The 57671-nt window shown below is 33.7% G+C and carries 59 protein-coding genes and 1 tRNA gene (1 of these 60 cut by a window edge); 50 read left to right on the forward strand and 10 right to left on the reverse strand.

Features of this window, described 5'->3' with window-relative positions:
* On the reverse strand, window positions 1–902 hold the 5' portion of the coding sequence (locus tag CVU84_13350) for an AI-2E family transporter (GenBank protein ID PKM93890.1). It extends 265 nt beyond the left edge of the window; the window shows 902 of its 1167 coding nt (coding positions 1–902); it begins with the start codon at window positions 900–902; its stop codon lies beyond the left edge, outside the window.
* A 168-nt stretch (window positions 903–1070) separates the two neighbouring features.
* Here CVU84_13350 and CVU84_13355 point away from each other — a divergent pair.
* A tRNA-Lys gene (locus tag CVU84_13355) sits at window positions 1071–1147 on the forward strand.
* Between the two features lie 226 nt (window positions 1148–1373).
* On the opposite strand, the gene CVU84_13360 is transcribed toward CVU84_13355, so the two are convergent.
* Both CVU84_13360 and CVU84_13365 read right to left on the reverse strand, forming a co-directional pair.
* Window positions 1374–2114, reverse strand: a complete 741-nt coding sequence (locus CVU84_13360; GenBank protein PKM93891.1) for an AAA family ATPase — start codon at window positions 2112–2114, stop codon at window positions 1374–1376.
* On the reverse strand, window positions 2114–2602 hold the full coding sequence (locus CVU84_13365) for a hypothetical protein (GenBank protein PKM93892.1): 489 nt from the start codon (window positions 2600–2602) through the stop codon (window positions 2114–2116). The genes CVU84_13360 and CVU84_13365 overlap by 1 nt, the downstream gene beginning before the upstream one ends.
* A gap of 19 nt (window positions 2603–2621) precedes the next feature.
* Here CVU84_13365 and CVU84_13370 point away from each other — a divergent pair, with 19 nt between their 5' ends.
* From CVU84_13370 to CVU84_13445, 16 genes are all read left to right on the forward strand, one after another.
* A complete protein-coding gene (locus tag CVU84_13370; GenBank protein ID PKM93893.1) occupies window positions 2622–2942 on the forward strand; it encodes a hypothetical protein in 321 nt (106 codons plus the stop codon).
* Between the two features lie 147 nt (window positions 2943–3089).
* A complete protein-coding gene (locus CVU84_13375; protein PKM93894.1) occupies window positions 3090–3407 on the forward strand; it encodes a hypothetical protein in 318 nt (105 codons plus the stop codon).
* 117 nt (window positions 3408–3524) lie between these two features.
* Window positions 3525–3734: a hypothetical protein gene (locus CVU84_13380; GenBank protein PKM93895.1), complete on the forward strand. Its 210-nt coding sequence runs from the start codon at window positions 3525–3527 to the stop codon at window positions 3732–3734.
* On the forward strand, window positions 3719–5305 hold the full coding sequence (locus tag CVU84_13385) for a hypothetical protein (GenBank protein PKM93896.1): 1587 nt from the start codon (window positions 3719–3721) through the stop codon (window positions 5303–5305). Before CVU84_13380 ends, CVU84_13385 begins: the two co-directional genes overlap by 16 nt.
* A 122-nt stretch (window positions 5306–5427) precedes the next feature.
* Complete coding sequence (locus CVU84_13390) at window positions 5428–5673, forward strand: hypothetical protein (GenBank protein PKM93897.1); 246 nt, start codon at window positions 5428–5430, stop codon at window positions 5671–5673.
* Window positions 5673–5831: a hypothetical protein gene (locus tag CVU84_13395; protein ID PKM93898.1), complete on the forward strand. Its 159-nt coding sequence runs from the start codon at window positions 5673–5675 to the stop codon at window positions 5829–5831. Before CVU84_13390 ends, CVU84_13395 begins: the two co-directional genes overlap by 1 nt.
* An 86-nt stretch (window positions 5832–5917) precedes the next feature.
* Window positions 5918–6142 carry a hypothetical protein gene (locus CVU84_13400; protein PKM93899.1) on the forward strand — a complete coding sequence of 75 codons (225 nt, stop codon included), beginning with the start codon at window positions 5918–5920 and terminating at the stop codon, window positions 6140–6142.
* Window positions 6143–6149: 7 nt separating this feature from the next.
* A complete protein-coding gene (locus tag CVU84_13405) occupies window positions 6150–6875 on the forward strand; it encodes a hypothetical protein (GenBank protein ID PKM93900.1) in 726 nt (241 codons plus the stop codon).
* Window positions 6869–7096: a hypothetical protein gene (locus CVU84_13410; protein PKM93901.1), complete on the forward strand. Its 228-nt coding sequence runs from the start codon at window positions 6869–6871 to the stop codon at window positions 7094–7096. The genes CVU84_13405 and CVU84_13410 overlap by 7 nt, the downstream gene beginning before the upstream one ends.
* On the forward strand, window positions 7089–7283 hold the full coding sequence (locus CVU84_13415; protein ID PKM93902.1) for a hypothetical protein: 195 nt from the start codon (window positions 7089–7091) through the stop codon (window positions 7281–7283). The genes CVU84_13410 and CVU84_13415 overlap by 8 nt, the downstream gene beginning before the upstream one ends.
* Before the next feature lie 663 nt (window positions 7284–7946).
* Window positions 7947–8375: a hypothetical protein gene (locus CVU84_13420; protein ID PKM93903.1), complete on the forward strand. Its 429-nt coding sequence runs from the start codon at window positions 7947–7949 to the stop codon at window positions 8373–8375.
* Complete coding sequence (locus CVU84_13425; GenBank protein PKM93904.1) at window positions 8369–8656, forward strand: hypothetical protein; 288 nt, start codon at window positions 8369–8371, stop codon at window positions 8654–8656. The genes CVU84_13420 and CVU84_13425 overlap by 7 nt, the downstream gene beginning before the upstream one ends.
* A gap of 568 nt (window positions 8657–9224) precedes the next feature.
* Window positions 9225–10319, forward strand: a complete 1095-nt coding sequence (locus tag CVU84_13430) for a hypothetical protein (GenBank protein PKM93905.1) — start codon at window positions 9225–9227, stop codon at window positions 10317–10319.
* A 204-nt stretch (window positions 10320–10523) separates the two neighbouring features.
* Window positions 10524–11252 carry a hypothetical protein gene (locus tag CVU84_13435; GenBank protein PKM93906.1) on the forward strand — a complete coding sequence of 243 codons (729 nt, stop codon included), beginning with the start codon at window positions 10524–10526 and terminating at the stop codon, window positions 11250–11252.
* Window positions 11253–12119: 867 nt separating this feature from the next.
* On the forward strand, window positions 12120–14636 hold the full coding sequence (locus CVU84_13440) for a hypothetical protein (GenBank protein ID PKM93907.1): 2517 nt from the start codon (window positions 12120–12122) through the stop codon (window positions 14634–14636).
* Between the two features lie 264 nt (window positions 14637–14900).
* Window positions 14901–15530 (forward strand): hypothetical protein, encoded by a 630-nt coding sequence (locus CVU84_13445; protein PKM93908.1) that lies wholly within the window; start codon window positions 14901–14903, stop codon window positions 15528–15530.
* A gap of 56 nt (window positions 15531–15586) precedes the next feature.
* Here CVU84_13445 and CVU84_13450 read toward each other — a convergent pair whose 3' ends face one another.
* A complete protein-coding gene (locus CVU84_13450) occupies window positions 15587–15847 on the reverse strand; it encodes a hypothetical protein (GenBank protein ID PKM93909.1) in 261 nt (86 codons plus the stop codon).
* Window positions 15848–16041: 194 nt separating this feature from the next.
* On the opposite strand from CVU84_13450, the gene CVU84_13455 reads away from it, so the two are divergent.
* The 7 genes from CVU84_13455 to CVU84_13485 all read left to right on the forward strand — a co-directional run bounded on the left by CVU84_13455 (window position 16042) and on the right by CVU84_13485 (window position 21993).
* Window positions 16042–16341, forward strand: coding sequence for a hypothetical protein (locus tag CVU84_13455; GenBank protein ID PKM93910.1), 300 nt, complete (start codon window positions 16042–16044; stop codon window positions 16339–16341).
* Between the two features lies 1 nt (window position 16342).
* Window positions 16343–16753 (forward strand): hypothetical protein, encoded by a 411-nt coding sequence (locus tag CVU84_13460; GenBank protein PKM93911.1) that lies wholly within the window; start codon window positions 16343–16345, stop codon window positions 16751–16753.
* A 35-nt stretch (window positions 16754–16788) separates the two neighbouring features.
* Window positions 16789–17343, forward strand: coding sequence for a hypothetical protein (locus CVU84_13465; protein PKM93912.1), 555 nt, complete (start codon window positions 16789–16791; stop codon window positions 17341–17343).
* Between the two features lie 427 nt (window positions 17344–17770).
* The gene (locus CVU84_13470; protein ID PKM93913.1) at window positions 17771–18484 is read left to right on the forward strand and encodes a DNA-binding response regulator; all 714 of its coding nucleotides are present in this window, start codon (window positions 17771–17773) and stop codon (window positions 18482–18484) included.
* 336 nt (window positions 18485–18820) lie between these two features.
* Complete coding sequence (locus CVU84_13475) at window positions 18821–19528, forward strand: hypothetical protein (protein PKM93914.1); 708 nt, start codon at window positions 18821–18823, stop codon at window positions 19526–19528.
* A 291-nt stretch (window positions 19529–19819) separates the two neighbouring features.
* Complete coding sequence (locus CVU84_13480) at window positions 19820–20986, forward strand: hypothetical protein (protein ID PKM93915.1); 1167 nt, start codon at window positions 19820–19822, stop codon at window positions 20984–20986.
* A 14-nt stretch (window positions 20987–21000) separates the two neighbouring features.
* On the forward strand, window positions 21001–21993 hold the full coding sequence (locus CVU84_13485) for a hypothetical protein (protein ID PKM93916.1): 993 nt from the start codon (window positions 21001–21003) through the stop codon (window positions 21991–21993).
* Between the two features lie 289 nt (window positions 21994–22282).
* Here CVU84_13485 and CVU84_13490 read toward each other — a convergent pair whose 3' ends face one another.
* From CVU84_13490 to CVU84_13500, 3 genes are all read right to left on the reverse strand, one after another.
* Complete coding sequence (locus CVU84_13490; GenBank protein ID PKM93917.1) at window positions 22283–22723, reverse strand: hypothetical protein; 441 nt, start codon at window positions 22721–22723, stop codon at window positions 22283–22285.
* A 335-nt stretch (window positions 22724–23058) separates the two neighbouring features.
* The gene (locus CVU84_13495; protein PKM93918.1) at window positions 23059–23799 is read right to left on the reverse strand and encodes an AAA family ATPase; all 741 of its coding nucleotides are present in this window, start codon (window positions 23797–23799) and stop codon (window positions 23059–23061) included.
* Window positions 23799–25175, reverse strand: a complete 1377-nt coding sequence (locus CVU84_13500) for a transposase (protein ID PKM93919.1) — start codon at window positions 25173–25175, stop codon at window positions 23799–23801. The genes CVU84_13495 and CVU84_13500 overlap by 1 nt, the downstream gene beginning before the upstream one ends.
* Window positions 25176–25557: 382 nt before the next feature.
* Here CVU84_13500 and CVU84_13505 point away from each other — a divergent pair, with 382 nt between their 5' ends.
* Both CVU84_13505 and CVU84_13510 read left to right on the forward strand, forming a co-directional pair.
* Complete coding sequence (locus tag CVU84_13505; protein ID PKM93920.1) at window positions 25558–26070, forward strand: ferritin; 513 nt, start codon at window positions 25558–25560, stop codon at window positions 26068–26070.
* A gap of 289 nt (window positions 26071–26359) precedes the next feature.
* Window positions 26360–27940, forward strand: a complete 1581-nt coding sequence (locus CVU84_13510) for a hypothetical protein (GenBank protein ID PKM93921.1) — start codon at window positions 26360–26362, stop codon at window positions 27938–27940.
* A gap of 198 nt (window positions 27941–28138) precedes the next feature.
* On the opposite strand, the gene CVU84_13515 is transcribed toward CVU84_13510, so the two are convergent.
* Entirely contained in the window at window positions 28139–28384 is a 246-nt protein-coding gene (locus CVU84_13515) for a hypothetical protein (protein PKM93922.1), read from the reverse strand.
* A gap of 176 nt (window positions 28385–28560) precedes the next feature.
* Here CVU84_13515 and CVU84_13520 point away from each other — a divergent pair, with 176 nt between their 5' ends.
* From CVU84_13520 to CVU84_13560, 9 genes are all read left to right on the forward strand, one after another.
* On the forward strand, window positions 28561–29103 hold the full coding sequence (locus CVU84_13520) for a hypothetical protein (GenBank protein ID PKM93923.1): 543 nt from the start codon (window positions 28561–28563) through the stop codon (window positions 29101–29103).
* Window positions 29104–29121: 18 nt separating this feature from the next.
* Window positions 29122–29796 (forward strand): hemolysin D, encoded by a 675-nt coding sequence (locus CVU84_13525; GenBank protein PKM93924.1) that lies wholly within the window; start codon window positions 29122–29124, stop codon window positions 29794–29796.
* 161 nt (window positions 29797–29957) lie between these two features.
* Complete coding sequence (locus tag CVU84_13530; protein ID PKM93925.1) at window positions 29958–30983, forward strand: LacI family transcriptional regulator; 1026 nt, start codon at window positions 29958–29960, stop codon at window positions 30981–30983.
* 145 nt (window positions 30984–31128) lie between these two features.
* On the forward strand, window positions 31129–31776 hold the full coding sequence (gene deoC / locus CVU84_13535; protein ID PKM93926.1) for a deoxyribose-phosphate aldolase: 648 nt from the start codon (window positions 31129–31131) through the stop codon (window positions 31774–31776).
* A 42-nt stretch (window positions 31777–31818) separates the two neighbouring features.
* Window positions 31819–32742, forward strand: coding sequence for a ribokinase (gene rbsK, locus CVU84_13540; protein ID PKM93927.1), 924 nt, complete (start codon window positions 31819–31821; stop codon window positions 32740–32742).
* A gap of 29 nt (window positions 32743–32771) precedes the next feature.
* On the forward strand, window positions 32772–33170 hold the full coding sequence (locus tag CVU84_13545) for a D-ribose pyranase (protein ID PKM93928.1): 399 nt from the start codon (window positions 32772–32774) through the stop codon (window positions 33168–33170).
* A gap of 21 nt (window positions 33171–33191) precedes the next feature.
* Entirely contained in the window at window positions 33192–34697 is a 1506-nt protein-coding gene (locus CVU84_13550) for a D-xylose ABC transporter ATP-binding protein (GenBank protein ID PKM93929.1), read from the forward strand.
* Complete coding sequence (locus tag CVU84_13555; protein PKM93930.1) at window positions 34690–35655, forward strand: ribose ABC transporter permease; 966 nt, start codon at window positions 34690–34692, stop codon at window positions 35653–35655. The genes CVU84_13550 and CVU84_13555 overlap by 8 nt, the downstream gene beginning before the upstream one ends.
* A gap of 38 nt (window positions 35656–35693) precedes the next feature.
* Entirely contained in the window at window positions 35694–36686 is a 993-nt protein-coding gene (locus tag CVU84_13560) for a D-ribose ABC transporter substrate-binding protein (protein PKM93931.1), read from the forward strand.
* A gap of 123 nt (window positions 36687–36809) precedes the next feature.
* Here CVU84_13560 and CVU84_13565 read toward each other — a convergent pair whose 3' ends face one another.
* Both CVU84_13565 and CVU84_13570 read right to left on the reverse strand, forming a co-directional pair.
* The gene (locus tag CVU84_13565) at window positions 36810–38135 is read right to left on the reverse strand and encodes a PTS galactitol transporter subunit IIC (protein ID PKM93932.1); all 1326 of its coding nucleotides are present in this window, start codon (window positions 38133–38135) and stop codon (window positions 36810–36812) included.
* A gap of 111 nt (window positions 38136–38246) precedes the next feature.
* Entirely contained in the window at window positions 38247–39275 is a 1029-nt protein-coding gene (locus CVU84_13570; protein PKM93933.1) for a LacI family transcriptional regulator, read from the reverse strand.
* 237 nt (window positions 39276–39512) lie between these two features.
* Between CVU84_13570 and CVU84_13575 the strand changes: the two genes are divergently transcribed.
* The 15 genes from CVU84_13575 (at window position 39513) to CVU84_13645 (ending at window position 57645) form a co-directional block, all read left to right on the forward strand.
* On the forward strand, window positions 39513–40895 hold the full coding sequence (locus tag CVU84_13575) for a hypothetical protein (GenBank protein ID PKM93934.1): 1383 nt from the start codon (window positions 39513–39515) through the stop codon (window positions 40893–40895).
* 117 nt (window positions 40896–41012) lie between these two features.
* Complete coding sequence (locus tag CVU84_13580) at window positions 41013–41879, forward strand: ABC transporter permease (protein ID PKM93935.1); 867 nt, start codon at window positions 41013–41015, stop codon at window positions 41877–41879.
* Window positions 41879–42709, forward strand: a complete 831-nt coding sequence (locus tag CVU84_13585; GenBank protein ID PKM93936.1) for a hypothetical protein — start codon at window positions 41879–41881, stop codon at window positions 42707–42709. The genes CVU84_13580 and CVU84_13585 overlap by 1 nt, the downstream gene beginning before the upstream one ends.
* A gap of 23 nt (window positions 42710–42732) precedes the next feature.
* Window positions 42733–44196 (forward strand): sucrose-6-phosphate hydrolase, encoded by a 1464-nt coding sequence (locus CVU84_13590; GenBank protein PKM93937.1) that lies wholly within the window; start codon window positions 42733–42735, stop codon window positions 44194–44196.
* A 51-nt stretch (window positions 44197–44247) separates the two neighbouring features.
* Window positions 44248–45120, forward strand: a complete 873-nt coding sequence (locus CVU84_13595; GenBank protein PKM93938.1) for a fructokinase — start codon at window positions 44248–44250, stop codon at window positions 45118–45120.
* 24 nt (window positions 45121–45144) lie between these two features.
* Window positions 45145–46986: an alpha-amylase gene (locus CVU84_13600; GenBank protein ID PKM93939.1), complete on the forward strand. Its 1842-nt coding sequence runs from the start codon at window positions 45145–45147 to the stop codon at window positions 46984–46986.
* A gap of 104 nt (window positions 46987–47090) precedes the next feature.
* Complete coding sequence (locus CVU84_13605; GenBank protein ID PKM93940.1) at window positions 47091–48203, forward strand: sugar ABC transporter ATP-binding protein; 1113 nt, start codon at window positions 47091–47093, stop codon at window positions 48201–48203.
* Between the two features lie 177 nt (window positions 48204–48380).
* Entirely contained in the window at window positions 48381–48632 is a 252-nt protein-coding gene (locus CVU84_13610) for a hypothetical protein (protein ID PKM93941.1), read from the forward strand.
* A 71-nt stretch (window positions 48633–48703) separates the two neighbouring features.
* Complete coding sequence (locus tag CVU84_13615; protein PKM93942.1) at window positions 48704–49564, forward strand: hypothetical protein; 861 nt, start codon at window positions 48704–48706, stop codon at window positions 49562–49564.
* Window positions 49565–49858: 294 nt separating this feature from the next.
* Entirely contained in the window at window positions 49859–50947 is a 1089-nt protein-coding gene (locus tag CVU84_13620; protein PKM93943.1) for an oxidoreductase, read from the forward strand.
* Between the two features lie 75 nt (window positions 50948–51022).
* Window positions 51023–51988 (forward strand): xylose isomerase, encoded by a 966-nt coding sequence (locus CVU84_13625; protein ID PKM93944.1) that lies wholly within the window; start codon window positions 51023–51025, stop codon window positions 51986–51988.
* Between the two features lie 34 nt (window positions 51989–52022).
* Complete coding sequence (locus CVU84_13630) at window positions 52023–53048, forward strand: gfo/Idh/MocA family oxidoreductase (protein ID PKM93945.1); 1026 nt, start codon at window positions 52023–52025, stop codon at window positions 53046–53048.
* 138 nt (window positions 53049–53186) lie between these two features.
* A complete protein-coding gene (locus CVU84_13635) occupies window positions 53187–54299 on the forward strand; it encodes a hypothetical protein (protein PKM93946.1) in 1113 nt (370 codons plus the stop codon).
* A gap of 70 nt (window positions 54300–54369) precedes the next feature.
* Window positions 54370–55473, forward strand: coding sequence for an FAD:protein FMN transferase (locus tag CVU84_13640; GenBank protein PKM93947.1), 1104 nt, complete (start codon window positions 54370–54372; stop codon window positions 55471–55473).
* A 150-nt stretch (window positions 55474–55623) separates the two neighbouring features.
* Window positions 55624–57645: a hypothetical protein gene (locus tag CVU84_13645; GenBank protein PKM93948.1), complete on the forward strand. Its 2022-nt coding sequence runs from the start codon at window positions 55624–55626 to the stop codon at window positions 57643–57645.
* The last annotated feature ends 26 nt before the right edge of the window (window positions 57646–57671 follow it).

Consider the following 57671-nt stretch of genomic DNA (forward strand, 5'->3'; position numbering starts at 1 on the left):
ATTAATAGAAATGCAAATCCGATACCTCCTCCGATAAATGGTCCAAAATAAGGGATTAAATTAGTAAGAGTAATCAGAGAGCTAATCAATATAGCAAAGGGCATTTTTACAATTAATAGAATGATAAAGCATAAGATTCCAATGATAAGAGCGTCTAATAGAGTACCTATAAAAAAGCGAGAGAAGACTGTATGGGAATATGCAAGTACTCCTAGAATTGAGCAAGCGGTTTTTTGGGGGAATATTGATACGATGGCTTTTTTTGATTTTTCTGTGCTGGATTCCTTGCTGTTTAATAAATAGATGGAGATTATGATTGCAATGAAGACATTTAAGAGACCAAATGCAAAGTTCTTCGTTATTCTAATCAAATTTGGAACAAGCTCGGTGACCATTGTTGACAGTTGATCTACATTATTTGGTAGCTGTTCACTTAAAAAGGTATCCACATTGTTGGGATCAAAATAATAGATAGAGCCATTGATATTAAAGGTAAGACTGTCAAAATAGGCGATCAATCTAGAAATATAATCTGGAAATTCATTTATAAGCTGGAGTAAGCTACCAATGAGCTGTGGTAGGATAAAAGTAAGCATTAATACAATAAGAGCGAAAACTGTAATGTAGGAAAGAAAGATTGATAGCAAACGAGTGATCGTTTTCGATTTAAGAGGTTTGATAAGAGGCAATACGCGCTTTTCAAGTGCACTCACAATAAAGTTCATGAAGTATGCAATTAACATGCCGAGTAAAAATGGAAAGAACACGGACTTAACATTTGAGAAGAAGGTTTTTGTATCTGACCAGCTATCTGTAAGCTTATAGATGATGAGACATATAATGAAAACAATAACAGCATATATGCTGATCGTGGTGTATTTTTTATTCCAATCTATTCTCATATATATACGGGCCTCCAAAGTAATTTAGGTTTATTTGCTTATTAGAGTATAATACCCAAATTCAGGCAGGTTATTTTGATAATATATAAAGACTTTTATTGAAATAGAAAATTTCACTTGATTTATTGAGTTATACGTATTATAATTTATTTTGCTGTTACATAATATGCGCTACTAGCTCAGTTGGTTAGAGCACCTGACTCTTAATCAGGGTGTCCCCGGTTCGAACCCGGGGTGGCGTACTAGAAAAAACCCAGTAAAATAGAGGGTTGTAGGTGAAAAAAAGAGAGGGCGATTGCTCTCTCTTTTGCGTTGCGTTCACATATCGTGCACACAATATATTTAATTAAAAATTTAAGCGTTCTAGAGCTTCTCTTTTTTTGTCTAAGTCGATATGTGAATAGGTTGTATATGTCAAGCGAAAAGTCGGCCATCCGCTCATTGAATTCTAGTCCACTTTTATTAAAAAATTTAGCCCTTTCGAGCTAGTGTTTCTCTAAGCCGATATGATTCGCCTTGCATATTTACGATATGAGCCTTATGCGTAAGTCGATCTACCATAGCTCTAGTGATTACTGGATCACCAAATATCTCATCCCATCTGTCAAAAGCTAGGTTGGTTGTGATAATAATAGATTTTCTTGAAGCTCTAAGTGACAGGTTGGTAAATAATAATCCGGATCCCTGTTTATCAAAAGAGATGTATCCGAGTTCGTCTGCAATTACAAGGTCATACTTTTCGAAGCGTCTCTCAAAGTATGTTAGCGTTTTTTGACTTTTACACTCTTTGAGTTGTGTTATGAGTAATGGTATTGTTGTATAAAGAACTTTATATCCTTGGATACATGCTTTGATACCAAGCCCTATACTAATATGTGTTTTTCCCGTGCCAGGATTACCAGATAAGATAATATTCTGTCCCTTTTCTATAAAATCCAGTGTGTTAAATAAGGGCAACTTATCCTGAACACCTTCTGGTAAATAAGGAATCTCTAAGTCATCTAGATATTTCTTATACGGAAATTTTGCAATACGTATGCGACAGTCAACCGCTCGTTGATCTTTCATGTCGATTTCTTTTTCTAGTATCTTATGTAGGAAATCTTCATAATCCTTGGCATCATTCATGGTATCTTCAAAGGTATCCTGTATGCCTTTAAGCTTTAAAATGCGGCAATATTCTTTGATTTCTTCATTCAGTTTTACGTTCATTATACAGCCTCCTTATGTTTAACGATTGTACTAATTCCACCTAATTGGTTGTACTGATATAATGTCTGCTTGGATTTTAAAGACAGTTCATCAGTATAGAAGCTTACATGACCAGCTTCCTGTTCTTTGGTATGATCACAGATGGAGCTAACTTTATCCGAGCTCATATCAAGAGGTGAAATTTGTTCCAACCGTTTTAAGGCTGCATCAACTGCATCGACACCTTTTTCATAGATTATTTCTAAGACCTCTAGAAATATCTTGGCATCTTTGTTATAATAACATTCGTAGATGTTCTTAATCTTGGTGTCCGCTTGTAGCATTGCTGTGCTATTTGTTAGGACACCTGGTTTTTTATAGAGAGTTTTTAAGTAGTGCTTTAAATCTATTGTCCATGTGTGGAGTTTATAGCTTCTATCATGAGTAGCCATAATAGCTTTATCATGATATAAATGAATTTTGTTAGTATATATTTTTGCAAGAAGCATTTGTCCTACTAGATTAGAGGTGGTTGGCGTTGAAAGCGATGACTCAACGGAAGAAGATGAGTACGTTATTCAATTTGAGAAGCCGTTTATGTTTGAAGGTAATACATATGCAGAAATTGATTTATCAGGTATAGAAGAATTAACGACTTCGCAGTTAAAAACAGCTGAAAAAATCTATACTAAAAAAGGAAAGGTATCTGCTGCACCTGAAATGAGTACAGCATATGCTTGTATCGTTGCTCATATGGTTTCGAGCAGACCTATTGAATTTTTTGATAGACTACCAGCTAAAGAGGGTATGAAAATAAAAAACTTGTTAATCGGCTATTTATACAACTAGGTTTAAGGCAAGGTGATGGAGAGATACTGCAAAAAGTAGCCATCAACCTTGCCTTAAATACTTTTACTAGCATTGAATTCTATCTGAATCTTTCAATAGGAGAATTTGTAAGGGTAGCCGAAGAGATCAGTGAGGTGAGTAAAAAGCATGGCTAAGAAAACAACATACGAAACCATTCTTGCCATTGGTGGTAAAGTTCAATCATCAATGGGAAAAGCTTTTTCTCAAGCTCAAAAAAACATTGCTGGACTTGAAAAACAAACGAAAGCAGCAAACGCAACGAATAAGGGATTTGCTGTTGGATTAAAAACTATTATCGGTGGAGCAATGACCTATAAAGCGTTTAGTTCTGCAAAGAGTTATTTGGATGAATCAGTTGAAGCTGCTAAGGTACAGATAGAAGTTGAGACAAAGCTAGCAACAGTATTAAAACAAAGAACTAATGCAACAGAAACTCAGATATAATCGATAATAAACTTAGCAAGTGCACAAGAGCAATTAGGTGTTATTGAAGGAGATGTACAGATTGCTGGAGCTCAGCAATTATCGACATTTGTAAACCAGACATCGTCAGTGGAAACTTTGATTCCAGCAATGAATAATTTAATTGCACAGCAGAAAGGACTTTCTGCTACTACAGGTGATGCAGTTAATATTGGGAATTTAATGGGTAAAGTATTAAATGGACAAACGGGGTCTCTGACAAGAGTTGGAATCTCGTTTTCTGCTGCTCAAGAGAAAGTACTTAAGTATGGTAATGAACAAGAAAGGCTGCTATGTTGGCACAAGTAATTAATGAAAATGTTGGTCAGATGAATAAAGCCCTTGCAGAAACTGATCAAGGTAAAATAAAACAAGCAAATAATGTGCTTGGTGAGATGCAAGAAACTATTGGGAGAAAAATACTCCCCATACAAGCTAAATTTTATGGGTGGTTTGCTGGTAAAATACCTAAGATTCAAAACTTTATATCAGGCCTTATTGATAAGACCTCAAAAGGTATTAGCTTTATAAGTAATTCATTATCTAAGCTGAAACCATATGTAACTTCTGCAGTTACTAAATTTGGGCTTTTCAAACCAACAATTGACAATATAATCCAGAAAATAATATGGTTTAAGGGTGTTGCAGTTGATTCTTTTAATAAGATAAAAGGGGTAATCACAGAGAATATTCCAATCTTAGCTAGTATTAAAGACAGGATTGTAGAGGTAGCAACTAATATTCAGGAAAAGCTTAACGGAGCATTTTCAACAGCGCAGCCTATAATAGAATGGATGTTTAGTAATGCACTTCCTCAGGTCGTATCAGCGTTATTTTTAGTAGCTGATAAAGCAACACTCGTCTATGATGTTATTGTTAATAACTGGGCAGTCATTGAACCAATAGTTTACGGTATAATTGGCGCATTTGTGGCTTTTAAAGTGATTACTGGAATCATGACAGCCTATTCTATTATTATGGGGATAGCATCTGGCGTTACTACAGCATTTGGAGCAGCAGTTGCTTTCGTAACTTCTCCAATTGGGGTTGTTGTAATAGCAATTGGTGCATTGATTGCGATAGGTATGCTCCTTTATAAGAATTGGGACAAAGTTAAAGCATTTATGATAAGGATTGTAACAGGTATCAAAGATGGAATTGTAAATGCCTTTAATAACGTGGTTGCATTCTTTAAAGAATGGGGTCCAAAAGTTCTTATTGCTCTTACAGGACCATTTGGAATTGCAGTTTCATTAATAGTTCAAAACTGGGATACAATAAAGGTCTTTTTTAGTAATGTATGGATAGCGATTCAGGAGATATTTGCAAATGTAGGAACATGGTTTTCAGAAAAGTTTACAGCTGCAGTTGAAGGAATAAAAACTGTATTTTCAGGAATCGGAGAATTCTTTGGTGGTATTTTTGATACAGTTATAGGAACATTTAAAGGCAATATTAATATGATTATTGGTCTTATTAACTTTATGATTGATAAGATCAATGGAATTAGTATTGAGGTACCAGAATGGGTGCCAGAAATAGGTGGAAAGACAATCGGGTTAAGTATTTCTAATATACCACAGCTTGCAAATGGTGCGTATGTTAAGCATACACCAGGAGGAGTTCTTGCAAATATTGGTGAGGGTAATCATGACGAAGCAGTTATTCCACTCGGCAGCAGGCTTGAAAAAATATTTGGCAAGTTAGTAGGCAATAAAACATCAAACGAGAGCGTGTCTTTTACTTATTCACCTAAAATCATTATTCAAGGTAATGCTGATGAAAGTGTAGTTAGAAAAGCAATAGAAGATGATCAAAGGGCTTTTGAAAAAAGAATGAACACATGGTTATCAAACAACAAAAGATTGAAATTTTCATAAGTAGGTGGATACTTTGGCTACATATATTACAGTTTTAGGCGATACATGGGATAAAATATCCTATAATCAATATGGAACAAGTAAATTCATAAAAGAGTTAATGGAAGCCAACTACAGGAAAAATTCATTTTCAAACGGGAGAAGCAGAAGGAGATCTTTTACCTCATGTTTATCCAGTAGGTACATTATTATGGACAGAAATTCCATTCGGAACAATGGCAACAAAAAAACTGATTTCTATTGATCCGATTAGCAAATTTCCAGTGTTTGAAGATTTGCCAATCGTTCAAACAGAATCGGAAAGAATTGAAGAACTTGAAAACCAACTATTAATGCAAGCTGACGAAATGATTGGGGGTATTTTATAATGGTAAACATGACAATTGTAAAAATTATTGCAAACAGAATTTTAACTGATGGAATTAACCCTAAAACAGGTAATGTATATGTTATTGAAGACATAACAAACCAAGATTACCGGGTTGCGGTTGAGAATTATATCCTTGAAAATACAGCAGGGGTATAACTACATATGGAACATATTACGCACTAAATAATTAATTACCAGGGGGCTGCTAAGGCTCTCTTTTTAATGGGGAAAGGAGATGAAACATGAATGAGTTGTCAAGCGAATTTTGGATACAAATGGTTATTTACGGTGCAACATTTGGAACCGTTTTTGGCGCATTTAAAAACAGGCTTAAAGAACTTGAAAAGAAAATGGACAAGCATAACAATATTGTAGAACGACTGACAATTTGTGAGCAGTCAACCAAGTCAGCGCATCACAGAATAGATGAACACAAAGATGATGATGCAAACTTAAATAGGAGATGATGATACAATGTTAACAAATATTAAATTAGTGGAATTTGCAAAAAAGGCTTTGAGTGAAAATTGGGGATATTGTTTAGGTAGTTTTGGCAACATTTTAACTCCTGTATTTCTTAAACAGAAGATGAAACAAGGATATGGTGTTGGTGAGTATAATACTAAGCACAAGTCATATCTTGATAAATTTATAAACAAAAGAGTTTCTGACTGTTATGGATTGGTAAAGGCTTTTGTTTGGTGGAATGATGGTAATGTAAGATATGTTGCTACTCAAGATAGAAATCAAGAGGGAGCCTATAATACTGCAAAAGAAAAAGGACCTATTTCATCTATACCTGAAATACCGGGACTAGTTTTATGGATGAAAGGTCATGCAGGTATTTATATCGGGGGAGGTGAATTTATTGAATGTGCCGGAGCGCCTACTGGTATGTTCAAAGGTAAGATACAAAACGGTAAGATAGTAAGTGGTAGTAAATTTACGCATTGGTTCAAAGATACGTACATTACATATGTTAGTGACCCAAAGACAGTAACTACCCTCGCAACTCCATCAAATGATAAAATTAAAATTGAGTTAAATGGAAAGAAAAAAGAAATTATTGGTTATTCAAAAGAAAATGTTACTTATATTAAGCTCAATAATCAAGATGTACCATTAAGAGCTTTTTCTGAGGCATTAGGTTTGAAAGTTGAATGGGATAATGTGACTAAAACGGTGGTGCTTAAATGCTAAAGAAGAAAAGAGAAGGTTTGTATTCTAAATTATTATTGTTATTCGTTATAGCTTTAAATGTTTGGTTCACAGACAGAATGTTACACCTTCTTTCTTTAGGTGTAGCTGAGCCGGTAGCTTTAATTGGTTTCTGGTTCTCATTCACTGGAAGTGAACTATGGATTATGGCCAATATAAAGAAACAAAAATTGATGAAAGGAAATGGTGAAAGTAATGACTAAAATAAATTGGGTACAAAAATTATCAAGCAGAAAGTTTTGGGTAGCAGTTGTTGGATTTGTAACAGCATTGTTATATGCCTTTAATGTAGCTGATGCAAGCGTAGAACAAATAGTTGGAATAATTACAGCAGGATCAACTTTGATAGCTTATATAATTGCAGAAGGATTTGTAGATGCAAATAGATAATTTTAATAGCCGCCTACTAGCAGGGAGAAATCCTTGTTAGTAGGCCCTTTTTATTTTGTTTTCTTTGATATGCTTTTTTAATAATAACATAATACATGAGGGAAGATGTTGAAAAAAATCAAAAAGGTAATTGCAATAGTACGATCGTTTCAATTCTTCTAACCCAAATACTCATGATTAATGAATCAACTACACAATAGTTAAGGTATCCTCAACTACTGATATTTTTTGATTTGACGACCTAGTAGTCATAACTATATAGGGTCTTATTTGAGGCCACAAGTAGGTTGTGGAGGCCTTTTTTGGTACTAGATAATTAAGTATAGATTATCAAAGAGTTGTTATTTAGAATCAAAGTTTGTATGGAGGGGTGCTAATCAGTAAGTTTTTAAAGAATTAACATATAAAATAGGTTAAAAAACTTTGTTCTTGTAAAACAATTGGTTTTATTGTATAATCGTGAAATAGATAAACAGAGAAATTTTTGAGGGTGAGAATGTAAAACTAAATATAGATTAAAAAGCCGCATCATTTTGTATGATGTCTATGTTTTTATATTAAATAGCCCTCAATTAAGCAATTGAATCATTCTGTCTGTTATGAAGTGTATGATTCTATAGTTTTAATGGGGGATTTTTTTGTTTGAGAGAAGGGTGGTAAAAAATGGGGAAAATACTAATTGTTGAAGATGATGAGTGTATAAGGGAATCGTTATGTCAAATTATTAGTTCAATTGATTCGAAGCTAGAAATATTTGGAACTGGTTCAGCTGAAAAGGCACTTTCTATAGCGAAAGAAAATATAATAGATGTTTTTATTTTGGATATTCAATTAGAGGACTACTCGGGTTTAGATCTTGCCGTGAAACTAAGAAACACTATAAGGTATGTACTTACACCAATAGTTTTTATGAGTGCTGCTGTTGCTAGAGAATTTGAAGCATATAGGCAAATTCATTGTTATTCATTTATACATAAACCAGTCAAATGGGATGAGCTGATGGAAGTGCTTGTGACTTTAATAACTCATAGTATATATAAGGTTGAGGAGTCTTTGACATTGAAATTGCAAAATAATAGCATAGTATATTAATTAATCAACCTGACATAATCTATATTGAAAGAAGTAATAGGAAAATTATAGTAAGTACTATTAAGGAATCTTTATGCTTTTCTGCATATTCACTTGAAGAAGTAATGGAGCAGTTGTCAGAAAGTCATATAAGATGTCATAGGAGTTATATCATTAACAAAAATTTTATTAAAAAAATCGATAGTAAGAATAATTTAGTATATTTATATCATCTAGATAGGGCTATTTCAATTGGAAGAAGATTTAAGGAACAATTATTAATGACTTTTTATTCAAAATAAAGAGTCATTTTTTATTTATATGTCTTAACTGATTAAAATTGCGTCTAAACGACAATTAATGTTGTCTGTGTCACTCAAACAGGCATTTAAACAAAGGATGTTGTAATAACATATCAAATATGATAAAATAAGCGAATTAAATGCAAACTGAAAGCAATATATCAGAGTTTTGAAGATGTTGGAAGTAATTTTATAAAATGTTTGATTTCAGGTTGAATTTTTTTAGCAGAGATATTAGTAGTCTAACCTGGATTATATGTAAAATTAAGATTAAGGTATTAAAAGTACAATAATTAAATGCGCGCGTTGATGTTGTATTTATTAATATAAATTCGAAACTGAGTTTCTTGAATTGAACAAGTTGATTTAACAAATAAGAGTAAGCTTTAGTCGACGAAACTTAACGGAAACAAAAATTATTGCCTTATAATTTAATTAAATTTCATTAAGTAAGGGCGGTAATTGATGCGTGCTTATTAAAATAAGTAGAGCACACCTTTTCTAAAGATTGTATGTTTGTACATACATAATAAAATTACTATTAATAAAAAAATAGGAGACAAGTATTATGAAAAAATTATTAGCATTGTTAATGATATTAACAATATTTTCTTCAGCGGGAATTAATGCAATGGCATCAAGTGATAAGTCATTAGAGAAAAACGATAAAAACATTTTGGTCTCGTATGATTATCCAGTCAAAAGTGGGACGGATGAATGGAAAGCCTTAGATTCTCATGATGAAAAAGTTAAAGTGTGTCAAATACCAGAGAAGTTACTGCAGGAGATGACAACTACTGTATTGATAAAGACAGTATTGAATTATCCATTGTATGGAGATATGTTTGCTTATGATAATCCTACAATGGGTCTTGAAGCTTTAATAAATCAATTTAATGGATTAAACGAGTTATTAAACAGAGATGATGCAGGTAAGGAACTATTAGCAATATATAAAAAAATGGATACGAGTAAGATAGATAATTTAAAGACAGATCTTGAAAAAGGTGACTATGCATTTAAATTAGCAGTTTTAGAAACGATACTATCACATGATAGTATTATAAAAAGTTTAAATAAAAATCAACTAGAACAATTAAGAAATGAATCAACTAAAAAGTTTGATGAAAAGCAATTAAAAAAAGAAGTATTCGGATACACTTTAAATACTTCTAGTATGGTAACTCAAAGAACTGCAGTTACAGTAATGTGGTCAATGGGATATGTATATACACCTAACTATACTGCAGTGGCAGTGTACGTTGATCTGCCAGAATTTTCAATACCTGAAATAATAAGCATGAATAATTACACGGCAATGACTTTTCCAAATGCTGTAAGACTAGCTAATTCTTCAAATAAGTATAATTGTCATTCTTATGCGTGGTACAGTGCATCAACCGCTAACACAAGGTGGATGGATTATCCAGATGCTTATATGGCAGATGGAAGTTATACTTATATTGGAACGACTCCAGGCACGTATACTTCAGGTTTGAAAATGTATTATCCTGGACTACATTCAGGAATTATGGTAAGTAAAACATCTCAATCGTATTCGAATATAACATGCGAGTCTAAATGGGGGCCATATCCACTGATGAGACATAAGGCAAATGATTGCCCATATGATAGCTCTACAATTAAGTTCTATAGAAGATAAAAAATATCATAAATGATACTTCCTGGAGGCAAGAGTGTTTGATATCTTGCCTCTAAAAGCATATAATATTAAGAGTACATATTTTAAAAATTTTTAAAAATCAAACGAAAAAAATATAATATATTTTATTACTTATATTGCCAGAAGATGATGAGTTTAATATGGTTCTTCACGATGTGGAAGATTTAAAGGAGATAAACAAAAATGCGATATTTAGTTTCAATAATTGTGATATCAGCTTGTTTGGTTGTATTTATATCTTGTCATAAACAATCAGAGGAAGGAAATGATGTATATAACTTCCCAATAAGGCCAGGGACTAGCCAATGGATGAAATTCACATCCCTAGATGAGAAACTTAAAGCATGTCAAATTCCTGATTCAATATTAAAAGATATATCAACTAAGGGTTTAATTGAGACTGTAATTAATTATCCGCTACTAATGAACTATGTAGCTTATAATACGCCACAAAGTGGTGTAGAAGCTATAGAAACTCAGTTCAATGGGCTTAGCGAACTCCTAGATAGAGAGGATTCGAGTAAATCGTTATTCAATTTCTATAAAGAAACTAATCCTTCAAAAGAAGAATTAACCTGGTATAATGCAGGCCAAATAGCTTTTATTGAAGCATTGCTTTCTCAAGATGTCATTAATTCTAGATTTTCAGATGATGAAATATACGAACTTATTTTAGAAACAAAAAATAGATACGAGAATAAACCGCAGTCAGAAAAATGGTCAGCAAATAAATATACAGTTTGGCTGATGGGAAAAGCTTTGCAAAAATCCGAGTATGAACCTTTTGAGAGTGAAGTGAAAAATAACAGCACGCTTAAAAGCTTTCTTGATAAAGGATTTTATTTAGATAAAAATATGGCAAAGATTATATATGATTATGCTGATGATTTTGTATTAAAATATAAAAAATAGTATAGCTTTATATATAGATTTTACTGGAATTGCTTTTTTGCTAATCTACTAAAATATGAATCGTTACATATAAATAGCTTTTTAAATGAAGAATGTTGGATGCTAAGTTGTATCGTTTTCAAAATTTACAACTTTATTTTTGTCTAATTCACACGGTACGGTGTAGATAAAATTCTACCCATAGTCTAATACCTCCCATTAATGCATGAGCGGAAAGAATGTTTTTATGAATAGAGTTTATTGATTTACATAAGTGCACACATTGTGCACACCAGATTTGAAGCATTGTGATTATTTGTATTATTAGGAGATGTGATAGAGATCAAAAACCCTGAAAATTGATGATTCATTACAATTTATGAAACCCCATAAAACGTTCATTTCTTGACTCTTAATCAGGGTGTCCCCGGTTCGAACCCGGGGTGGCGTACTACTAAAAACGACTTGCTTAATTACTATAAGGTGATTAGAGCAAGTTTTTTAATATAAGAATGTTGTTAATACATTTCTGTAATATAGCTTTATACTTTCTTTGTATCTCTTACCTTAGTTGCTGTAGTAAATCCCAATTTGTAATTACATATGTTATAGAATTGATTGCCATGTCTATCTTTAATGGGTAATCCTGATTCTATCCATAACAAAATAACTCTGCAGACGATTGATTAGTAGTGACATATGTGGTAAAATATTCAAGTAATTCATTATAAAACCCTATAAATCGACACAATTGAAGATCAGACATAAAATTTGGGTGTAAATATCTAAGTGATCGTTTAAATTTCAGCAAATTTACATTGCATTTAAGAACACTAAATCGCGTTAACTTTAACCCGTAATCAAAAACATTTATGGAGGTAATCGTTTATGAAGAAAAGTTTGGTAATGCTGTTAGTTCTTGTTTTCGCATTGAGTACAATAATTAGTACCTCAACGACAATGGCTTCGTCTGAATCATTTACATCAATTGAAAAAGAAGTAGAATACGCATTTATACCTGATGATTTAGAGCAGGATGGACAGAATCCAATTACTCGGGCTGAGTTTTGTAAAATCAGTGTCACTTTATATGACTATTTGAAAAACAAATCATCCCAACAGGATATTGCATCTCTTGATACTCTTCTGGAAAATCCATTTTCTGACACAAGTGACACTTATGTAATAAAGGCATATAGTATGGGTATTATTTCATTGTCAGCAGATGGCAAATTCCGACCACAGGACCCACTTACGCTACAAGAAAAAGCCGTGATGCTTTATAACACATTGCTTAAGCTTGATCCGACACTCGATGCAGATATGGACCAACAGTTAGATTTAACTAACGCAGATCAAATTAGCCCTTGGGCGTTGAAAGCTATAAACTATTTAAACACTCATGATATTTTAGTTTCGAATAGTGATAATAATATAAATTCTATCGACACTATCAATAGAGAGGATTCACACGAAATAACAGCAAAATTAGTGGAACACAAACTAAAATTAGATGGCACATTGTCAAGCATTGAAGAAGAATTAAAGTATGACTTTATTCCGGATCAATTGGAGAAAAACACTTCTGAATACATAACTCGTGAGCAATTTTGTGAAGTAATTATTACATTATATGAATATCTAAAACAAACATCAACAGATACGCCGCTAAATCAAACAGCAATATCAACAGTAAACCCATTTTCTGATACCGATAACCCCTATGTCATTAAGGCATATGCATTAGGACTTATTTCTGGTGTGAATAATGACAAATTTAATCCAAAGGATAACATAACTGTTCAAGAGAAAGCCGTAATGCTCTATAACACGCTACTACTACTAGATCCAAAAATTGCGTCTGATATTGGGCGAGAATTAAACTGTGCTGACCAAGAAGAAATCAGTCCATGGGCAATAGATGCAATCACATATTTGAATACACATAATATTCTCGTTATTGACGAGAACAATGAGCTTAATCCTTTAGATACTATTAGAACCAGCGAGTCCCATGAAATAACAGCAAAAGCAGTAGATTATCAACTAACCAATGAGAATTTGCTTACAAATTATCTGTTATTTGGTTATCATGTCACTGCAAGTGGACCTATTAATGCTGGAGAAGTCAATAAGAGAGCCCCTATACTAGATCGAGTAAAACTAGACGCAACAAATTATGTTCAAAGCAGTCCACTATATGCTTCTAATATTTTAGATACAGTTTCAAATAAAGCGTCTGAATTCTACAAAGAATTAAATGTTGATGCAAAAGTATCTTATAGCGGAATTCTGTATAGTGGTAGTATCACCGCTGATTACGGAGTAAATAGTAAGATGAATGAAAAAGAAGTTTTAATTAAGCACGTTGAACTTCATCCTGTTTCGGAAAAAATATTAGAATGTACAAATGAGCAAATTAAAGAGCTACTTTCTGAGGGCTTCAAAGCAGATCTAACAAAACTGACTCCAAAGGAAATATTTGATAAATATGGTACCCATTTGATTACTCGATATTCATTAGGTGGCAGATTAGATTTGAATTACAAATTTACGAATGTAAATAATCGATCTGAATCGGACATATCGGTAGCAGCAAAAGCGTCCTATGCAGGTAGTAAAGGTACGGTTGATGTTCATACAAAAGAACTTGTCGATGAATTGGTTAGTAATTCTAAATTGGTATTCAGAGGGATTGGTGGGAATGGAATCACTGGAACTTCAGTAGACCAACTTAATAGTCAATATGCTGAATGGGTTAAAACTTTGGATGATAAACCAGACATATGCTATGTCAATGATTTTAAAAATTCCATGGTTCCGATCTGGGAATTGGTAGATGATGCAAATATATCTCAAGCTTTAAAAGATGAGTTCGATAGCTATGTAGCAGGTGCTAATAGCATGATCAATGGGTATGATTTCGTTTATGTTCCTGCACCTCCGACAAAGCAGTATATTGTTGATATAATTGTTGTTACAGATGGAAACAATGCTAATGCTCTTGCTAAAATCCCAACTGGCTATAAAACGGTTTGCCTCAACACCAAAATTGGTGGAGACAAGAATGTTGAACGCCTTGAAGCCAATTCAGGTGCCGGTGGAGATTTTATATATATTGCCTATTTGCTAGGTACAGATATAACAAAAGCCATAAGAGATATCAAGATTCTCGAGGGTGGTAAGTCAGGATATACAAAAATAAATATAGATTTAAACAGAAACGCTGGTGGAAAATATATCTATTTGAATTACAGTCGAACCATCGGTTCGCCACTTACTGCAATCAGTGGCTATTACGGTGAGAAGTATTCCATGCCCGCTGGATGGAGCGCACCTTCATCTAACATGGACTTAAATAAAGGTGCAGGTGGAAAATATATTTACTTAATGCTCAAGCATTAAACAGATTTTCTTTTAACAGTAAATATTAGCAAAATAAAACAGGACGGATCAAGTGATACTTTAATAACGGATCAATTTACGAATGCTTTTTATTTGTTTGGTTACTACATTTACTATGAAACCAGTAGGTTTATAAGACGTCGCAAAACTCTTAATCAGGGTGCCCCCGGTTCGAACCCGGGGTGGCGTACTACTGAAAACGACTTGCTTAATTACTTGAATGTGATTTGAGCAGGTTTTTTTTGCATTTGCAATTAATAAAACATGGAGGTGTTTAATATGAGATTCAAGCAACTTATTATTGGTGTTTTAATTGGTCTTATTACTTTTGGGAGTATAAGCTCCTTATCAAAAAGCGAGAATTTATCTATACCTATTACTTATGAGAACATCAAAATAACCATCGATGGAAAAGAATCAACATCTAATGTTGAGCCATTTATTTATAATGGTAGCACATTTGTTCCAGTTAGGTTTGTATCAGAAGCATTAGGTGCAAAAGTCGATTGGATTAAATCAACCAATACTGTCGAAATCGTAAATACCATTAGAAATGAAAATTTAAATTTGCTTAGTCAAATAGAAGTACTTAAAAATAATTTAGATACAGCTGAAATTAAATTGGATGAAGCCAAAGATGATATAGATTATTATAAAAATAAATATGATTCACTGCTTGAATCTTCTACACAAACATATACTCCCCCTAAGTCCATTGAAACGACGGATTCCCTTGAAGATGATAAGGAAGTAATTGTATATATAACAAAAACAGGTGAAAAATATCACTCTTCAGGATGTAGGTATTTAAGTAGAAGTAAGATATCAATAAGTTTAAATAATGCAAAATCGCAAGGCTATGGTGCATGCAGTGTATGCAATCCTCCAAGATAGAGTATAAATAAACAAAAGCACTTAGTTCAATAAGTTGAATTAGGTGCTTAAATGTTCTAGAAATATATTTCGGTTGTTTTAACTTCTGAATGACCCATTAATTTCGATAAATGATAAATATCTCCTTTTTGACTGATTAGAAAATTAGTTGCATAGGTATGCCGACATAAATGTGCGTGCACTCTTGGAACATACCTTTTTAACTCTTGGAACATCATCTTGATACAATTCTTTCCAAGTGGCTCATTATTCCTATCTAAAAATAAATATTTCTCTTTTGCATTTGTTGGTGTTCTTCTTTTGATATATTTAATCATATGTTGGTGTGCATTACTTCCAAAGGGAAAATGCGTCAGGTTGCCTCATGCAGGCTAACATATGCTAACCTATTGTCAAGAGGATTTTTCAAAGTGTACTCTGTAACTCCTAATAAATATAATTAATATTTTAACATACATTGACTTTAACAATATTAAGGTCTATATTTAATATTATTAAAGGAGGCGATAACATGGCTATTGAAATTGTACCGAATTGGATGACTAATTTAGAGGAGGAGGATATTTCCTTTATTAAAAGTTTTATTATGTCATCAGGTTCGTTAAAAGAAATTGCAAAACAATATGAGGTGACTTACCCTACAGTAAGATTACGCTTAGATAGGTTAATACAAAAAATACAAATTAGCGAACAAGCTGAAAAGGAACCATATATTGCTTTGGTAAAACGATTAGCAGTGAATGATAAGCTGGATTTTGATACAGCTAAAATTCTGATATCTGAATATAAAAAAATAAAAGGAGTGAATTAACATGAAAATAGTAATAACCTTGGTTTTGTTTTTGGCTTTAATAATAGGGTCGGTGGTATTACAAATATTTTTATCTAAAAGAGAAAATAGATGGGTAGGATTAATTTTGCCAATTATATGTTTAATAATAGCAACAGTAACTGCATTAGGATTCGGAACTTTTTCTACTGTCATTCGTACATCTACGATTAAATCTATGGATGAAAACGTAAATATAATTGCAAATGAAATACAAGTTGTTGACGAAGTTGCTGATATTGATGTAAATTTCCTGCCCGTTATAGTTAGCGTTATAACCTTGTTTTTGCTCTGTAATATTCCTACAATCATATTAATAGCAATTTATTTTGGGTGCAGAGAAAAGAAAAAAACGGATAATGCTTTGAATAAGATGAAAATACAAGATTTGTAACCAGCTCGGCAGTAGTGCCCCTTAGGAGGAAAATTATGAATAGAATATCATCTCTAATGCTTGCCTGCATTATTCTGCTTACTAATATTACAGGGTGCGGAAATATTGCTAAGACAAAAAAACTAGAAGGAAATAATAGTTGGTTAGAGCCAAACTTTCCTTATTCTGTTGGAAAATCATTATCGTTTGCTATAAAAAATAAAGACATTGAAGATAAATATGGTTTGCCACAAAAAACTGAGCAAAAAGGTGAATACATCTATCAGTTGTGGGACATGAAAGATGAAAGTAAGATAGTTGCAATATTTGATAAAGGATACATTTTTCAATTTATTTGGCAATATAAAGGTATTCTTTCTATACAATCTTTTGAAGATTTAATAGAAAACGAAAGTAACTATAATGATGTATTATTAATTGACCCTTATGCTTACTTTTTTTCATTTGAGGATATTTCTTTTAGCGAGCATAGAGTAGCTGGTGGTAAAATAATTCATATTGACTATGAAAAGAAAAAGAATGACTTGATTGTAAAAAGCATTAAAAATGAGGATGATTCATATGATTTTTATTCTTTAATAGAAAACTAATTTGCATATTAAGGTCTCTTTTTGGCAGACTTTCTTTTGAACCATTCAAATGGCCCAAGTTGCTTCTATATTTAAAGTGACTACGCCTAATATGAATTATCCGAACTTATTGTTTATAGACTTAATGCGCTACATAGAATAGAATAAAAGTTTGTATGGAAGGGATTAATTAACATATAAAATACGTTTTAATATTTTGTTCTTGTAAAATAAACACATTTATTGTATAATCGTGCAATAGATATATAGAGATTTTTGAGGGTGAGAAAATAAAACCATATACAGATAAAAAGAAGCATCATTTTGTATGATGCTCATATTTGGCATATAAAATAGCCCTCAATTAAGTTGTTGATTTATTTAGTTTTTAATGAAACTAATGATTCAATGGTATTTAATCTGAGGACTTTTTATTTGAGGGAAAGGAGTGAAAACGGTGAAAATATTGATTGTTGAAGATGAGGTAAATATTCGCAATGGTTTAGTTAAGATAGTAAAGAATATTAATGAGAATCTAGATGTTTATGAGACTGGAGCTGCAGGTGAAGGATTAATAATTGCTGAAACAGAAGCAATAGATGCTTTTTTTCTAGACATCCAGTTAAAAGATGATTACACCGGACTTTGGCTAGCTGAACAAATTAGAGAATTAGAAAGGTATAAATTTACACCCATTATATTTATTACAGGAGTTCATTGTAGAGAACTTGAAGCATTTAGAAGCATTCAATGTTACAAGTACATATTAAAACCATTTACTGAAATTGAAGTTGCTCGGATATTTCGAGATGTTATAACTCATGGAATAGTCGAAAGAAAAACACCTGATATTATTAAGATTAAAGAAAAAGGATTTACCTATGTTATGAATCAAGATGATTTAATCTACGTTGAGTCTAGAAAAAGAAAATTATTTATTTCAACAATTTATGAAGAAACAGATATTACATCTTATTCACTGATTAGATTATCACAAAATTTATCAGAGAAGTTTATACAATGCCATAAGTGCTTTATTGTAAATCGGTCTTATATTAGAAAAATTGATCGAATAAATGACGCTATTTATGTCCATAAAAAGGAAGAACCCATACCAATTGGCAGAAAATACAAAGAAAGAATAAGGGATTTGGCAAAATAAATATTTTTTTACAAGTAAGCATGTTTAAACGACACCTATAGTTGTAACAAACGATAAATTAGCATAAATAATGTCGTTGGTAGGGCTATAGGTGTTGTTTGCACAAAACGGGTTGTTTTTTGTGGGGTTATATATATAATAAGATTAAACTCTTATGGACAAAACTTAGATCTGTTTTGAACAAGTACATTGAGTAGATAGGTTAGTTCAATATAATAAATAATAGTTTCATGCTTGATTAATAAACGGGAAGTAACTTAATGTTGTTTCCCAAGTAATTATTACCCTTGTAGTATAAAATAAAAAAATTCAGATTGTATTGGTTGGAGGAGAAAAATGAAAAGAAAATTTATGTTTTTTTTAATTTTTTTAAGCATATTGGTATTTGCTGGTTGCAACAAAGATAAGAGTTATAATAATCAAATAAGTAGTCTTCAGATAGAGACTGCAAAATTAAAAGAAGAGATTAAAGAAAAAGAGAGAGTAATTGCTGAATACAGCCTTGAATTTGGAGAATTAAATAAACCTATTGAAACACAAGATGGAACTCAATTATATGAGCAGGCAATGATTAAAGAAGAGTTGCATAGAAGTAGGGATGAAATAAGGTTATATAATGAAGAACTCATTCGAATAGGCTCAGAATATGATATTGCCATTGATAGGAAGGTTCTTAATATGGTGCAACCTGAAACGGTTAAGGTTGGCGATAGAATAGCAGGTTTAGTTGTTGCTTTTTCATCTAGTGATGATTATGGTGTCGAGTATGACATAAAATTTGATGGTGATCTTTCAGTTGAATTAGTAATAAAATATAATCCAATGTTTGATCAGTTTTTTGGTACTACGAATGAACTTGATAGTATCCCTTATGTTAAAGATATAGACTCCGAATCTACTACATTTTTAATAAATGATCCTAATAATATCTTAAAAAATGTTAAGGATGGAGATACAATTATTGCTAAATTTAAAGAATATGAAATTAGAAGAATGAATGGAAAACCTCTTCCTGATGCGGCAACAATTATAGCAATTGAATAACAACAAATAGAGCTTTCAATAATTGGAATATCAGTATAATCTATTTAATGTTTATTATTCTTTAAAAATATTTAGTTACTAATACGATTGAGAAATAATTAATTCATACTATTTATAGAAGAACTGTTTTAATTACTTAGATATTTTCATTGATGGCGCGCGTCAATGGTAAAATAAAAAAAGCTAATTAAGGAGACGTGATAAGTAAAATCAGTAGTTTAATATATAGGGAATAATAGCTTTGATTTGGTAAGTATTAATTTAATCTTTTAAGAAAGGTGAAGGTGATTTATGAAAAAATTAAAATGTATTGTTTTCATCATGATTGGCATAGTAATTTTAAGTTCTTCTATATTTGCGACCAAAGTATCTGAATGGAAAAAACATTCGGATAAAAAGTTTTTTGATTATCATAATAATTCTGTTTTAGTTGAGATAAAAGACGGCAATAAACAATATTATACTTACGGAGATGATGGTGCCTTAATTAATGTTGACGCAGCTATCATCAAATCTAATTATAAAGATAAAGATTATAATTTTACAGTACTTAACGATGAGAAGGGATTAATTGGCATAGAAACATCAGATGATAGTAAGTATACTAAAACTAATAAAAAACTAAATAGATTCCTTTTGGTTGATAATGTTACTAATGAAATATTCGAAATTAATCCAAAGTCTTTAGAAGTTACATCTTTAATTGAGCCATCAATTAATGGAGTAGAGAAAACAGATTTTGATAATAGTATTGAAGATAAAAAGAATATTGCTTTATATTGGGCAATTAATCCATTAATCAATGAAGAAGGTAATTATATGATCTACTGGTCCAATAAATACCTCGATAAAGGAAAAGCAAAGATTAGACCTGGTATTTGGCTATACTCCTTTGAAAACAATAAAGAAGAAAGAATTGATACATCTGTTAGCGATGAAGAAGGAATTGGACCTAATTCATTTTATTGGCTAGATAATAAAACATTAGTATATGACACTGTTACAATTAATGGGGATATTGAATACTATATATATTCTATTAGTGATAATAGTTGTAAACTACTTAGGACTTTTCCTTCATCGGTAAATGTATACTATGAGAATGGATTCTTAGTGTATAATGATGGATCAAATGGTATTACATTAAATTACTATAATATAAAAAATGACACTGAATCAAGCTACCTCTTTGAAAAGCAAGTTAACTCGATTAACCCAAGCTTAATAAAAGTATCTGATGTTGGAAAACTTGCATATCCTGTAGATGGTAATAGTATATTAATAATTGATACTACGACTGGTTCAACAATAGAAATAGAGGCTCCTATTAAAGCAGAGTTAATAAAAGTTAATCAATGGATTGACAATAATAAAATTTCTATTTACTTAATGACAGATGTATATGATCAATCTTCAGGTAGCACATATGTTATTAATGTAGAAGAAACTACTAATTAAGGGAGGGGGAGACTATGAAAATACGTATATCTAAAGTAATATCATTAAGCCTTTTGTTAATATTACTTACAACTCAATTATCATTTGCTATATCAACTAACAGTAAGGTTGGTTATTCAGACATTTTAGCGATAACTTCATATGCTAAATTTTCTACTCCATTTAGATCTTCATCATCAGGTCCACAAGTAGATACATATGTTGTTAATGAAAAATTTGCTCAGATGAGGTTAAGTAGAAACGATACGCACCAAGGAATTGATTTTTCTTGCCCTCGGAATACACCTATATATTCTGTATATTCTGGAACAGTCAAAATTGTAAACACAAGTAATGCAGATGTAAAATTTGTAATTATACAACATGATTACGATACTTCATCTAATACACGATACATTTATTCTGTTTATGTACATATGAATACCATTGCTGTTAAAGCAGGAGATTACGTGTATCAAGGGCAGTTGATCGGGAACTCAGGACCGCCAACTTCCAATGTATATGGTTATCATCTTCACTTTGGACTTACATCAAATTATAGTAGTAATTACCAATCATTAGTGTGGGTTCCTACTTATAATTTATATAAAACTAGTTCGTTATATTTAAATGGACAAGACTTTGACTATATGTATGGTTATAATTATTCGTCAAGTACTCATGAAGTCAGTATTAATGGTTATTATAAACCCAATAGTACCCTAAATAGATACAAATTGGATACCACAACATTGTATTATAGGAGTTTTGGTTCTTCTAGTAACTGGACAGGTGTTAATATGCCAAGAATCTCTTCTACCGGTTACGGATTTAAATATGACTTAGACAATTTACCGCTTACAACTGGACAAAGAATAGAATACTTTTTTGTCGGGGCAATAAATGCAACAGTTACAGATCCAGGGCAGCATTGGCAATATTTCCCTGCAAAGTATATAGTACCACCAAGCAATCCAAATCCTCCTAGTTCGACATGGCTATATAGCAAATATGCATTTACAAAATAATTAATCTTAGGGCATGGTTTTATTATAATAAAGCCATGCCATCATTTTTTTATTGATTATCTATATCAAAGAAATATGCTTTTGCAAATGCATATAATAGTAGTCGAACACCTTCTGCTGTACACCATATAATTGCACAGCCAGCTTCTGCAGCAGCTCCAGCTTGAGTCATATAATAAGAATATATCTAATATTAATAATGGTAGAAATACTGTTCCGGTCTCAGCCAGTCTTGTTAGTCAACTACAGCAACGCAGACAATTAAACGATTAAGCGCAATAGTTATCCATCATTCAATGCCTATTACAGTATCAAATGCTATTTGTTGATTATTCTTATACAATCCAATTGTATCTGTTGTGTCTTTCGTAAGAATCTCATATATCTGTATATTGGAAAGTCCTTTATCCTTATAATCTTCAGTATACAATGCATCAAAATAAATATTTGCAATATTTTTGTCATCTTCTATACGAACATTCTCATAATATACTGCCTCGTCACCTTGAATCGTGTTACTTCCATTCAAAAATAAATATTGTTTCTTATCACCTGTGTTTATAAGATATGCTCCATTTTGACTAATTTTACTTTCAAAAACTTCTTTCAAATTACCCTTAAGTTTTTCTATATTCACGGGTTTTAGAATTGCATTCTCAACACTCTCTTTTTTGCATCCGACTAAAACCAATAAGATTAATACTAATATCCAAATACATTTCTTCCTCATTCAAACGCCTCCCTCAAAATGCTACATGTTTTGTAATGCATTTTATTCTATTATGAATTAATTAATTTCACATAACGTTTATATCTATGACCTCCAAGTCATAAACATTTTTAATTATTATATCATATGCGTATTTTTATATAAATTTATTTTTTCTTATTCGGTCTTCATTCATCTAAAGATTTACAACTTATATATTACTTTTTGGAACAATAGAAACCGAGATTGAAGTCAAAATGTAAACGTCAACCAAAATTTGAGCCAGTTGATCATGGAATTTTGAGCCACAGTGATTATGAAAAAGTGAGCCACTTTGCTCACGAATTTCTGAGCCACTAGTTCAACGACTTACTTAATCGATAGGAATCACCATTCATGTTCAGAATATGTGATTTATAAGTTACACGATCAATTAATGCGTTGGTTAGCAAAGTATCGGGGAAGAATTCTTCCCATTTAGAGAACTCTAAGTTTGTGGAGATTATAAGGCTACCACGCTCTGATCTTTCAGATATTACCTGAAAAAGCAACTCTGATTGATACTTATTGAATGATAGATAAGATAGTTCATCCAAGATAAGTAAATCAACATTTGAGATTTGGCGCATTAACTTTCCTAATCGCTGATTGGATTCAGCTTCTGTCAGTTGAGTTGCTAGCATGGCTGCAGTGATGAAACATACTTTATACCCAGCAAGACAAGCTTTTAGACCAAGAGCAATCGATAAATGAGTTTTACCTGTGCCAGGATTTCCAATAAGAATGATATTTTCTTTCTTGGAGACGAAATCACAACTGGCCAGCTCTAATATAAAATTTGGTTCAATATGACGGAGTCTAGAAATTTCAAACTCTTCTAATGATTTTTCAAACGGAAACTTCGCTAAATGTTTGAGTCGTATTAGCTTATTCAGTTTCCTGTTAGTAGCTTCTTTTTCGAGAAGTGAAAGCAAGAAATCTTCGTATGACTTTTGATTTTCTGTAGCTTCTCTAAGGAGCTGGTCATAAGAGCTGAACGTTGATAATTTCATATATTTCGCTAGGAGTTTGATCCGTTGACTGGAAATAGAAACCATTAAATGCTCACCTCCTTAATCAGCTGATCATACTTATGAAGTTTGGTAGGAATAACTGTAATTTCAGAGGTTTCTTTTGTTGCATTTGAGCTTTTTAAATGTGCCAACAGAAGCTGCTGACCATTTGGTTGCCTAACAAAGGATTGTAATATTTCTTTGGGCACAAACTGTCTGACGGGTGCTGTATTGAATAATGCCCTCGGTCTAGCTTCAAGTAAAGTTAAGTAGTGATCAATGTCATATTTCTTTTCGTGTTGGAGATAAGAGCGTTCATGTGTTGCAATAATAGTGCTTTTATAATAAACAGAAATGTTTGTTGCAGATGCTTTTACAAGAACTTCTTTACCGGCATATTCTGTTGGAACTGAATATTTGTTGGTTTTAAATGTAACCAATGAATAGGTATTAACTTGAGTGTAAAAAGCCAGTTCAGCATGATACGAATATCTGGGTAATGGCAATAGTGAAGATTTTTCTAAGTCATAGTTTTCGCCAACAGTACCTGTTCTACCTTTAATAGTATGGCTAACATAATCCTTGCATTTATGTATGAGAACGGTGTTAAGTTGTTCTAGTGAATCTACTTTAGGCATTGGAACAAGGGTGTTTCTTCTGACATATCCGACGAGATTTTCAACCAAGCCCTTCTCATGTCCGCTGCTTGGATTGCAATAGTTAGTTAAGAACGCATAGTGCGCTTTTAACTCCAGATAACGCTTCGCTTCTTGCTTTACATAGGCACCAAGGCCTTCTTTAACTACTACTTTTGCATTATCAAAGATTATTCGTTTTGGAGTACCGTGAAAAAATTCAAATGCTGCTATATGTCCTTCAAGAAAGCATTCCTCGTTTTCGGCATAAAAAGATTTTACAAAGAAATGACCGCTATAGCATAGGCGCATACAAAAGATTTTGATAGTTCTACGTACGCCTTTTATGTATGCATAGGCAGTACCAAAGTCAATTTGTGCCGCCTCACCTGGATCAAACTCAAGAGGAATGAAAGCATCATTATGTTGGTCTCGAAGTGCTCTAACAACTTTTCGAATGTTTGATTCGCTACCATTGAAACTTAGTTCTTCTTGCAAGCGTTGATGAATTCTCGTAGCTGTGTGTTTTTGTTTCTTTACATTATGCGAGTTATCTTCATCAAAACAACTAAAAATAAAATTTCTAACTTCATCGGTAATAACAGGAGGTCGCCTAGCCGTATAGGATTTGCGTTCCCAAGGCACATAGGTGCCATCACAGTACTTTGAAACAGTATTTCTAGAGATGTTTAACCTGTTAGCAATTGCTCTTTGGGACAACCCTTCAACAATGGAGAGGTGTCTGATTTGTTCATAAAGTTCCACGTCAATTTTCACGCCTTTCACGCTCCTATACGATGTTTTATGATAATATCATACAGGAAAATCTGGTTGAGTGGCTCAAAAATTGATGATCGTTTATGCTAAAAGTGGCTCACTATTATAATAGCGTTTACAGTCAAAATTAATAAAATGAGTATTGGCAAATTCACACAGTTAAGGTATAATAAGTATTATGCAATAATCATTATCCAAGAATGCTTAAGAATGAAATGAGTAAAGAACGAATAATCTAAGAAATAATACATCCTTTATAAATTGCATTTATAAAGGATTGAAACTATTAACTATGGAACTTTGTTTTGCAATTAGCTGAAACAACATAGAGTAATTCAATACAGAGTATCCACATATTTTGAGGGAAATCCCTACAGAAAAGAGGTATTTAATGGGCAAGATAGCAAGAGAAATTTCACATTTAGATGTTGATGCATTGATACAAATGCTGAATGAAGCTTTATCTGAAGAATGGTTAGCGTATTACCAATATTGGATTGGTGCAAGAGTAATGGAAGGCCCAATGAGAAGTGAAATCGAACCTGAACTATTATTACATGCTACAGAAGAACTTGGGCATGCGGTTATGGTCGTTGATCGAATTCTTCAATTAGGAGGAACACCTGTGTTAACCCCAGAAGATTGGACTAAATTTGCAAAATGTGCATACGAGGTGCCAACAGATCCTTATGTGGAAGCTATATTAGAGCAAAACTTAAGAGGGGAAAGATGTGCCATTGAAAGATATCAACAAATTGCAGAGTTTACTTATGGCAAGGATCATACTACATATAAAATTGCCACAACGATCTTATCCGATGAATTAGAGCATGAACATGATATCGAAGATTTTATAAATGATATCTCTCGTTTAAAGGATGATATTAAAAAGTTCAGAATGTAAAACAACGCTGAATTTAGTGGGTTTTAACAAGAAAAAGTGACATGAAGAGCGCCTCAAATTTTAGATGCGAATCTAATTTTGGAGGTGTTCTTTTTATGAAAAAGAGCACATTAACAACGGATACCACACATTTATCGTTTCGCATTTCCCCCATCGCCTGTACAAGAAAACAACGCAATTAAAAAGTAATGAATATTATAGAAAAACACAACATAAATTGTTGAATATATAGCAATAGTTTGGTATACTATTATAGTAAAAAATTATAATGCAGAGGGAGAAATACAATATGAAAATGAAAAAAGTTTTAGCGTGTTTATTTGTTATTATTTTAACAACCGGAATGTTTGTAGGATGTAGTACAGAGGAACTTGCACTCTATAAATTATCCAACGATTTAACGACATTAATGTATACAAAACCTGTACAAAGTGAAGGTAAAATTGATCTCCAATTAGATGTTTTGCCAGAGGCAGTAACGGAATATGCAGGAGAGGAAGAAGCTATATTAACAAAAACCTTAGAATTTGTTAAAGCAAACAGTCTTACATATATCATAAAATCAGATGTTGCGAATAAGAAAATAGAAGCGAACTTTAATTTTGTAAATGAAAAAACAAGTGCTAAGATTCCTCTTATGACAGTACTTAGAAATCAAGATATAACATATGTAAAGGTAGATGATTATATCAATTTTATTAAGCAAAACATTACGAATGGAACAGACACCGAGAACAAGGAAGTAAATGCTGAAATTGATAAGTTATTTGGTGATTTGCAATACCTTAGCGTATCAGAAGATGAAATAATTCAATTCTTCAATCAAATGATAACATCATCAATGGGTACGGATGAAACAGTAGCTGCAGAGATGGGTTCAATGTATGAGCAATTGATAAAAGAAAGCTTAGATCCTGCATATGCACTTGAAAAACAAAAGCTTAACAATCAAATAGTTGAGCAACTTCTTCAAAAGGCATATAAGGAATATTCACTTGATATTGTTAAACAAGAAGGCAATAAGTATAGTGTAACTCTTGATGCAACTAATTTAGGGAAAACAGTATTCGGATTTGCTGATTATAGTTTAGAGCATACTGAGGACATAGGAAATACGATTAAAGAATTCCTTAACAACCTAACAGTTGAACAATACAGCATGTTAGTAGGTGCTTATGCTATTGACAATATTAATAAAGAAATGGTAGCGAAAAGTATTGATGACTTGATACTAGATGTAAAGGACAATAAAATAAAGTATAAATCAGCCATTCAACAAGGTTTACTCATGTATGATGGAATGATTAAACAATATATTGATGGGTCCGTAGTGCAAATGACTAAGGGCAAAGAAAGTGATGGAACGTATACATCAGATTTTAAAGCGAGAATTAAAATAAGTGATCCATTAACGCAACTAACGGAATTTGATGCTACTTTAATAATCAATGAAACGGTTAAGGAAATAGCACCTTTTACAGTGCAAGTGCCTACAACAAATGTTACAACATTCACTGAATACTTAAAGCTCATACCTAAAGTGTTATCTGTGGATATTACATCTGAGACATACGACATGATTAATCTAGAAAATGCAATGATGGGATTTTCAGAAGAAATTGAAGTCATAATGATAGATGACTACTCCTATTTACCATTGAGAAAAGTAGTAGAAATGTTTGGAGAAAAAATAGAGTGGGACAATATCAATAAAGTGGCTTATATTGTCAGAGGCGATGTAAAAATCAAGGTAGACAATGTGATAGTTAAAAACTCAACATCATATATTAAAACTAGAGAATTTGAAAAGTTAGGATATACTGTTGGATGGGATGGTGTAACAAAAACGATTAATATTACTAAAAAATAGATAAATGAATTTTTAATCCGAATGACCTCGGCTCGAACTGGGGTGGTATACAATATAAAAAAAGGGTTTGCGAAGCTTTCGCGAACCCTTAGCCTTTTTATCCAGTAGGAAAGTTCTACTTTCCACGAAGCATAGAACAAAGCGTTAGATAGCATAAATTATTATGTAACGCGCTGACAAGCGCTTTGTTTTGTAAATTCAGAGTGTAATCTTTCTTAATATAACCTGTTGAACAGGTACCGGACGATAATAATTTTTTTCTTTTACACTAAATCTGCATCCATCAATAACAATTGTATCTTTATCTATAATTTCACATTGGCTGCCTTCCTTAGTCAACTTTAAGGCTACAGCATTTGTAAGTGCAAGTTTATTAGAATACCTTGCGTCTAATTCAATAATAGTTACGGGAGTAATAATCTTGGCTAATAATCCTTTAATCATAGATTGAATCCTCCTAATTATGAATACAATAATTATATAATATTAAGAATTTCTTTACAACCATTATATGCTCAAAATACCCGTTAACAATGGAATATGTATCTGAAAATTGACAGGAAGTATATTTATCCATATAATAAGGCTTAAACACATTCTTTAAGACATAGGAGGTTAATATGTCGAAGGAGCAAACGACAACACAGGTATTTACGAAACTAGCCATGAGCGTTGCGATTTTAATTGCAGGTGGATATGCAATATTTAGTGTTGGTGGTTATTTTCCGCTGCCAGGCATAAAATATCTTTTAATGGCTCCTTATTTATCTCTAATAATAGCAGTTGTGATGAAGGCTATAAAAATAAAGTATGTAGTTTTAAAAATGAGCACGGTATTTGCTTTAATCATGTCAGTTATCAATATTTATATGGGACTTGCCATTTTTTTAACTGGCCTATGTACACAAATAGTAACCATGTTGCTTGCTAATTTTCGTTATCAAGTTCAAGTGGGTGCGGCTACATATTCAAGTTTTTCAGTTTGTATAGCGTTGATTGTTTCAAGAGTCTTTATTGGTGGACCTATATTTGAGCGTATTTCACTTTGTTGGATCATATTAGCGGCATTTATTGCTTTTATATTTGGTCTAATAGGCAGTAACCTTGGTAATAAAATAGGAAATAAAGTAAACAAGGCGATGAAGCAATCGAATAACCAATAAAGTAATTTATATAAAGAGGTGTTTATTTTGACGAAGTTAAAGGTACATCAAATAAAGGTAAGAAAGCACTTTACAGTTGGAGAGGAAATAGCTCATGCTATTACTCATGGAGTAGGGGTGCTTCTTGGAATAGCTGCATTGGTATTGTTAGCAATTAAAGGTACACACAGTGGTAGTTTGATATATAGCATTAGCATGGTGCTTTATGCCAGTTCCCTCATTATTCTTTATACAAATTCAATGTTATATCATGCGTTTAAACAAGGTAAAGCAAAGGATGTATTCGAACGGTTTGATCATCTATCCATTTATATTCTAATTGCAGGAAGCTATACTCCTTTATGCTTATTAGCAATAGGTGGAGTAAAGGGTATTATTATATGTTGTATTCAGTGGGCGCTTGCTATTGTAGGAGTTGTTTTTAAGGCGATATGGATTGATCGGTTTGTAAAAATACATGTTATGATCTATTTGTTAATGGGTTGGATGATTATATTTTTTGTGAGTAATATTTTCACAACTATTTCATTTATGGGTATTTTGTTCTTAGTATTAGGCGGATTAGCTTATAGCATTGGGGTATTGTTTTATGTATTCAACTGGTTTAAATATCATCATTTTGTATGGCATTTATTTGTTTTAGCTGGAAGTATATTGCATTTTCTGTCAGTATATCTTTATATTAAGGCTTAAATACTTCCTGTGCACTTTGTACATATTAGTATGCCGTTTTTGGATATATTAACTATTTTGTACAAAAAGGATTTACAAAACAAAAAAACCATGATAATATAATATGTGTAAGCGGTTACATACTTGTTTGCAGATGAACTTAGACAATAAGGGGTACATGAATGAATATAAAAGATATTGCAAATGCAACGGGGGTTTCGTCCGCAACAGTATCTCGAGTAATAAACAATTCGGGTTACGTGAAGGAAGAAACAAAGCAAAAGGTTCTACAAGTAATCAAAGATAATAATTATATACCAAGTGCAATTGCAAGAAGTCTGAGTATTCAAGACACATCAAGTATAGGCGTTATCATACCTGATATCGAGAACCCATTTTTCTCAAGTGTAATTAGAGGTATTAGTGATGTCGCAGAAAAAAACAATTATAACATTTTGTTTTTTGCAACCAATGAAACTCCAATTACAGAACATGCATTTTTAAAAACTGTACAAAGCCAAAGATTAAAAGGTGTTATTATTACTCCTATTTCTGAGTTTGATATGGAGACTAGAGATTATCTAATAAGATTAAATAGTACGGGTATTCCAGTAGTATTGGTAGACCGTAATATCAATGATACAAACTTTGATGGTGTTTTTATTGACAATGTACAAAGTTCATATGAAGGTGTCGAATCCTTAATTCAAGCAGGACATAAAAGAATTGCCATTATCACGGGACCAAGCACTTCAAAGCCAGGTAAAGAACGTTTGCTAGGATATAAAAATGCTATGAAGGCATATGAATTAGATATACCACTAGAATATATTGCACCGGGTGATTTTAAGGTGGCAAAGGCGTATAGTAGAACACAAGAGTTACTAGCTTTATCTAATCCGCCTACAGCAATATTTACATCTAATAACTTAACAACCCTAGGCTGCTTAAAGTATTTAACAGAAAACAAAATTCAAATAGGCAAGGATTTATCTATTATGGGTTTTGATGATATTGATACATTAAAGATCATAGACTTTAAGTTATCTGTTATCGATCGTGATGCGAAACTACAAGGACAAGAAGCAATGAATATCTTGGTACATAGGTTGAAAAATCCCAAGGAATCTGAAGCATCTAAAAGAATAATATTACCTCATACTGTTATTTTGAGGGGTTCTGAGAGGATTGATAAAGATAGATTATAATAAGAATTTTTTTGCATCAATGTGTAACCGGTTACACCGATAACCGATACCATGTAAATCGAAGAAAAAGCACCTAGTTAATGATTCTTTCTATGGATTCATTCCAATTAAGATTCTAATATATGAAAGCTTGGAGGAGAAAATTATGAATATTGCTAGTATGATAGACCACACAGTATTAAAGGCAGATGCAACAGTAGAAACAGTTACTCGTTTGTGTGAAGAAGCTAAAGAATATGGGTTTGCTTCTGTATGTGTTAATTCTTGCCACGTAAAGTTAGTATCGAAACTTTTATCAGGTAGTATTTCAAAAACCTGTTGTGTAGTAGGCTTTCCCTTAGGTGCAATGTTATCTACAGCCAAAGCATTTGAAACGGCAGAAGCCATAAGGCTAGGTGCAGAAGAAATTGATACTGTAATCAATATCGGTGCAGTAAAAGATGGAGACTATGAGCTTGTATATGAAGACATCAAAGCTGTAGTAGTTGCAGCCGATAAAAAGGCAATCGTTAAAGTAATCATCGAAACTTGTCTATTAACAGATGAAGAAAAAGTAAAAGTATGCGAATTATGTGTTAAAGCAGGAGCAGATTTTGTAAAAACATCAACTGGATTTAGTGCTGGAGGCGCAACAGCAGCAGACGTAGCTTTAATGAAAAAGACGGTAGAGGGTAAAGCCTTGGTGAAAGCAAGTGGTGGTGTTAGAACTGTAGAAGATATGAAGGCTGTAATAGCAGCCGGAGCAGATAGAATTGGAACAAGTAACGGCATAGGTCTTGTTACTGGCAAGTAAGATTAAGATAAAATATATAGTAGATTGAATATGGAGGAAAATATGGTTAAAAAAATAACTGTTTTTGGAAGCTTTGTAGTTGACTTAATGGCAAGAACACCACATTTACCAGTACCGGGTGAAACGGTAAAGGGTAGTATGTTTAAAATGGGTCCTGGGGGTAAGGGTTTTAATCAAGGAGTTGCAGCGCATAAGGCTGGGGCGCACGTAACAATGATTACTAAGTTAGGAAAAGATACTTTTGCAAATGTTGCATTAGATGCAATGAAAGAATTAAATATGGATACAAGTAAGGTATTTATAACTGAAAAAACAGAAACAGGATCAGCCTTAATTTTAGTAGATGAAAACACCAGTCAAAATGAAATCGTAGTAGTTTTAGGTGCTTGTAATACCATAAGTGACGAAGAGGTAGAATCTATTTCGGATATAGTAAAAGCATCAGAATACTTATTGACACAATTAGAAACGAACACTTCTGCAATAGATAAGATAATAGATATAGCCTATCAAAACGGGGTAAAGGTAATATTAAATACAGCACCGATACAACCAATAAGCGATGATATTTTAGGCAAAGTTGATTTGATTACACCAAATGAAGTAGAGGCGGAAATTTTAACAGGAATATGTATCGATAACGAAGAAAACGCTAAGAAAGCGGCAGAGTGGTTTTTTTCTAAAGGCGTAAAAAATGTGTTGATTACATTAGGAGGAAGAGGCGTTTTTATTGCTACGGATGAAAAACAAGCAATTATTCCGGCTTATAAAGTAGATGCAATTGATACGACTGGCGCGGGAGATGCTTTCAACGGTGGATTGGTTGCTGCATTGGCTGAAGGAAAAGATTTATGGCAAGCAGCGAGTTTTGCAAATGCACTTGCTGCAATAGCGGTTCAAAGACTAGGCACAACGCCAGCGATGCCAACAAGAGAGGAAATTGATGAGTTTATTGCTACACACTAGAATACATAAGAGATCAGGAGGAATGAGATATGCTTAAGACAGGAATTCTCCATCCACAATTGGCAAGAATTATGGCAGAGATTAGACATATGGATACATTAGTTATTGCAGATGCGGGGTTACCAATCCCAAATGGAGTTGAAAGAGTAGATTTAGGATGGAAAGAAGGCAATCCAGCGTATTTAGATGTTTTAGAAGAAATATTGAAGTATATGGTTGTAGAAAAGGCTACCTTTGCTACTGAGGCAAAAACGGTAAGCCCAACCTTCCATAAGAAAGCTTTAGACTTATTGCCAGAAGGTTTACCCGTTGATTATATAACTCATATTGAACTAAAAGAACAAAGTAAAAATTCAAAAGTGATTATTTTGACTGGTGAATTCACACCATATACGAATGTAATTTTAGTTGCAGGATGTGCATATTAATTCTAATTAGGGGTGAAGAAAATGCAGGATAAAGAACTTATACTTAAATTAGATTCCATTGTAAAAGTGTTCCCTGGGGTAAAAGCATTAGATGGTGTTCATTTAGATGTAAGACCAGGTGAAGTTCATGCTTTGTGTGGAGAAAATGGTGCTGGAAAGTCAACTTTAATGAAGATTATTTCAGGTTCCCAACCTTACTCATCAGGTAAAATGTTTATGGAAGGCGAAGAGGTTGTATTCCACTCAACAAAAGATGCGGAGCTCAGGGGAATTTCAATGATTTATCAAGAATTCAATATGGTAAGAGATTTATCAGTTGCTGAGAATATGTATTTAGGAAGATTACCAACTAACAGAACAGGTAAGGTGGATTGGAAGAAATTATATCAGAATTCCCAAGAAGTATTAGATAAGTTAGGGCTCAAGTTTAGTTGCAAAACAAAAGTTAGAAGTCTATCTGTTGCTGAATCACAAATGACAGAGATTGCAAAATGCCTAACTATTGGAGCTAAAGTTATCATAATGGATGAACCAACAGCTGCTTTAACGGATGAAGAAATAAAAGTATTATTTGAGATAATTGATGATTTGAAAAAGAAAAATATTGCGATCTTATATATTTCTCACCGTATGGATGAAATCTTCAAGATTTCAGATAGACTTACTGTTTTCAGAGATGGTAAATATATTGCCACTAAGAATATAGAGGATACGGATTATGATGATGTCGTATCAATGATGGTGGGACGAAGTGTTACGAATCTTTATCCAGAACGTAATTATGAACCCCAGGAAGTTATTTTCGAATTGCAAAACATAAACAGCAAGGGTATCCATAATGTAAATTTGAAGCTTTATAAGGGTGAAATCTTAGGAATTGCAGGATTATTAGGTTCAGGAACGATTGAGTTATCAAAGGTAATATATGGAGCCCTACCATTAATTAGCGGAAGCATTTTAATTGGTGGAGAAAAAAAGGATTGTTCTACACCTATTAAAGCGTTAGCGGCAGGAATTGGATTTATATCTGATGATAGAAAGCAAGAAGGCTTGGTTCTTATCAGGAGCATCAAAGAAAATATTTCAATGAGTTCATTAAAGAAGCTAACAAAAGGAATTCAATTAGATAAAAAGCTAGAGTTGCAATGTGTTAATGAACATGTGAAGCAGTTAAACATTAAAGTTAGTAATGTGCAACAAAATGCAGGAAATCTAAGTGGGGGTAATCAGCAAAAGGTGGTATTTGCCAAAATGCTGGAAGCAAATCCTACCATATGTATCTTAGATGAGCCAACTAGAGGGGTTGATGTTGGTGCTAAAGCGGAAATATACGCTATTATGGATCAATTAACGAAAAAAGGAAAAAGTATAATACTAATATCGTCCGACTTACCAGAACTCATTGGCATGAGTGATAGAGTTCTTATTATGAGAGAAGGGGAAATAATAATGAAGGTTTTGAAATCTGAGGCAAATCAAGAGATTATATTAGCCCATGCTTCTGGAGGTGTTAGCTTAAATGAATAACAATATAAAGAAAAAATTGATATTTCAGGTGAACGTATTTAGATCAGTTTTAATCCTATTAACGATTTGTGTATTTGCGGCATTTTTATCGCCAGATTTTTTAAGCTCATCAAACTTATTTAATGTTTTTAAACAAATTGCAGTTGCAGGCATAGTTGGCTGTGGTATGACCTTTGTTATTCTTACTGGGGGTATTGACTTGTCGGTTGGTTCTATAGTAGGACTAGCGGGTGTACTCTCAGCAGGGGTATTAGCTACAACAGGTAACCCAATCTTAGCAGTTTTAACAGCACTTGGAATTGGTTTGCTTTGCGGAGGAATTAATGGGCTTTTTGTAGCACACTTTGAAATTCCACCCTTTATTGCAACCTTAGGTATGATGACCTTGTTAAGAGGCTGTGTATTAGTCTATACAAAAGGATCCCCAATTCCAGTTAAAATAGATTCTTATAAGTTCATTGGAAAGGGCAGCTTATTAGGAATTCCTGTTCCAATCATTATTCTGATTTTATTATTTGTTTTAGCACATTACATATTAACACAAACTGCCTTTGGACGAAGTGTATATGCTTTTGGCGGGAATAAAGAAGCGGCTCGTCTATCTGGTATTGCAATTAAGAAAACAGAATGGATGGTATATGTTATTAATGGGTTATTATGTGGAGTAGCAGCGATTGTATTAACTGCAAGACTTGGTTCTGCACAATCAACGAGCGGTGGAGGCATTGAAATGGATGCCATTGCAGCTGTAATTTTAGGCGGGACAAGCCTAAGTGGTGGTACAGGCTTCGTTCTTCCAACAGTTGTAGGTGCTATGATTATGGGAATTATCGACAATATTTTAACGTTGATGAATGTGAATCCACATGCAACTAATATCGTAAAAGGTGCAGTAATCCTCATTGCAGTATTGGTTGACAAAAAAGTAAAAGATTTATCTGCAAAAGCAGAACAATAAATCTCAATATGAGAAAATTAAAAAGGAAGGTATCTATTATGAAAAAAATGAAATTAATCGCAACTTTATTAACAATGACTTTTGTGGCATCAGTATTTTTTACTGGCTGTGGTACTAAAACTGAGACAGCAGCTCCAGAAGGAACAGAAACATCAACAGATACAGCAGGAGATACAAAAGATGGATATGTAATTGGTCTATCAATGAATACACAAACAAATCCATTCTTTGTAGATGTAAAAGATGGAGTACAAAAGGCTGCAGATGAGCATGGAATCGAACTTTTTATTACAGATGCTCAAGATGATCCGGCAATACAAATGAAGGATATTGAAAATTTAATCACTAAGAACCCTGATGCTATTATCATTGATACTTGTGATTCAGATGCTATTGTTGCAGCAGTAGAAGCTTGTAATGACGCGGGAATCCCAGTATTTACAATGGATCGCCAAGCAAATGGAGGAGTTGTTATTGCTCATATTGGTTACGATGCAATTAAATCTGGTAAAATTGCTGGACAATATCTTGTTGATTCCTTAAAAGGAAAAGGTAAGATTGTAGAATTACAAGGTATCATGGGTACGAATGTTGCTCAAAATAGATCTGCTGGTTTTAATGAAATTATTTCAGCTAACGCAGGGATGGAAATAGTAGCAACTCAAGTAGCAGATTTTGATAGAGCAAAAGCGATGAGTGTAATGGAAAATATTTTGCAAGCAAATAAAGAAATTGATGGTCTTTATGCAGCAAATGATGAAATGCTATTAGGTGCATTAGAAGCGATCGAAGCAGCAGGTAGATTAGACGAAATTACGATGATAGGCTGTGATGCTATCGATGATACACTTGAAGTAATCAAATCTGGTAAGGTTGAAGCAACAATCGCTGAACCACCATTCTTCTTAGGAAAAGCAATCTTAAATACTGCATTTGATTATCTTGAAGGTAAAACAGTAGAAGCTACAATTGTTCTTGATAACAGCCTTGTTACGAAAGATAATGTAGATACATTAGTTACTAAAGAATAATTCATTTATACCTTTAACATTTCTTGAAACCCTCCCAATATACGTTCAGCGGGCCCTTGAGGCCCGCTGATTTTTTTTGTTAATTATAAGTTTTGAATAAGCTTAACAGTCATTCTTCTTGTCTTAGGCTTTCCTAGTCATTTTCCAAGTAACAAACATCAGGATAACGCCAAAAGGAATCAGCATTAAGCTAACGGGGTTCATAGAAGCGATGCCTACCATCCATGCTCTAAAGAAATTACCACCATCTAAGAAGCTAGTAAAAGTGCCTGTATATTCAGCCATTTGATAACCTGAATCAGCAGCCATTTTTGTATAAAAGGAAGCAAAACCTGATGCAACATAAAGGCTAGCAATGATTACTGGAATACCAAGTATAAAAGAACGGATAATATTCCCGTTTGTAGCCAGGCAAATAAAGGCAAGAGGTACCATCAAGGCGGTTAAATCTCCAAGAGGAATAAAGTTAATACCAGGAAGTAAAAAGGCGAGAAGTAATGCAACTGGAATGAGTAATAGAGCGGTAACTACTATGGAGGGTGAACCGAAAAGCACAGCCACATCAAGTCCCATATAGGTTTCTCCCATAGAGGGAAAGGTTTTTCGAATAAAGATTTTCATTCCCTCAGAAACAGGTATTAAAGCGCCGCCCAATATTCCGCACATAATAGGCAATATGTAAATTACTGCAGCAAAATTAATTGCAATTTCTGTTATACTTCTTAAATTATAACCAGCACCAATAGATAAGCCTGCTCCCAAAATCAAACCAAGTAGCATCGGTTCACCAAAGAAGCCAAGTTTTTTCTTAAGGACGTCAGGGTTAGCATTTATGTTATTAAACCGTGGAATCTGATTCATAAGCTTATTTCCAATGAGTGCAAATGGAAAGTATGCTGCTCCAGCCAAATGAGGAATACAAATACCTTCCATATCCATCATATCGTTTACCATTGGAGCACTCCATTCTGATAGCTTCAGGAGTATGATAAAGATGATTATAGACATGAAAATTGTGATTACAGGGTTATGAGTTACCTGAAAAACCATAGCGCCTGCTAAGATAACGTGCCAATAATTCCAAATATCAATATTTACTGTTTTGGTAAGCTTTAGTACCAACAGTAAGACATTCGTCACCATAAAAATGACAAGTAGTGCAGGTGCTAATGGGAAGGCCCAAGCTATTGCTGCAAGAGGCGGCCAGCCTGCATCAAGTACATTGTAATGAAGTCCAGTACGTTCTATGAGAGCTTGAACTACAGGACTAATCACCATAACAAAGTAATCAAAGGTCATAAAAATTCCAACAAATCCAATACCTATAGTAAGAGCAGATTTTATCGCTACGGAAAGCTTGATCCTAAAAACCATTGATAAAATAAAAATGATAACTGGCAGTACAACATAAGATTTAAAACTTAGAAAATATAAAACAGCTTCTTTCATGAAAATTCTCCTAAAATAGTAGTCATTTATTCAGCCTTATCTTATTCATTTGATAAAGGAATATACTGTAGATGAGTATTGTTTTATAGCTCGATTACGTAGATTAAAACATCATTCTTTAGAGCTTAAGTCTTTAACACTCTTTCGTATTTTAAGCTCATAGTTTGCGATAAACTTCTTAATACCAGAATCTTCTTTCTCAAGTATCTGAAGCAAAAGTGTAGCAGCTTGCCGTCCTGCTGCGTTGTTATCAGAATGAATGGTCGTTAAAGGCGGATTAAGATATGCTGCGACATCCACATCATCAAAACCTACAATGGAGATATCATCTGGTATCCTATACCCAATTTCTGATAGATAATGCATTGCTCCTAACGCCATAAAGTCAGTAGAGGCAAATACCGCGCTTGGTTTAACTACAGACTGTTCAATTATGGTTTTCATGCCAGTATATCCACTCTCTATTGAAAAATCCCCTTCAGAAACATAAGCAGGATTGATCTGAAGATTATTTAATCGCATAGCTGTTTCAAAACCTTTGCGTCTTTCTTTTCCGGCAGCCGCATCATATTCCGGCAATCCAATATAACCAATTTCTTTATGCCCCATTTGAATCAAATATTCCGTAATATGCTTGGCTGCATGATAATTATCATGTAGAACACAAGGAAAATCTAAGAACTCATTTTCTTGACCTATCATTACAATGGGAATGGGGTATTTCTTTAAAAGATAATAATGTTCCTCTGTAAAGTTTACAGCAAAATATAAAATACCATCTACTCGCTTTTCTTGAAAGACCTTAAAATAATCTAATTCTTCTTTAGAATCAAATCTACTGTTGGCCAACATAATGCTGTATCCTTTACACTTTAGTATGTCTGTAATGGCATTAATCGTACTACCCAGGGAGTTGATATCCAATACTGCCACGGATATAATAACCCCAATGGTATTCGTTTTATGGTTTTGTAATTCTTTAGCCAAAGAGTTAGGGCGGTATCCTGTTTCATTAATAATATCTTCAACCCTCTTCTTAACGGCTTCGCTTACCGGGGTTGTATTATTTATTACTCTAGATACTGTAGCAATGGAAACGCCGGCTCTTCGTGCTACTTCTTTGATGTTCAATATTCTCACTTCTTTCTATGTAAATTTTCATAATCAATTACCTATAATCATACATAAAACGCATCTTAAAGTCAATATAATTAAGGTTAAGCAATTTGCTATAGTAACAATGTCATAAATAATTTCAATTTTGTCTTGACAATCTATTCAAATAGTACTATGATTTGTCTATGAAAAGCTTTACATGGTTTTAGTGACTAGCTTTATCAATGAAAATGAAGCAAACATATCGATGGAGGGAATGAAATGAAGAAATTAATTAGCACGATCCTTATTGCAACTTTAGTAACAGCTCTTTTTGTAGGTTGCAACAAAAAACCAGAATACGATGTTTACATTTGGCAGTCCAAAGGGGAAATGGCGGATGCACTTGATGCTTTGGCTAAAGTTTATGAGACGGAAACAGGAAAAACAGTAAAAGTAATTTCAAACAGAGCTTCTGACGACCATATGGGTCCCCTTAGAGCTGAGATGAACAAAAAAGATATGCCAACAGTGTATTCTATTCAAGGCCAAAGAGAATTAAACGAATGGCTTGGTGGAGGGTTTGTAGCCGATCTAACGGATTGGTCCTTTGCAGATCAAGTTGCATTTGGTCAAGGCGGTATTACTAAAGATGGTAAACTATATGGTATTCCATACAATATTGAAGGCTACGGTTTTGTTTATGACACCCAAATGTTGTTGGATTTAGGTCTTACTGATACGGATATCATAGCATTAAGAGATGGATCCTTTGAAGATTTTCAAGAATTTGTTGTTGCTCTAAATGCTTGGATAAAAGGCGAAACAGTAGCTGGAAAATGGGCTGTAATGAACAACGCAAAAAAAGAAGGAAATCTTAAAAATGTAAATAGCGTTATTGGGTTTCCTGGAAAGGCTGCCTGGGTTTATGGAGATCACCTTGTAAATATACCTTTTGTATATGAATTTGGGAATCAAGCAAATGCACTAGAAGCTAAGACGATTGACTTTACATATGCAAATCAATACAAAGCATTGTTAGATTTACAAATTACGTATTCTAAAGAAGGTTTTACCAACGATTTATTACAACATGATTACGATGAACAAGTAAAAATTAAATTTGGCGGTGGAGAAGTATTCTTTATTCAACAAGGTAACTGGGCTTATGGATCAATCAATGATATTGATGCAGAAAAAGCTGCAAGATTGGCTTTCATCCCATTAAAAGTACCTACAACAGTAGATGGTGTATCAATTCCAGAAAATCATCCAGATTCTATGCCAGTATTTGCGCCTAATTATTGGGCAGTGAATGGAAAGGTATCTGAGGAACTACAAAATGAGGCGAAAGCATTTATTGAGTGGATGTATACAAGTGAAGTAGGGAAAGATTATGTAGTTAATAAATTCAACTTTATACCAGCGGTAAAAGGATTTGAAGATGCTGACTTAGCTTCTATGTATTCCCTTGGTAATTCAGTTCTTGACTACGTGAATAGAGGCAAAGCGCTTGATGGAGTATTTATGGCAATGCCTGCTGGTTGGTCTATGAATGAGCTTGGGAAAAAGCTACAAGGTGCATATTTAACTTCTGGTAAACAAGAAGACTTTGATGAAGCGATTAAACATGCAATACTTAAATGGGAAGAATTAAAGAGATAACGATGGTTCAATAAAACCTTCCTAATAATAGATATATCAATCATTTAAACAGTTACAACATTAAGGTTATGGGCGGCTTAGCTCTATAACCTTAATGTTACAAATAGGAGGCGAACTATGAAACATTTAAGAAAATCCTTCCCGTTTTTTATCGCACCAGCTTTAATCGCCTATATTCTTGTAGTGATTATACCTTTTGGTATGGGCATTGTGTATTCATTTACAGACTGGAAAGGCGCGTATGTATCTGACTGGTGGGTTGGTCTTAAAAATTATGAAATTGCATTAACTGGTGCAGAGTTTCTTTATTCATTAAGATTAACACTTTTATTTACACTTTGTAATGTTATTTTTGTTAATGTATTAGCGTTTACTTTAGCTTTATTGGTTACAAGAGGCTTTAAAGGGAGCAATATTTTTAGAACCACTTTCTTTTTGCCAAATCTTATTGGGGGCTTGATTTTAGGTTACATATGGAAATTTGTCTTTGATGTTATCTTTGATAAAATGCTTTATAATGCAACCTTTATGGAAGGCTTTAGATATTGGCTACAAGATGAAAAAAAGGCCTTTTGGGCACTTGTTATTGTTGCAACATGGCAAATGGCAGGGTATATGATGATTATTTATATTGCAGCTATTCAAAATATTCCTGAAGAATTACTCGAAGCAGCGGATGTGGATGGAGCTAAATTCTTTAAAAAATTGAGACATATTATTATGCCTTTGGTAACCCAAGCGTTTACAGTAACAATTTTCTTAACGTTATCAAATTCCTTTAAACTACTAGATGCCAATCTTTCTTTAACAAATGGAGAGCCGGGCAGAACAACAGAGCTTCTTGCGCTACATATTTTCAAAACAGGTCAAGAGTATGGTCGTTATGGCCTAGCGCAAGCTCAATCCATCATATTCTTTTTCATGATTGCTGTTGTTACATTGGTTCAAGTTTATTTCAGTAAAAAGAAGGAGATTGAATCCTAATGAACAGAAAAAAAATAAGTTTAATTATTATATTTATTGTTACTGCGATATTGGCTTTGCTGTTTGCGTCACCACTTTATTTTATTTTTGTGAACTCCTTTAAGCCAGAATTAGATCCGAACCTGAATGATATATTAACAGAAACCATTAAGCTGCCTTCTACCTGGACACCTAAATATATTATTGAGGGATTTCAAGCGGTTAATTTTACCCAAGCATTTTTTGTATCTTTGCTGATTACCCTAACATCGGTAACTTTGATTATATTAGTTTCTGCTATGGCAGCCTGGGTTCTAGTAAGGGTAAAGACAAAGATGTCAACAGTACTTTTCTTTTTCCTAATAGCATCAATGTTGATACCATTTCAATCACTGATGTTTCCATTGGTTAAGTTTATGTCCATTCTTGGACTAGATAATTTAGCAGGATTGATATTTATGTATATTGGATTTGGTGTAAGTTTATCGACCTTTTTATTTCATGGCTTTATAAAGAATATACCAATATCACTTGAAGAAGCAGCCTATTTAGATGGCTGCAATAGTATCCAGTTATTTGTTTTGGTGATTTTACCGCTATTAAAACCAATCATTGTTACTGCAGCGGTGCTTAATGTAATTTGGATATGGAATGATTTCCTTTTACCATTCCTTATACTCCAAGACATTCAGACAATTCCATTGGCGATGCAAAATTTGTCCAAAACCTATTCTATTAGATGGGATTTATATATGCCAGTAGTATTGTTATCTATTGTTCCTGTTTTGCTTTTCTACTTCTTTGCACAAAAGCACATTATTAAGGGCATAACTGCAGGGGCTAATAAGTAATAGAACTACTATAGGAGGCAGGAATGAATAAAAAACAACAAGCGGACTTATGGATAACGGAGCATAAAGGGAACATTAATGAGAGGTTTAGATTGAGATACCATTTAATGGGTGAAGTCGGATGGGTAAATGATCCAAATGGGTTTTCCTATTATAATGATTATTATCATTTATTTTACCAATTTAATCCCTATCATTCCAGGTGGGGTCCGATGCATTGGGGCCATGCGATAAGCTTAGATTTAGTGAAGTGGATACATCAAGAGGTCGCGCTAGCACCGGACTCCAATTGGGATCAAAATGGTTGCTTCTCAGGAAGTGCAATTGTACATAAAAATCAATTGGACATACTTTATACAGGTCATATTGTCGCAAATCCAATCGAGGAAAGTCTTCAGGTACAGAATTTGGCTATTTCTGAGGATGGGATTCATTTTGAAAAGTATCTTAATAATCCGGTTATTGGAGCGAATCAAATACCAGAGTTTGCTACTAAAAAAGATTTCAGAGATCCTAAAATAATCCATATGGATGACCGTTATTATATGTTAGTTGCCTCCATGTCCACAGATGGAGTGGGGCAAATACTTTGTTATGAGGGACCAGACCTTACAAATTGGGGTTTCTTAAATGTATTTTTAAAGGGGTGTAAGGAGCTTGGTAAAATGTGGGAATGCCCTGATTTATTTAAACTAGGGGATACAGATATACTTATGCTTTCTCCACAATATATGCCAAGACAAGATGCCCGTTTTAACAATCTCCATAGTGCCATTTATATACTTGGAAATAGTGATTTAAAATCAGGAGTCTTCGAGCGTACTCATTATTATGAGATTGACTGCGGTTTCGACTTTTATGCACCACAAACGGTTACTACAGTGGATGGCGGCATCATCTTAATTGCATGGATGGATATGTGGGAAGACCCTAAACCAACAGACGATCTTCATCATGGTTGGGCTGGAGCTATGACCTTACCGAGATTGTTAAGTTTGAAAAACAATAAGATATATGCAAATCCTGTAGACTCGATTATAGACTATCGTAGAAACAAGATAGAATATCGGAATATACACATGAATGGGGCAATTACAATTCCAGGTTTTTGTGGATCTTGTTATGAGTTGTTCCTTGAGCTTGATTTGACAGATACAAAAGACTTGATTTTTTCTAGTTATTTAAGAGTGGATCAACAAGAATATACTTTATTAACCTATACGCAATGTACTAATACACTCAGTTTAGATCGTAACCATTCGGGAGTAGGATTGTCAGGTAAACGTGAGATCATATTTGCGAATAGCTTAGAGAGTTTGAAGCTTAGGATATTTGTTGATATATCTAGCATAGAAGTATTCATAAACGATGGAGAATACACCATGACCTCTAGAATATTTCCATCGGAGCTGTCACAAGGAATCGAGTTTTATACGAACCAAGATTATGTTGTGAATGAGATAGCTAAATGGGACATTATTTTGTAGGACAGTCAAAGTATAGGGACTTATTATATGATAAGAGAGAGGTAAATATATATGCTATTAGGTGCAATTGAAGCAGGTGGAACAAAGATTATATGTGCTGTTGGTAATGAACAGGGAAAAATTTTGAACTTAATTCGAATCGACACAGATATTCCAGAGGTATCTATTCCGAAGGTAATTGAGTATTTCAAGAAAAATCCGGTTGAAGCTATTGGTGTTGGTACCTTTGGGCCAGCAGGAGTAAATCCAGCATCACCAGATTACGGATATATCTTAAAAACGCCAAAGTTGGCTTGGGCAAATTTTAACTTTTTAGGTGCACTAAAAGAACATTTTAATGTACCGATGTGTTTTGATACAGATGTAAATGGAGCTGCACTTGGAGAACATTTATGGGGAGCAGCTAAAGAAGTTCATTCTTGCTTATATATAACCGTTGGTACGGGCATCGGTGCAGGGGCTTACATAGATGGTAAATTATTACATGGATTGTTACATCCAGAGATGGGGCATATTTTAGTGAAACCCTATCCTAGAGATACCTATGGGGGTTGCTGTCCATTTCATGGAAGCTGTTTAGAAGGAATGGCTTCTGGACCTTCAATAGAAAAAAGATGGGAACAAAAAGCGCATCTATTACATCCAACCCATATTGCTTGGGAAATTGAAGCTTATTACTTGGCTCAAGGAATACTGAGTTATATATTAATTCTGTCACCAGAAAAGATCATTCTTGGTGGTGGTGTTATGGGACAGCAGCATTTGCTACCACTTATCAGAAAGAACGTTCAGTCACTTTTAAATGGTTATTTGAAGCTAGAGGAATTAAATGCTTCAATTGATCAATATATCGTTAGCCCAAAGCTAGGTGAAAATGCGGGCACTTATGGCGCATTGGCGTTAGCAATACAAGCAATCCAATAAGAACTCAAAATTTGGAGGCTACATATGAATATAATAAATGAAACATCTTTTCAGTTAAGAAGTGAAGAAAATTTAAAGCAGTTGAAAAAAATATATGATGACATCTATAACAGCAATAGCTATTGGAAGCGGCTAGTAGATTTAATGAAAATATCTGCCCTGCAGCGACCGATCTATTTACAGGAGATGGATATAAATGATTTTAATTGGTATGTAGAAGAAGATGTGATAGGAATGACTTTTTATGTAGACTTATTTGCGGTAGATGTGAAGGGGATCAAAGATAAAATACCTTATTTAAAAGAGCTAGGTATCACCTTTATACACTTTATGCCACTACTTGAAAGTAGAGAAGGTCAAAATGATGGTGGATATGCGGTTAAAAATTATAAAGAGCTTGAACCTTCTCTAGGAACTATGAAAGAATTTCAAGAGCTAATAGAGCTATTGGGAGCCAACGGTATTAAGGTTTGTATAGACTTTGTTGTAAATCATACGGCAAAAGAACATGAATGGGCAGTTAGAGCAGCTCGTGGAGAAAAGAAGTATCAAAAAATGTATCTCATGTATGATACTGATGAAATACCAAGACTTTTTGAGCAAACGGTTCCAGAAGTGTTCCCTAAGGTTTCCCCAGGAAACTTTACCTATTACGAGAGCTTTCATAAGTGGGTTTTTACTTCTTTTTATGAATTTCAATGGGATTTGAATTTTCAAAATCCATATGTTTTTGAACAAATAATCGATATTCTTCTTTTTTTGGCTAACAAAGGGATCAATGCAATTAGATTAGATGCAATACCTTTTATGTGGAAAACAGTAGGAACCAACTGCCGAAATTTGCCGGAGATACATAAGTTATTAGAAATGATGCATTTGATTGCTAAGATTGTTTGTCCATCTGTTATTTTATTAGGAGAAGCCATTGTTGAACCTGAAGAAATCATTAAATATTTTGGCGTGGAGCAAGTCGAATGTCAGCAAATGTATAATGCCACTTATATGGTGAACATTTGGAATGCGCTTGCAACAAAGGATATTAGGTTGCTAAAGATAGATCAAGATAGACTCCAGGTACCTCCTTGGGGTACTTGGATTAATTATATCAGATGTCATGATGATATCGGATGGGGTTTTAATGAAGAAGCAATTAGAAATTTTGGATTTTCACCTGAAGCGCATAAGCAGTTTTTGATCAATTTTTATGAAGGTGTATTCCCAGAAAGCTTTTCTACGGGTGAGCTTTATGAGTTTAATCCTCAGACTCTTGATGCAAGAAATTCGGGGACATTGGCTAGCTTATGTGGTTTAGAAAAGGCGATTAAAGGGAAAGATCGATACCAGTTAGAATTAGCACATAAACGTATACAGCTTATATATGGTTTGCTTTTGGCTTCATCTGGGATTCCGCTGATTTATAGCGGTGATGAGATTGCAGCAATGAATGACTATAATTATAAAAATGAACCGAGTAAAGCCCATGATTCAAGATGGCTTCATAGAAGCAGATTTGATTGGGATCAAGCAGAGAAGAGAAATGATTTAAGTACTTCCGAGGGAATTATATTTAATTGCATTAAAGAATTAATAAAAACAAGAAAGATGCAACCAATTTTTAATTCTACAATTAGAGTAAAGACGATTGAAACAACTAATAAATCTGTTTTTAGTTTTTATAAAGTCAAAGATGACAAAACATTTATTGGGATCTTTAACTTTTCAGAAGATCGTCAAGCAATAGATACAAAGGTTTTTACCAATCAAGGACTTGCTTTTACGATGAAGGATTTGATTCAAGGAAAAACAATTGAAAGTAGTTCAGAGAAAATTCTTGTTGGGCCGTATGAGTTTTTATGGTTAATGTAACTTTGCTTCCAATCGTTTAGATTGGAGGTAGTGAAATAAATAGTATAGATGTAACTTTTAAACAATAGAATCTGATACAATAAGCGACTTAAGGGGGCTTAATTATGGCAAATTTATCATTACGAAACATTGAAAAAACATATCCCAATGGATTTTCTGCTGTTCAAGATTTTAATTTAGAAATAAAAGACAAGGAATTTATTATATTTGTTGGCCCGTCTGGTTGTGGTAAGTCAACAACCTTGCGTATGATTGCAGGTTTAGAGGATATTTCAGGAGGAGAGCTCTACATTGAAGATCGACTGGTCAATGTAATCGAGCCAAAAGACAGAGACATTGCAATGGTATTTCAAAATTATGCATTGTATCCCCATATGTCTGTATATGACAATATGGCCTTTAGCCTTAAACTAAGAAAGATAAATAAACAAGAAATTAAAAAACAAGTTGATGAAGTAGCAAAGATTTTGAGTATTGAAAGCTTATTGGATAGAAAACCTAAGGAGCTTTCAGGAGGTCAAAGGCAACGTGTTGCCATTGGGCGTGCGATTGTACGTAAACCTAAGGTCTTCTTGTTTGATGAACCACTGTCAAATTTAGACGCTAAATTAAGAGTACAAATGAGGATAGAACTTGCTAAGTTGCATCATAAGCTACAGACTACATTTATTTATGTAACCCATGACCAAACAGAAGCGATGACGTTAGGAACTAGAATTGTTGTTATGAAGGATGGAATTATTCAACAAGTAGATACACCACTCAATCTTTATGCTAGACCAAAGAATAAGTTTGTTGCTGGCTTTATTGGGTCACCACAAATGAATTTTTTAGTTGCGAAAGTAGAAAAGAGCGCAGAGGGAATAACGTTAACCTTTGGTGAGCAATCCATATTGTTACCAGAAGGTAAAGCACAAACATTGATAGAGGGTAATTATATTGGTAAAGAAGTTGTAATGGGCATTCGTCCTGAAGATATACATGATTCGGAAATATTTATTGAAGCCTCAAAGAGAAGTGCGATTGAAGCTCGTGTGAATGTAACGGAGCTACTTGGGGCTGAAGTATTTCTGTATCTTTCGGTAGATACAAGTGAATTGACAGCTAAAGTAGCTGCAAGATCTACAGTACAACCAGGAGACACTATAAAAATTGCGCTAGATTTAAACAAAGTTCATATATTTGATAAAGAAACAGAACAAGTTATCACGAATTAATAGAAATATCCATTACTAGGGTGTACTAGTATTAAGTATATTAAGTTTGCGAAGGGGCTTAAAAAAATGTTTCACTATGACTTGAATATAATTCCTTTCCATGTATAATTAAAACAGTTGAAACTATACATATAAACGATAGTAATTTTAATAATGAAAAGACATGGAGGTGTATTAATGGGAGAATATCCGAGTCAAAATGATGAGATTGTCAGTGTTAAGGAATGGTTAGGATCTATGGCGTTATTGCTGATACCTATTGTAAACATTGTATTAATGTTTGTTTGGGCATTTAGTACTGATGTAAAAAAGAGTAAGTCCAATTTCTTTAAAGCACAATTAATTCTTACAGGGATTATATTAGGAATTTATTTGATTTTTTTAGTTTTAATAATGGTTTTTGCAATTACAATGAGCAATTTCTATTAAAAAGCAATGAAGTTAAAATAAAAGGGTGTTCGATGAACACCCTTTTAACAGCTGGATAAGAGGTAATAAAAGTGAATGCGAATTGGTGTGAAAGCGTTGTAATTAATGAAAAATATTATATGGATTTTTCGACCAGTGATTTACATGGAGATAGGAAAATCAACAAGGTGATACATACGCATAATATGTTAGAGCTTTCGATTGTAAAATCCGGAACAGGTAAATATTATATTGGTGATGAGGTTTATGATGTTCAAAAGAATGATATATTTATTATCAATAACGTAGAAGCACATGGGATCGAAATGAGTGAGAAAGAAAGCCTAACGAATATGGTAATTCATTTTGAACCCCGTTTAGTTTGGTCGGGTGAAAATGATTTTGATTTAAGATATTTGAAAATATTCTTTGATCGAAGTAATAAGTTTTGCCATAAGCTGGATAACAATAATTTGGCAACCAAGAAAATTCAAGAACTGTTTTTTGAAATGGAAGAAGAGTTTTTAAGTAAGCAACCAGAATTCAATTTGATGGTAAAAGTAAAGCTTTTGAATATGCTGGTGCTTTTGTTAAGGCATTATAACTATGTATCAGATGAAAATACCCATGAAGAAAATAAATATGAAATTAAAATTATCAACAAGGTAACAGATTATGTTGATAATTATTATTATAAGGATATTAAGTTACAAGAGTTAGCGGATATGGTACATATGAATCCAACTTATTTTTCAACTTTTTTTAGAAAATATAATGGTTTGACCTTAACAGAATATATTGTTCGTAAAAGAATTTCTAGGGCAATTGAATACTTAAAGGGTACGGATAAAACAATTCTAGAAATATCAGGTTTATGTGGATTTAATAATTCTGCCAATTTCAATAAAATGTTTAAAAAGGTGACTGGAATGACACCTACACAGTTTCGTTAAAAATTTGAAAGCTTCTCACTTGAGAGGCTTTTTTTATAGTAATAAAGTTCTGCATAAGCAGTTGGAAAAGCAGCAGATAGGTACCGAGAGTTTTAACTCGGCGTATAAATAACCAAGTTCTTTAACGCGGCGCTGCCGATTTTCTTGGTTAAAAGAATTAGTACAGGAGTAGTTGTTTTGTATGAGAAATAAGTTTGCATATATATGAAGATAGTTGAAGATGCAAAGATTATAAGAGACTATAATAAAGCTATAAACTGACAAATCGATTATTTAAAAGGAGGAAAGGTGAATATGGAAAGGAAGTTAAGAGTTGGGATTATTGGCTGCGGGGGTATTGCTAATAACAAGCATATGAAAGCATTGGCGAAAATTAATGAAGTAGAAATGGTTGCTTTTTGTGACATCGTTGAAGAAAGAGCACAAAAGGCGGCTAAAGAATTTGGTATTAGAGAGGCAAGACATTACATAGACTACAATAAATTATTGGCGGAGAACAAATTAGATGTCGTACATGTTTGCACACCTAACAATTCCCATGATTTTATCACAATAGCGGCGTTAGAAGCTGGCTGCCATGTTATGTGTGAAAAACCAATGGCTAAAACTGTTGAAGGTGCAAAGCAAATGCTTGAAGCCTCCAAAAGAACAGGAAAAAAATTGACTATCGGATATCAAAATCGTTTTAGACAAGATTCTATCTATTTAAAGAGAGCTTGTGATCGTGGTGATCTTGGAGAAATCTATTTTGCAAAGGCGCATGCACTTCGAAGACGTGCTGTACCCACTTGGGGCGTATTCTTAAAGGAAGAGGAGCAAGGTGGAGGACCGTTAATTGATATTGGAACACATGCACTTGATTTAACACTTTGGATGATGAATAATTACAAAGCAAAAAGTGTTGTAGGTTCTAAATATAGTAAATTAAGATATGACACAGAAACAGGGAATGCATTTGGTGATTGGAATCCAGAGGAATTTACAGTTGAGGATGCAGCATTTGGATTTATTACTATGGAAGATGGAGCTACGGTTATTGTTGAATCCAGTTGGGCATTAAACACTTTAGAAGTAGGGGAAGCCCAAACTACACTTTGTGGAACAAAATCGGGTGCAGATATGAAGGATGGGCTAAGAATAAATGGTACTGAATTTGGAAAACTTTATGTGAAAAAACCAGAGATGGGCTTAGGCGGTGTTGCATTTTTCGTTGGGGAAGGCATAGATGAAGAGGATGCAGAAGCAATGAGTTGGATTGATTGTATCATAAATAATACAGAACCAGTGGTTAAACCTGAAGAAGCACTTGTAGTAACGGAGATATTAACAGCTATTTATAAATCAGCGGAAACTGGTCAAGCCATTTACTTTAACGGAATGTAGGCGAAGCTTGCATTCGGTTACGAAATCGTAGCGAATGCGGGGGTTTTGTAACATTGACATAGGAGGATTGAAAAAATGAAATTAGGTGTATTTACGGTATTATTTGGAGAGAAACCTCTAGAAGAAGCATTGATATATTTGAATAAACTAGGTGTTAGTATGGTAGAAATTGGTTCTGGAGGCTATCCGGGAGCAACCCATGCCAATCCAGATGAACTATTAAACGATGATGTAAAGCTTCAAGCCTTTCAAGCCTTGTTTGTAAAATATAACATTCAAATCAGTGCTTTAAGTTGTCATGGCAATGCAGTTCATCCTCAAGAGACAATTGCTTCAGAGTTTCATACAGCGTTTGAAAAAACGATTTTATTAGCGGAAAAGCTGGGTATTAAACAAATCAATACGTTTTCAGGATGTCCTGGAGATAGTGAGCATGCGTTATACCCTAACTGGGTCACTTGCTCGTGGCCAGAAGATTATACCAAACTATTAGCATATCAATGGAACGAAGTGCTAATCCCTTATTGGAAAAAGGCAGTAAAATTTGCATCAGAACATGGTGTGAATAAGATTGCATTGGAAATGCATCCAGGTTTTTCGGTTTACAATACAAAAACTTTATTGAGATTAAGAGAAGCAGTTGGGCCTGAGATAGGTGCAAACTTTGACCCAAGCCACTTGTTTTGGCAAGGAATAGATCCTGTTGCTGCAATTCGGAAATTAGGGGATGCAATTTTTCATTTTCACGCAAAAGATACAAAAATTGACCCGTACAATACTGCAATAAATGGTGTTTTAGGTACTTCCTATGATGAAAATGAAGTGGACCGAGCATGGCTTTTTAGAACAGTGGGGTATGGACATGATTTACAGACCTGGAAAGATATGATAAGCGCACTGAGAATGGTGGGGTATGATTATGTCATTAGTATAGAACATGAAGATAGCTTAATGAGCATGAATGAAGGTTTAGAAAAGGCAGTTGATTTCTTAAAGCAAGTACTTGTCTTTGAAGAAAAAGGCAGTATTTGGTGGGCATAATTAAAAACGGTTTATTGACTTGGAGGTATAGAAAATGAAAAGATTAAGAGTTGGTATTATAGGTTGTGGCAATATTTTCCCTATGCATGCATATCCTGCAATGAAAAGAGAGGAAGTAGAGCTTATTGCGGTTTGTGATAATAAGGAAGATAGAGCTAAAGAAAAAGCTGGGGAGTTAGGATGTAAATATTATGTAGATTATAAAGAGATGATTGATAAAGAAAAGTTGGATGTTGTCCATATTTGCACACCACATTATTTGCATGCACCAATGAGTATTTATGCTGCAAATGCAGGTGCCAATGTACTTACAGAAAAGCCTATGGCCATTAAACTTGAAGATGCAAAAGCAATGCTGGATGCAGCAAATGAAAACGATATATTACTGGGGGTTATTTTCCAGAATAGATATAATCCGGGAGCAAAATTGATAAAAAACACCCTAGAAACTGGTCAATTAGGCAAGATTATTTCTAGTAAGTTGGCAGTTACTTGGAACAGATCCGATGATTATTATTCGAAAAGTGACTGGAAAGGCACCTGGGAAATGGAAGGGGGAGGTGTTATTATCGATCAAGCAATTCATACCATGGACCTAATGAGGTGGTTTATCGATAGCGAAATTGATTATGTCGATGCTACAATTAGTAATCGTGCACATGAAATTATTCAAGTAGAAGACAGTGCAGAAGGCGTTGTTGTATATAAAAATGGAGTTGTATCTAGTTTCTATACGATTAACTATTACGGGTATGATGCACCGGTAGAAATTGAACTTCATTGTGAAAAGGGAATTGTTAAAATGGAAGCTGACAAAGCGATCATAATGTTTGCAGATGGGAAACAGCTCATAGCTGACAAAAATCCGAATGAATCCTTTGATTATGGAAATGTGAAAAGTTATTGGGGCGTAAGTCATGTTAAACAGATTAATAATTATTATGATTCTCTTGAAAAAGGGATCAAACCATATATTGCAGCAGAGGATGCATATAAAACGCAGAAATTGATATGTACTATTTATGAAAGTGGAAAAGAACTCAAGAGAGTCAAATGTTAAATAAAATGAACCCTTAAGTGTCACTTTAAAAGGCTTTATGCAAAAAATATGTTAAATTTCACCAAAATAAATTGAATTTACACCCAACATATGGTAAAATCATACTTACATTTAATCACAATTTATGGAGGGAACCAAATGAAAAAGATTTTTTCGATTTTTTTAGTATCACTACTTATGCTAACCTTACTTGCAGGATGTTCTCCAAAGGAAGAAACTGCTACTACTACTCCAGAAGCTCCGGCAACAGGCGAAGTTTCAGAGGCAGGTATTGTAAAGTTAGGTCTTGGCCAACACACATCAATAGCTAAATCAAAAGATCTTGGAACTGACGCTGATGGCAAAGAAGTTCTTCCTCTTGGACAAGTAGACACTGTAATAGTTGCTGCTGGTTTTGATAAGGATGGTAAAGTCGTATCAGTAACAATTGACAATGCACAAACAAAGGTAAACTTTGACAATGCACTTCAACTTACTACTGATTTAACAGCGGAATTAAAAACAAAAGCTGAATTAAAAGATGAATATGGTATGATTAAAGCGTCATCAATTCAAAAAGAATGGTATCAACAAGCTGATGAGCTAGGAAAATGGATGGTTGGTAAAACTGTCGATGAAATAAAAGCTATGAAGGTTGTTGAAAAAGATGCAGCTCATCCAGCTGTACCTGATGTTCCTGAGTTAACTTCTCTTGTAACTGTTTCTGTTGAAGGATACATTGCTGCACTTGAAGAAGCATTCATCAATTCTGTTGATGTAACTGGAGCGGTAAAGGTTGGACTTGGACACAATATCTCAATAGCTAAGTCAAAAGGACTTGGAAAAGATGCTGAAGATAAAGAAGTTCTTCCTCTTGCACAAGTTGACACTGTAATGGCTGCAACAGCATTTGATGCAGATGGTAAAGTTGTGGCAACAGTGATTGATAATGCGCAAACAAAAATTCAATTTGATAACACTGGAAAAGTTACAACTGATAAAGCTGGTGAATTTAAGACAAAAGTTGAATTAAAAGATGAATATGGTATGATCAAGGCTTCATCCATCCAAAAAGAATGGTATCAACAGGCTGATGAATTAGGAAAATGGATGGTTGGTAAGACAATTGATGAAATCAAGGCTATGAAGGTAGTTGAAAAGGATGCAGCTCATCCAGCAGTACCTGATGTACCTGAACTTACATCACTTGTAACAATAAGTGTTGAGCATTATGTTGCAGCAGTAGCTGAAGGTTTTGAAAAAGCTAAATAATAATAAATAACTTACTTACATAATACTTTAAAATTCCCCCACTAGTTGGGGGAGTTTTATTTAAATAAGGGTGGTTTGCTTGAAGAAGAACATATGTAGGGTAATGGCGTTGGTTCTATTCACGATAGGACTTTCTGGCTGCCAATCAAAGACAAGTGATGAATACAGTAAATATAGTGAAGGGTTTTTTGACACATTTGATACCTTAACTCAAGTGGTTGGGTATGCAAAGAGTGAAGAAGAATTTAAGTCTTATGTAGACAAAATGCATGAGAGGTTTCTTGAGCTACACAAGTTATATGACATATATAATGAGTATGAAGGTATGAACAATATAAAAACAATTAATGACAATGCAGGAATTCAGCCAATAAAGGTTGACAAAGAAATTATCGATCTAATTATCTTTGCTAAAGATTGGAATAAACGCACAGATGGTCGTACGAATATTGCGATGGGTTCTGTACTTAAAATATGGCATGATTATCGAGATGCAGGAATGGATGATCCTGAAAATGCTAAGATCCCCCCCTTGGAATCACTTAAAGAAGCGCAAAAGCACACAGATATTAACAAGGTTGTAGTTGATGTTGAAAACAACACCATATACCTTGAAGATGAACGAATGAGTCTTGATGTAGGGGCTATAGCAAAAGGCTTTGCAACTGAACTTGTAGCTCAGGAAATCATTGCTGAGGGATTTGAATCTGGAATTATTTGCCCAGGAGGAAACATTAGAGCTCTTGGAAAGCCATTAGATGGAATTCGAGAAAGATGGGGTATTGGTATTCAAGATCCTAATAAATTCATCGCAACGGACGAAGAAAATGTTCTTGATACTATTTTTATCAATAACGCTTCAGTTGTAAGTAGTGGTGATTATCAAAGATATTATATTGTAGAGGGTGAAGTTTTTCATCATTTAATTGATCCTACAACGCTAATGCCTGGCGAATACTTCCGTGCGGTAACAGTTGTTGCTGAGAATTCAGGAGTAGCAGATTTTATGTCTACAACCTTATTCTTAATGCCATATGAAGAAGGCAAAGCTTTGATAGATAAGCTTGGAGGAATTGAAGCGGTCTGGGTAATGCAAGATGGAACGGTGCAAGCAACTGATGGAATGAAAAAAATTATGAAAAGCAATGGTGCTACAGGAACAAAAAAACAATAGAAACGGTACATTACTTTATTTACCTCGTTGCATAATAAGAGAATAAGCGGTATAATATAAGAAAATAGAACAATATTAGGCAATTTATGCGACAAGACCGGTAATTTTTGGGAATTATGAAAATAAGACAAGTCATGGAGGATACTGGGTATGAATAATAACAAAAAGCTAAATATTAAAATTGCTACTGTTTTAGTTCCAGCATTTGTAATTGGTTTAATTGTTTTTAATTATTTTATGAATTCAACTTTTGGAGGAGTAATTAAGAACCTCGTTGATGCACGAATTGAAAATACTCGTAACGAGATTGAAACCACCTTGGCTTCGTCAGGAGGATTATCAAACCTATTGGCAGATACGGTACAACATGCAGGTGCATCTCTTTCCCAAGATCAATATCAAGCCTTATTAGAGAAGTATGTTCAAGCAAATGATGCAATCTATGGAGCAGGTATTTGGTTTGAACCAAATAGTTTTGATGAGAACAGGAAATTTTTCGGACCTTATGTATATAAAGACGGAGATCAGTTGGTGTTTACGCAAGACTATGAAGCTGAAGACTATAATTATCCAGAGCAAGATTGGTATAAGCAAGCTGTTGCAGCAGATGGTAAAATTGCATGGACTAGCCCTTATTTTGACGAACCATCCGGTATTATATTTTTAACTGCAGGTAGGGTTGTTAAGGACGAAAAAGGTAAAGTAATTGGGGTTGTTACAATTGACCTTGATATATCTACACTTGGTGAACAAATTAATTCGTGGGTAATTGGTGAGAATGGAAAGACCTTTTTGCTTACGCAAGATAATCAATACATAGCATTAAGCAATAGTGATCAAGTAATGACCAGTATAAATGAAGATAAAGATAAGCTCCTAGCAAGTGCAGGAGAAGTCATTAAGAATAATAAGGAAGTAAATTACTACGATTCAAAATTTAATGGGCATATATTTGATGTAAAAAGTATTGATGAAGTAGGGTGGAAAGTTGGAACTTTGATCTCAAGAACTGACTTTTTTGGTGTTGTTACTATTATGAGCATAGGTATTAGTCTTCTTATGGCCCTTTTGTTAATAGTAGTATTTATCGTAATCGAAGCAATCGTAAAAGCAGTAAAGAGCATACTCCACACTACTGAAAAACTAGATCAAGGTGACTTCAGTGTTCAATTTGCAGGCGCGAGGAATGATGAGCTAGGACTTCTTACAAAGGGCTTAAATAAAATGGTAAGGACCTTTAGTGAAATTATTTCTAGCATGGTTTACTCTTCGGACGAAGTGATTGACAAATCAGAGCATACGATGCAACGTACTGTTGAGATGAAAAGGATGGCAGTCGATCAAGCGAATGCATTAGGTGAAATTACAATTACAATGAATGAAATGACCAAAGCAATAGGTGAGGTAGTTGAAAATGCAAACCTATTGGCGCATATCATGGAAGAAACTTTGAAAAATGGCAAAAATGCCAAGGAAAATGCAGAAGAGGCAGTGGAAATTTCGCAAAAGGGTAAGGAAGATATGGATCAAATTAATTCTGAAATGACAGGAATTAAGGAGTCCATAAGAGCAATGTCGAACTCTGTATTAGATGCGGGAAGCTCCGCCGAAGAAATTCGGAATATCATTAAATTTATTGAAAATGTTGCTTCCCAGACCAATCTTCTTGCACTAAACGCTGCTATTGAAGCGGCTAGAGCTGGTGAAGCAGGAAAAGGCTTCTCGGTAGTAGCAGATGAGATTCGTAAGCTTGCTGAATCAACCTCAACATCTACGAAGCAAATATCTTCGCTTGTAGAAAATGTTATTAGAGTAATCAATGTTGCGGTAAACGAAACAAATAAAAATGTTGAAGGTATTAACAACAGTGCAACATTAATAAGTGACACGGGGATCATGTTTGAAAATATTCTAAATGCTGTGAAAAATACGTACGAAAAAATACAAACGATTATGGATGATGTTGATAAAATCAATCTCATCACCCAAGAGCTTGTAAGTACCACAGAGGAGCAATCTGCAGGCTCTCAAGAAATATTAGCGACGGTTGAAACTGTAAACGATATGTCGGTAAGCCTTCTTGAGGATACAGAAAAGGTTGTTAATAATGCAGATGATTTATATTCTGTAGCGAAAAAACTTCAAGATATCATTTCTAGATTTACGGTGTAAGCAATCATTATAGGGACATAACAGGT

The sequence above is a fragment of the Firmicutes bacterium HGW-Firmicutes-1 genome (assembly GCA_002841625.1).
In the GTDB taxonomy this organism is placed as follows: Bacteria; Bacillota; Clostridia; order Lachnospirales; family Vallitaleaceae; genus HGW-1.

Bases quoted from the DNA above. Each gene is read 5' to 3' on its own strand.
- CVU84_13400 (PKM93899.1), top strand. From the start codon at position 5,918: ATGAATGAGTTGTCAAGCGAATTTTGGATACAAATGGTTATTTACGGT.
- CVU84_13620 (PKM93943.1), top strand. From the start codon at position 49,859: ATGGAAAGGAAGTTAAGAGTTGGGATTATTGGCTGCGGGGGTATTGCT.
- CVU84_13635 (PKM93946.1), top strand. From the start codon at position 53,187: ATGAAAAAGATTTTTTCGATTTTTTTAGTATCACTACTTATGCTAACC.
- CVU84_13430 (PKM93905.1), top strand. From the start codon at position 9,225: ATGAAAAAATTATTAGCATTGTTAATGATATTAACAATATTTTCTTCA.
- CVU84_13450 (PKM93909.1), bottom strand. From the start codon at position 15,847: ATGATTAAATATATCAAAAGAAGAACACCAACAAATGCAAAAGAGAAA.
- CVU84_13530 (PKM93925.1), top strand. From the start codon at position 29,958: ATGAATATAAAAGATATTGCAAATGCAACGGGGGTTTCGTCCGCAACA.
- CVU84_13375 (PKM93894.1), top strand. From the start codon at position 3,090: ATGGCTAAGAAAACAACATACGAAACCATTCTTGCCATTGGTGGTAAA.
- CVU84_13360 (PKM93891.1), bottom strand. From the start codon at position 2,114: ATGAACGTAAAACTGAATGAAGAAATCAAAGAATATTGCCGCATTTTA.
- CVU84_13460 (PKM93911.1), top strand. From the start codon at position 16,343: ATGAAAATAGTAATAACCTTGGTTTTGTTTTTGGCTTTAATAATAGGG.
- CVU84_13490 (PKM93917.1), bottom strand. From the start codon at position 22,723: ATGAGGAAGAAATGTATTTGGATATTAGTATTAATCTTATTGGTTTTA.
- CVU84_13455 (PKM93910.1), top strand. From the start codon at position 16,042: ATGGCTATTGAAATTGTACCGAATTGGATGACTAATTTAGAGGAGGAG.
- CVU84_13575 (PKM93934.1), top strand. From the start codon at position 39,513: ATGAAGAAATTAATTAGCACGATCCTTATTGCAACTTTAGTAACAGCT.
- CVU84_13475 (PKM93914.1), top strand. From the start codon at position 18,821: ATGAAAAGAAAATTTATGTTTTTTTTAATTTTTTTAAGCATATTGGTA.
- CVU84_13610 (PKM93941.1), top strand. From the start codon at position 48,381: ATGGGAGAATATCCGAGTCAAAATGATGAGATTGTCAGTGTTAAGGAA.
- CVU84_13645 (PKM93948.1), top strand. From the start codon at position 55,624: ATGAATAATAACAAAAAGCTAAATATTAAAATTGCTACTGTTTTAGTT.
- CVU84_13625 (PKM93944.1), top strand. From the start codon at position 51,023: ATGAAATTAGGTGTATTTACGGTATTATTTGGAGAGAAACCTCTAGAA.
- CVU84_13585 (PKM93936.1), top strand. From the start codon at position 41,879: ATGAACAGAAAAAAAATAAGTTTAATTATTATATTTATTGTTACTGCG.
- CVU84_13605 (PKM93940.1), top strand. From the start codon at position 47,091: ATGGCAAATTTATCATTACGAAACATTGAAAAAACATATCCCAATGGA.
- CVU84_13560 (PKM93931.1), top strand. From the start codon at position 35,694: ATGAAAAAAATGAAATTAATCGCAACTTTATTAACAATGACTTTTGTG.
- CVU84_13415 (PKM93902.1), top strand. From the start codon at position 7,089: ATGACTAAAATAAATTGGGTACAAAAATTATCAAGCAGAAAGTTTTGG.
- CVU84_13495 (PKM93918.1), bottom strand. From the start codon at position 23,799: ATGGTTTCTATTTCCAGTCAACGGATCAAACTCCTAGCGAAATATATG.
- CVU84_13545 (PKM93928.1), top strand. From the start codon at position 32,772: ATGCTTAAGACAGGAATTCTCCATCCACAATTGGCAAGAATTATGGCA.
- CVU84_13395 (PKM93898.1), top strand. From the start codon at position 5,673: ATGGTAAACATGACAATTGTAAAAATTATTGCAAACAGAATTTTAACT.
- CVU84_13410 (PKM93901.1), top strand. From the start codon at position 6,869: ATGCTAAAGAAGAAAAGAGAAGGTTTGTATTCTAAATTATTATTGTTA.
- CVU84_13365 (PKM93892.1), bottom strand. From the start codon at position 2,602: ATGCTTCTTGCAAAAATATATACTAACAAAATTCATTTATATCATGAT.
- CVU84_13385 (PKM93896.1), top strand. From the start codon at position 3,719: ATGTTGGCACAAGTAATTAATGAAAATGTTGGTCAGATGAATAAAGCC.
- CVU84_13445 (PKM93908.1), top strand. From the start codon at position 14,901: ATGGAGGTGTTTAATATGAGATTCAAGCAACTTATTATTGGTGTTTTA.
- CVU84_13420 (PKM93903.1), top strand. From the start codon at position 7,947: ATGGGGAAAATACTAATTGTTGAAGATGATGAGTGTATAAGGGAATCG.
- CVU84_13630 (PKM93945.1), top strand. From the start codon at position 52,023: ATGAAAAGATTAAGAGTTGGTATTATAGGTTGTGGCAATATTTTCCCT.
- CVU84_13550 (PKM93929.1), top strand. From the start codon at position 33,192: ATGCAGGATAAAGAACTTATACTTAAATTAGATTCCATTGTAAAAGTG.
- CVU84_13595 (PKM93938.1), top strand. From the start codon at position 44,248: ATGCTATTAGGTGCAATTGAAGCAGGTGGAACAAAGATTATATGTGCT.
- rbsK (PKM93927.1), top strand. From the start codon at position 31,819: ATGGTTAAAAAAATAACTGTTTTTGGAAGCTTTGTAGTTGACTTAATG.
- CVU84_13555 (PKM93930.1), top strand. From the start codon at position 34,690: ATGAATAACAATATAAAGAAAAAATTGATATTTCAGGTGAACGTATTT.
- CVU84_13590 (PKM93937.1), top strand. From the start codon at position 42,733: ATGAATAAAAAACAACAAGCGGACTTATGGATAACGGAGCATAAAGGG.
- CVU84_13565 (PKM93932.1), bottom strand. From the start codon at position 38,135: ATGAAAGAAGCTGTTTTATATTTTCTAAGTTTTAAATCTTATGTTGTA.
- CVU84_13480 (PKM93915.1), top strand. From the start codon at position 19,820: ATGAAAAAATTAAAATGTATTGTTTTCATCATGATTGGCATAGTAATT.
- CVU84_13600 (PKM93939.1), top strand. From the start codon at position 45,145: ATGAATATAATAAATGAAACATCTTTTCAGTTAAGAAGTGAAGAAAAT.
- CVU84_13405 (PKM93900.1), top strand. From the start codon at position 6,150: ATGTTAACAAATATTAAATTAGTGGAATTTGCAAAAAAGGCTTTGAGT.
- CVU84_13580 (PKM93935.1), top strand. From the start codon at position 41,013: ATGAAACATTTAAGAAAATCCTTCCCGTTTTTTATCGCACCAGCTTTA.
- CVU84_13520 (PKM93923.1), top strand. From the start codon at position 28,561: ATGTCGAAGGAGCAAACGACAACACAGGTATTTACGAAACTAGCCATG.
- CVU84_13435 (PKM93906.1), top strand. From the start codon at position 10,524: ATGCGATATTTAGTTTCAATAATTGTGATATCAGCTTGTTTGGTTGTA.
- CVU84_13510 (PKM93921.1), top strand. From the start codon at position 26,360: ATGAAAATGAAAAAAGTTTTAGCGTGTTTATTTGTTATTATTTTAACA.
- CVU84_13515 (PKM93922.1), bottom strand. From the start codon at position 28,384: ATGATTAAAGGATTATTAGCCAAGATTATTACTCCCGTAACTATTATT.
- deoC (PKM93926.1), top strand. From the start codon at position 31,129: ATGAATATTGCTAGTATGATAGACCACACAGTATTAAAGGCAGATGCA.
- CVU84_13440 (PKM93907.1), top strand. From the start codon at position 12,120: ATGAAGAAAAGTTTGGTAATGCTGTTAGTTCTTGTTTTCGCATTGAGT.
- CVU84_13505 (PKM93920.1), top strand. From the start codon at position 25,558: ATGGGCAAGATAGCAAGAGAAATTTCACATTTAGATGTTGATGCATTG.
- CVU84_13465 (PKM93912.1), top strand. From the start codon at position 16,789: ATGAATAGAATATCATCTCTAATGCTTGCCTGCATTATTCTGCTTACT.
- CVU84_13485 (PKM93916.1), top strand. From the start codon at position 21,001: ATGAAAATACGTATATCTAAAGTAATATCATTAAGCCTTTTGTTAATA.